This is a genomic window from Nonomuraea sp. NPDC050556 (assembly GCF_044457355.1).
Classification (GTDB): domain Bacteria; phylum Actinomycetota; class Actinomycetes; order Streptosporangiales; family Streptosporangiaceae; genus Nonomuraea.
The window spans coordinates 798,252-855,922 of record NZ_JBITGU010000003.1 but is presented as its reverse complement, the minus strand read 5'-3'; the positions used below and the strand labels follow the sequence as shown (position 1 = coordinate 855,922).

Genomic DNA, 57,671 nt, shown 5'->3' with positions numbered 1-57,671 from the left:
CCTGCGCTTGGTGTTGCCGGCCTCGTCGTACTCGAAGCTGTCCGTGCCCGCCGTCCTGACCGTGTGGCCGGTGGCCGCGTAGGTGTAGGCGCGGGTCTGGCCGTCGAGCGTCTCCGAGCGGCGGTTGCCCGCCGCGTCGTAGGTGAAGCTCTGCCGGTAGGGAGCAGGTCCGCCGACGACGGGGGTGGCGGTGCAGTCGGCGCCGGAGGCCCACGCCTCCTTCAGCCGCCTCCGGTGGTCGTAGGTGTAGCACTGGGTGTCGTTGACCGCCTCGTCGTCGCGCAGCGTCCTGACCTGCTTGATGTCACCGGTCCTGGTGTAGTCGTAGGTGACGTTGCCGATGGTCGTCGGCACGCCTTTGCTACGGTCGGTGATGACCTGGTGGACCCTGCGGGTGTCGTTCTCGTAGGTGGTGGTCTGGAAGATCTGCTTGCCCGCCCGGCCGAGGACGGACTGCAGCACCTCGCCGAAGGGCGAGTAGGCGACCGCGCCGACGTAGACGGCCCCGAGCTCGTTGACGGTGGAGACGAGCTGGTCGCGCGCGTCGTAGGTGGCCGTCACCGTCTCGGCGGGCAGCCCGGCCGCCGCCTCGTACACCGTCGTCTGCGGCAGCCCGACGCCGCCGGTGTATCCCTGGCCGACGGTGTAGATGCCCGCGAGCGGGCCCTCCACCGACGGGATGGTGACCTTGGTGCCGGTCGGTTGGCCGGCGGCGGTGTAGCCGGTGGGCTCGCTGACGTAGGCGTTGCCCCTGTCGTAGCGGGTGGAGGAGGCCGGCAGGCCCTTGCCGAGCGGCAGCGTGTCGTACGTCCAGCCGGCGAGCTTGACGCCGTCCTTCTTCACCGCCGTCCTGCGGCCCAGCTCGTCGTAGTCGGTGACGAGCGTGATCCCGCGGGCGTCCTTGGTGCTGACGGCCTGGCCGGCGGCGTCGTAGCCGAAGGTGGCCGCGCCGGTGTCCGGCTCGGTGCTGGCGATCTTGTGGCCGCGCAGGTCGTAGTCGTACGCCCAGACGTTGCCCGCCGCGTCGGCGACCCGCCTGAGCTGGCCTTCGACGTCGTAGGTGTAGGCCGTCGCGTCGTAGGGCCTGCCGGTGAAGGCGGGGTTGCGGTCGGTGTACTGGCGTAGTTGCGTGACGTGCCCCGCTGCGTCGGTGAGCTTCATGCTGGCCGAGTCGCCCTCGGGCGGGATGGTGGCGGTGTAGTTGCCGCCGTAGCGGTTGCTGGTGCGCCGCTGCTCGACGTTGAGCGACAGCGAGATCTGCTCGGTCGTACGGCCGAGCCCGTCGTACTCGTTCACGGTCTGCGCCGGGATCAGCTCGTCGCCCGCGCCGAACAGCTCGGGGGCGACCGGCAGCTCGTTCCAGAAGGGGGCGTTGGTCTTCCACGCCCTTCCGTGCGTGTCGTAGAAGATGTCGTTGATCACCCGCCCCTTGCCGTCCCTTGAGTCCTGCTGCACCTGGCGCTCGCGCAGCAGACCGTCCAGCAGGGTGGTCGTGGTGCGGTAGGAGCCGTTGTCCAGCAGCTGGCGTGAGGTGACCACGACGGGGGTCTCGGCGCTGATCGCGTAGCCGAAGGTGAGGTTCGGGGTCTGCGTCCTGGCCCTTCCCGGCAGCCAGACCTGCGCCAGCCGTCCGAACGCGTCGTACTCGCTGACCGCCGTGCGGCCGTTGGCGTCGGCCGCCGAGGCGACCTGGCCGCGCACCGGTTCGAAGGCGGTGGTGGTGGTGAAGCCCTTCGCGTCGGTGGTGACGGTGCCGGTCGGCAACCCGGTGGCCGGAGTGTAGGCGGTCGTCGTGGTCCTGCCCAGCTCGTCGCCCGCCCGGGTGATCCGGCCGTAGGCGTCGTAGCCCGTGGTCGTGGCCGCGTAGACGGAGTCGTGGTCGAGCGTCTCGGTGCGGGTGGCGAACGCCTCGCCGTAGCGGGGGGCGGCCTTGAAGGCCTGGCCGTCGTAGAGCGTCCGGGTCTCGCCCGTCACCTTCCCCGGCGCGGCGCAGAGCCCTTCCGTGGTCCGGCCGGCCGCTTCGTAGCCGACGAGCCAGTTGTTCAGGTCGCGGTCGGTGTAGGTGGTCGTGGCGCAGGTCTCGTCCCCGGTCACCATGGTGTCGCCCTGGTCGCTGACCGAGACGAGCTGCCCGAGGTCGTCGAAGGCGCGGTCGGCGCGGGTGCGCCGCCAGCCGGTGCCGCCGTCCACGGTGACCAGCGTCCTGGTGCGGGTGACCGCGGTGCCGGTCATTCGCGCGGTCAGCGCGGTGGTTCCCGTCCTGAGGCGGGTCGCGGTTGCCTTGGACAGCCAAGGCTCGGTGACCGTGGCCTCGGCGAGGGAGCCGTTGTCGCCGGAGTAGGTGAGCTTCTCCAGGACCTGGCCGGACAGGGCGGGGTCGTCGGCGAAGGAGTTGCCTTCCGAGTCGGTGACCGTACCGCCCATGCCGCGCAGGTAGACGGTGTCGCTCTGGGTGCGGTTGGTGACGCCGGTCCAGGTTCTGACCTTCTGGAACCCGCGGAAGACGCTGTAGGTGCGATTCTCGTCCTTGGTGAACTCGCTGTCGTCCTTGGCCCAGCCCGGGTTGCCGTACTCGTAGGCCGTGACGATCGACTCCGAGCCGGAACCAGCTACCTTGTCGTCCTCGGTGACCTCCTTGACCACGTACTTGTGGAACCAGTCCTTCAGCGGCTTGACGGCGTCGGCCGGGGTCCAGAAGGCCGGGTAGCAGCGCCTGGTGTTGGCCGCCGGGTCGGGGACGGCCGCGTAGGTGCAGTCCTTGTCGGCGTAGGTGACCAGGGTGTCCGAGCCGGAGTCCGAGCCGATCCTGGTGATGCGGTACTTGTTCAGCGGCGGGCGGCCCTCGTCGGCGTCCACCCGGTTCTCCATCGGCTTGCCGTGGAAGGTGGTCGGCTTCAGTGCCTGGCCGCCCGCCGTGCGGACGATCTGCGACAGCCACAGGCCGCGCGCCGTGCCGTCGCCCGGGTCGGGAAAGTCCTGCGCCAGCGCCCAGGTGTCGACGGGCTTGTCGCCGCGGAAGGTGGCGATCTCGGTCAGCCGCTTGCGCGTCCAGAACGTCGGGCCGGCCTGGGGGCAGGTGGCGACGGCGCAGTTCTGGTCGAAGGGCACATCGGGCCAGTTGCCCGCATGGGCCGCGTCGAAGGTGGCGCAGTCGGTCAGGCAGCGTTCCTCGGTCCTGAACTCCACCTTCGCCAGGGGCGTGGCGTATACGTCGCTGTGCCGCAGGCCGTACTCGATCCGCTTGAGCACCCCCGCGCGGACGTACGCCTTGGTACTGCCGCCGGCCGTGTAGGAGTTGGTCTCCTTGTCGTAGTAGTAGGCCATCGCGTTACCGTGCGGGTCCACCACGTAGTCGAGCTGCCACCGCCAGGGCAGGACGCCCTTGTCCTTGACCGGGACGGTGTAGACGGACTGGGTCTCCAGCCTGCCCGGCGTCCAGCCGGGCAGCCGGTTGGCGCCGAACCAGTACTGCGTGCCGTCCTTCTTGGTGACCACCCAGTGGTCGGCCACCCACTGCACGCGGGAGCCGTCGTCACGCTCCGGCTTCCACACGCCGGTCGCGTCGTCGCGCACCAGCGCGGTGGACGAGTCGCCGAGCGACAGGGTGGCGTTGTCGGACTTCCAGCACAGCTCGCCGCTGTCCTTGCACCCCTCGTAGGCACGCTCGATGAAGCCGGGCTCGTAGTCCCAGCCCTCGCCGATCCAGGACGGCTGGTTGTTGGTGGAGGCGGTGCGGCCGTCCACGCTGGAGGAGTTGTAGCCGAGCGACACGCTGGGCTGCAGCGAGCCCGGCACGTCGGGCAGGTCGATCGGGTACTCGTAGGTGAACCCGCCGGAGCTGCTACCCGCCGTCCACTGGCCGGACGGGCTGAGCGTGGTGGCCTTGTACGTGCCCGCCGCGCCCTTCGGGGCGGCCTGCACGCCGATCACCGTGGCGCCGGACACCTCCGCGTTCAGGGTGCCGCCCTCGCGCGTGGTGGCCAGGGGCGACGCCGTACGGCAGGCAGGTTCGTCGGGCGTCGTCAGCGCGCACGCGGGCAGGCTCACCAGGGTGAGCCGCTGGGCCCAGTCGCCGCCGTAAGCGGCGCCGAAGGCCGACGTGTCCAGCGAGACCGGCACCTTGCCCGCCGACGTCGGCCTGACCGCGAAGACGAGGCCCTTGCCGTACTCGACGGGCGCGGTCGTCCTGAGCGTGGGCCTGTACGTCGCGGGTGCGGCCTTCCATCCCTTGAGGTCGGACTCCGCCGCTGGCGCCGGGCGGTCGGCCGCGACGCGCCCGCCGGGGACGGAGGCGGTCTTCTGGATCGGGCGTGGTTTGAACTTCCTGGCGGTCGCGCTCGCCGGGGCCGGGACCAGAAGTCCCGACACCAGCGAGGCGACCACCACGAGGGTGGTGGTCGTTCGCATCGTTTCCCCTTAGAAGATTCCGGCGATCCAGCCGGTCCAGCCGGAGGACCCGGTGGTCACGGGCGCCTGTCTGCCCGCGTCGGTGGCCGGGTAGAGGTAGAGCCCAGCCGGGTGCTCGGCGGTCCTGGCGGTGACCAGCAGGTCGGCGCCCTCCTTGCCGGGCTGCGGCTGGTAGATCGGGCCGTCTGCGGTGGCGACGACCTTGCCCTGCATGTCTCCCGGCGCGGCCAGCAGCGGGAAGCCTGCGGCCGGCCACGCCTCGCCGCTGTAGGGAGCCGTGGTGTAGCCGCCGACGACGCTGCCGGTGGCGCGCAGCACCGCGCCGGTGTCCCTGTCGCGCAGGAGCAGGTCGCGGGTCCCGCCGGGGACGACCACGTCGACGTTGCCGAGGCCCGACATGAGCTCCTTGGGCGCGGCGAGCTCGCCGTTGGCGCCCAGGGCCAGCGGGCCGGTGGGCGTTCCGGCGAACAGCAGCAGCCTGCCGCCCTCGACGACGAGCAGGTCGGCGTCCAAGTCGCCGTCCAGGTCGCCCGGCGCGACGATCTGGGTGGCCTGGCTCCAGGTGCCGCCACCGGGGTGCTTGAGCGGGACCGCGGCGTAGTCCACGAGGCGGCCGCCGCCCTCGTTCGGGTAGAGCGTCAGCGTGCCGTCGGTGCGCAGGACGAAGACGTCCTCGTAGCCGTCGGCGTTGGTGTTGCCGTTGTATCCGGCGAAGTCGCCCCGGTGGGCGAACCTGGCGCCGAGCAGTCCTGCCAGGTTGGGCTGCGGGTCCAGGTAGTCGAGCTCGTCGAAGGGGCGCTCGTTCTGCCTGCCACGGTAGATGCGGTAGACGCCGCTGTTGTTGGCGGTCACCAGGTCGGGCACGCCGTCGCCGGTCAGGTCTCCGTACCGGTCACCGTACGACGTCCTGACCAGGGGGCCGCCGGTCTCGGGGTCGCCGACGAAGGTCGGCGGGCGGGCCGCGACGAGCGTCTGCGAGGAGCCGTCGTACGGCGAGACGTTGCCTGACGCGTCGAGCGCCGCCACGTCCAGCCGGGTGCGCGGGCTGCCCCACAGCATGACGTCGACCTCGGCCGCGCCGTTGCTCGCCGGAACCCAGGTGCCGGTGGCGCCGCAGCCGCCGCCGGTCAGCGAGAGGCTGCCGTTGAGCGCGTAGCAGAAGCCGGTGAGGTTCGTGTCGGTGGAGGTGAACCGCAGCCGCCTGGTCTGGCGCGCCTCGGTGGTGGCCTTGGTGAGAGCCACACCGTCCGTGGACGTGATGACCGGCTTGGTGGGCGCGGTCTTGTCGATCATGACGGGGCAGGAGTTCGTCGAGGTGTCCTCGGCGACCTGGTCGGAGACCTTGGCCCACCACCAGTAGCCGACGCCGTCGGTGAGCTTCCAGGCCGGCACGGTGATGCTGGCGGTGCCCCCGTTGGCGATCCACCTGCTCTCCACGTGGATGGGGGTGCTGTCGTGGCCGCTCTCCCAGATCGCGAAGGTGGCGAGGAGGTTGTCGCCGTCCGGGTCGGTGCCGGTGGCGGTCAGGGTGAGGTCGGTGTTGGGGACGTACTGCCAGGTGACGTTGTTCGGGTCGCATGCGAGCGGCCTGTCACTGGCGTTGTTGTTCCACGGGCCCTTGTAGCCGGTCTTGGCGGCCAGCTTGGGCGGCCGGTTGTAGTTGATGATCAGCGCGGGGATGAGGTCCTGCCACTGCGGGTGGCCCCACATCTCGGCGCCGAACTTCTTCCATCCGTACGCGTCGTTCTCGTTCTGGGCCTTGAGTCCCAGCGTCAGGATGGGGGCGTTGGCACCGGCCGTCGTCTGGGCTGGGCCGGTGACGTCGAACTCCACGTTCTGGCCGGGGGTGGTGTACCCGTAGGCGAACGACTTGGTCGCGATGACCTGCTGCGACCACGGCTGGTTGTTCCAGGTGGTGTTCGCGTCGATGCCCGAGGTCCAGAGCAGGTCGACGTTCCTCGGGGAGTTGCTCCACGAGTACTGGTTGTAGACGCGGAACCTGGCGCTCAGGATCTGCGCGCCCTGCAGGCCGTCCATGTTCATCGCGAAGAAGCTGCGCGCGGTCACTCCGGTGTCCGACTCGTAGCCGACGGAGGCGACCGGCGGCCAGTCGCTGGACAGCCGCCTGTTGCTGTCGTAGAAGGCGGTGCCTGCGACGCTGGAGTAGCCGGCGCGCTTGGCGGCGATCGCCCAGTGACTCTTCCAGCCGGTGTGCCACGACGGGTCGATCGTCACCGGGTAGACGGTGGCCGGGTCGTCGAGCAGGGCTCGGTCGGGCACGATCTCCAGGGTGTTCTTCGCGACCTTGGCGGCCATGGTCGCGTCGCGCACCTTGCGCGCGGTCGCGTCCCACATGACCGGGACGGGTGCGGCGAAGACCTCCTCGCCCTCCGGCGCGGTCGCGCTCAGCCCGCCGTCCGCCGCTCTGGCGACCTTGAGCCCGCCGCCGCGCAACCCGAACTTCAGCGTACGCAGCAGCGGGTTGGCCGCCGCCTCGCGCGACTTGACCACGAGGTGGTGCACGAAGCCGTCGGGAGCGGCGACGATCTTCAGGTCCACGCCCGGCAGCACCTCGGTGTAGGTGGCCGTGTTGGCTTCGAGAGCGGGTTTGGGCAGCACTCCTGGAAAGGTCATCGACAGGCTCCTGCCGCCCTTGACCATGGTGGCCATCGGGCCCGCGCCGCCGCCGGAGAAAGTCATCGGAAAGGTGGACACCGCCGGCGAGATCGTGCCGTCGGCGTTGGCCTTCAAGGTGGGGTCGACCGGTACCCAGGCGCCGTCCCGCTTGGCGCGGACCGGGCGCATGTACTCCTGGACGGTGACGCTGCCGCCGGGCTCGGCGAAGACCTGGGTGGTCTCGGTGGCCCGGCCGGTCAGCTCCACAGGTGTCCCGGTACGGCGGGCCGTGTCGAAGGCCTGGGTCTCCGGGTCGGCATAGGCGGGGGCGGCCGCCTGGCCGACGGTGACAAGGGCGCCGGCCAGCAGGCTCAGCGCGGCAAGTGAGGATTTCAGGGGGAACGCCATTTCAGACTCCTGTTCTGAACTGTGCGGGAGTCAAGGTAGGTATGGCTGTCCTCGATTCGTCCTCGCCCCGGCCTCTGTTGGAGAGTTAAGCTATCCACGCTTGGCGACGATCATCGAGGTGGCGGGTGGACAAGGCGTGGTTCGGGCTGCTCGGGCCGCTTGAAGTGCGTATCGGCGACCGTCCCGTCCGGCTCAGCGGCTCCCGCCAGGAGCGCGTGCTGGCCGCCCTGCTGCTCGACGCGCGCCGGGTGGTCACCGTGGACCGGCTGGTGGACGTGGTCTGGGAGGAGCCGCCCGCCACCGCGCGGCGGCAGGTGCAGGATCTGGTGACCCGGTTGCGCAGGACGCTCCAGGCAGAGGGCGCGTCGCCGGAGCTGATCACCACGCGCCGCGCGGGCTACGTGCTGACGCCGGAACCCGGCGGGCTGGACAGCGAGCAGTTCGACGCGCTCGTCGCCGAGGGCAGGCTCACCTCAGCCGCGCCGCTCCTTCGCGGGGCGCTGGCGTTGTGGCGCGGCGAACCCCTGGCGGGTCTGCGGGGTCAGGCGTTCGAGAGCGCGGCGGCGACCTTGCAGGAGCGACGGCTCGCCGTACTCGAGGACTGCCTGGCGCTGGACCTGGAGCAGGGCAGGCACCGCGAGGTGATCGACGAGGCGACGGCGCTGCTGGAGCGGCATCCGCTGCGCGAGACGCTGGCGGGCGTGCTCATGCGGGCGCTGGCCGGGGTGGGCAGGCTCAGCGCGGCGCTGGAGGCCTACCGGGCGGTGGAGCGGCGGCTGGCCGACGAGCTCGGCGCCAGTCCTGGGGCGGGGCTGCGGGCCGTACACGACACGCTGCGCCGCCACGATCCCCGGCCGCCCGCACTGCTGCCTGCCGACCCGCGCGGGTTCGCCGGGCGGGAGAAAGAACTGGCCCGGCTGGACGAACTCGGACCCATCGTGGTGATCTCCGGCACCGCCGGGGTGGGCAAGAGCGCGCTGGCCGTCCACTGGGGGCACCGCGCTCGCTCCCGGTTCCCCGACGGGCAGCTCCACGTCAACCTGCGGGGCTTCGAACCCAGCGGGCCGGCGGCCGTCCACCCCTACGAGGCGCTGCGCCGTTTCCTGTCCGCGCTCGGGCAGATCCCGCCGGCCAGCATGGAGGAGCAGCTCAGCCTCTACCGGGCGGTGCTCGCCGAGCGGAGGGTCCTCGTCGTCCTCGACAACGCGCGCGACGCCGACCAGGTCAGGCCGCTGCTTCCCGGCACGCCCGGGTGCATCGTGGTGGTGACCAGCCGCGACCGGCTGTCCGGGCTGGTCGCGGTGGAGGGCGCCGACCCGCTCCCCCTCGACCTGCTCCCCCACGACCAGGCGCGCTCCCTGCTGGAGCGGCGGGTGGGGCCCGGCAGGATGAACGCGGAACCCGCGGCCGTCGCCGAGATCATCGACGGGTGTGCGCGGCTGCCGCTGGCGCTGGCCATCGTGGCCGCCCGTGCCGCGGCGCACCCGAGCTTCCCGCTGTCCGCGCTGGCCGCCGAGCTGCGGACGGGTCACCGGCTCGACGTCCTGGACGGTGGCGAGGTGGCGCTGCAGCTCCGCGCGGTCTTCGCGTGCTCCTACCGGCTGCTCAGCGCTCCTGCCGCGTCGCTGTTCCGGCTGATGAGCCTGCACCCGGGGACCGACCTGGCCGCCCCGGCCGCCGCGAGCCTGCTGGGCGTGCCCCTGGGCAGGGCGCGTGCGCTGCTGGCCGAGCTGACCAGGGCGCACCTCGTCAGCGAGGCCGCTCCAGGCCGTTACGGGTATCACGACCTGCTCAGGGCTTATGCCGGCGAGCTGACCGAGCCGCAGGAGGCCGAGGTCGCCGCGCGGCGGCTACTCGACCACTACGTGCACACGGCGCAGGCCGCTGCCGCCGTGCTCAGCCCGCACCGGGACCCTGTGGTCAGTGCGCCGCCGACGCCAGGGACCGCACTGGTCACCTTCGGGGGGCCGGAGGAGGCGCTGGCGTGGTTCGCTTCCGAACATCTGGCGGGGTTCGACTCGTGGGAGCTGGCGTGGGCGCAGTTCGACTACCTGGACCGGCAGGGGCGGTGGCAGGAGCTGCTGCAGGCGCAGGAGCGAGCGCTGGTCACCGCGGAAGGATCGTCGTCCGGCACCGCCCACACCCATCGCAACCTCGGGTGGGTGCTGACCAGGCTGGGCCGTACCGAGGACGCCCACCTGCACCTCAAGCGGGCGTTGGAGCTGTTCGAGCACCTTGCCGACGTCACCAACCGCGCGCACACCCACGGAACCCTGTGCGGCCTGCTCGAACGGCAGGGCAGGTACGGCGAAGCCGCCGGCCACGCACGACGCGCCCTGCGTTTGTACGGCACGGCCGGGCACTCGACCGGGCAGGCGAGGGCGGCGAACGCGGTGGGATGGCTGAACGCACTGATGGGGAACCAGGGGGTGGCGCTGGCCTACTGCACCCTGGCCCTCTCCCTCCACGACCACACGGGCGACCGGCACGGCCTGGCCATCACCTGGGACAGCCTCGGCTACGCGTACCGGCGCCTCGACGACTTTCCGCAGGCGATCGCGTGTTTCGTGGCGGCGCTCGACTTGTTCCGCTCGGTGGGCGACCGCCGCAACGAGGCGGACACGCTGGTGCGACTCGGCGACGCGGAGCTGGCCGCAGGGGACGCCGAGGCGGCTCGGCGCAGCCGGGAGGCGGCCGAGCAGCTCTTCACCGCCCTGGCCCGCGACAACCCCGCCCGCGCCCCCGCGTAACCAGGTCGAGCAGGCGTCTGGCGGTGCCGGGCTCGTGCAGGTTCAGCCAGACGCCATCCGTGCCCACAGCCCCGGAGTGCAGGAACCCGTCGGGCACCAGGCGTCCCGGGCCGCCGAGCCTTCTTCGCGCTTCGGGCCACGCGCCGGTGCTACCTGGCTGAGTTCAGGCTCGGCCTGGTGCCGGTGGCTCGGCCTCGGATGAAGATCAGCAGGATGAGAGCGGTCGCGATGACCGCCAGGTTGAACGGCTCCGCCGCCGTGAGGAGGGCGTTGCGCGTCGCGCCGTCGGTCACCTCGTCCACGCCGCCCGTGGCTAGGATCAGCGTCGGGTCGGTCAGCCCGTGCAGCACGACCGCCAGCCACAGCGACCCGCTCGCCCGCATCGTCAGGTACATGCAGATGCCGAAGCCGAAGGTGTACAGCACCGTGAGCGCGACCGTCATCGGCTTCATGCCGCTCAGCAGGTTGGAGCCGTGCAGCAACGCGAAGACCAGCGAGGACAGAACGGCCACGACCCACTCGGAGTGACCCGCGTCGCGCAGCATCTTCACGGCGATGCCCCGGGTGAGCACCTCCTCGACGAAGCCGATGAGCAGCCCGCTCAGGAACATCAGCACCACGACGGACACGCCGTACCTGGCGTAGTCGATGCCGAACAGCCGGAGCACGACGGGGACGGCCACGACCAGCGGCGCCAGCCACATCCACCACGAACCGCCAACGGGTTGACGACCGAAGAGGGCGGGGAACCAGCCCATCAGCCGCAGGAAACCGATCAGCGCCACCGCTCCGGCGATCAGCGCGAGGGTGAAGCCGAAGAACACCCCTCCGGCGCTGTTCAGCAGGCCTGCCTTGATGGAGGAGGCCCCGAGCTGCCCGGAGACCCAGCCTGCGCCGAGGTAGATCGCCATGTAGGCGAGGGCGATCAGGAGCAGCCGCCACAGACCACCACAGGCGAAGAAGCCTCTCAAACCAGCCATCTCAGGCCTGGCGTGCGCTGCGGTCATGCTGTCATCCGTTTCGTCGCAAGGCTGTCTGGGTTACCAGGCCAGATAGCTGAAAACTAAACCTTTCATGCCTGTTTTACACCAAAAGCGAAGATCGGAGGATCTGGGAGGGGATTGGCAGGTCGTTCTCAACAAGGCTGGCCAGCATTGGCGTTCCGCAGCAACCCCAACACCTATGGACGCCACCGACATCTTCGTGGAATACGGGTCGAAGAGGTTCGACGGTACGCGGAGATACGGGATCTCGCCCACGTCGGCGCGCTCGCAGGCCCAATCGCCTCGTTATTCCTTGCGATTGAAGGGCGGAGCCTTGTGGCAACGAGCGGAAACTGCCAGAGGTGGCCAGCCACAGCGGGACCGGGGGCGGGTGGGTTAGGGGAGGGTCTCCACTATGACGAAGGCCAAGGCGCCGCCCACTACGCAGAGGGTGCCCAGCCACGCCAGCACCGCGTCCGCCTGCTCGTTCAAGGGTTCCTCGCCGTGCAACGCGCGCTGGACCCGGCGGAAGCGGCCGCCTGTGCGGACCAACAGGACTCCGCCGCACAACGCGGCCACCGCGAAGGACGCCACGGCCAGCATGGGCAAGCCCGCTCGAACGCTCACCCCCGCCGCACCCAGACCTCCCGTCGACAGTGCCACTGCTGTCCTGACCCACGCCAAACGGGTGCGTTCGCTCTGCAACCCCGGGTCCCAGATCTCCACCGACACCCTCACGCCGCCAAAATGATCAACACGAGCGCCACCACAGCCACCGCCGCCACGCCGTACCCGAAGACCGCCGCCAGCGCCGGCGGCGGCAACGGCGCCTCGTTGCGCAGGGCGCGCTGGATGTTGCGCCACCGCGGATACGCCATGCCCGCCGCCAGCGCGGCGAGGCTGACTAGCATGACGGCCAGGGCCGTACGGACCCATGGGACGAACACGCCCTCGGGGACGGCGGCCATCGCCACCCCGCCCGCGCTCAGCGCGAGGGCGGTGCTCAGCCACGTCAGGAAGGTCCGCTCATTGGCGAGCGTGAACCGGGGGTCGGGTTCCTTGCCGTTCATGACTACGACGCTAATTGGGCACCATTTCCCCTAGAGAAGCCGGGATACGCAGATGATGCACCAGCTCGCCGCCGACTTCCTCGCCGCACTGACCGAGGAGCAGCGGACGCGGGCCGCGCACGAGTTCACCGACCCGCGCCGCCTGCGCTGGACCTACGTGCCCGCGCCGCGTCCCGGCGTGGCCCTGCTGGAGCTGGGCGGGCGGGCGCGCAAGCTGGCGCACCGCCTGCTGGCGACGGCGCTGTCCAGGCACGCCTTCGCCCAGGCGGTGACGATCATGGCGCTGGAGGAGGTGCTCGACCTCGACGAGGGCGGCCACAGGAACCGCCACAGCGACGGCTACCAGCTCGCGGTCTTCGGCGTCCCGGGATCTGAGGCGTGGAGCTGGCGGTTCGAGGGGCATCACCTGTCCGTCACGGCGACGGTCGCGGGCGGGCTGACGAGCGTGGCGCCGCTGTTCCTCGGCGCGCATCCGGCAGCCGTCTCGTACGGCGGAGCCGCCGTGATCAGGCCGCTCCCGCTGGAGGAGGAGCTGGCCCGCACCCTCCTCGGCGAGCTCTCGCGCAAGCAGCTCGACCAGGCCGTCGTGGACCCGGTCGCCCCGCCGGACATCCTCACCGGCACCGCCCCCTACGTCGACAGCGCCATCGACCCGCTCGGCGTGGCGGCCCGCGACCTCGGCCCGGCGGCGCGCGACCTGATGTGCCGCCTGGCCGAGGTGTACGTCGACCGGCTCGCCCCGTCCCTGCGCACCCCGCTCGACCGGTCAGGGCTGTCGTTCGCGTGGGCGGGCTCGACCGTGGTGGGGCAGGGGCACTACTACCGCATCCAGGGCCCGGACCTGATCATCGAGTACGACAACACCCAGGACGCCGCCGACCACGCCCACACCGTGCTGCGCCGTCCCGGGGCCGACTTCGGCGCCGAGCTTCTTCCCGTTCACCTCTCGCCGCGCAAGCCGTAGTCGCATACTGTGACGGTGCGGATCCTCCTGGTTACCCTGCTCGCGTCAAACCTGCTGGCGCCCGCGCAACGGGCGGCGCAGCCGTTCTGCCTGGTGTCCAAGGAGGTCGAACGCACCGTCGAGGTGCCGCCCGCCGTGGCTCGCGAGCTGCTGCGTACGACGAGGTCGTATCGGGGGCGGTGTGCGCTCTACGGTACGGCGAGGCCGCTCGGCGCCGGGTCGATGCGCACCTACGTCCAGGCCGAGCCGATGACCGTCGGGGTCACCTTTCCGGCATCCACCCTGAAGCAGCTGCCGCAGGCGATGAGCGACGGGCGGGTCTGTTTCGACGCGAACGGCGACGGCCGGATCGACCGGGAGTCCGAGTGCGCCGTCGGGCACGCGCGCGAGCTCGACCTGCCGAGGTCGGGCACGCCGTACAAGTGGGTGCTGGCCAACTGGAACCCGATGGGACACCTGCCGGTCGGCGTCTACAACGTGCCGCACTTCGACTTCCACTTCTATCTGGTGCCGCCGATCGAGCGGAACGCGATCAGGCCGGGGCCATGCCCGATCATGACGAACTGCGACGACTACGCGCGGGCCAAGGTGCCCGTTCCGCCGCGATATTCGCATCCCGACTTCGCCGACGTGGACGCGGTGGAGCCGGCCATGGGCAACCACCTGATCGACCTGGCGGCGCCGGAGTTCCACGGGCGGGCGTTCACGCACACGTGGATCTACGGCGCGTACGGCGGGGCGGTCACGTTCCACGAGACGATGATCACCAAGGCGTGGTTCGAGTCGCGCCGGGACACCTGTGCGGCGATCAAGCTGCCGCGGGCCTGGAAGAGCGCGGGGTGGTACCCGACGTCCTACTGCATCGAGTACCGGGACAACAGGGACGACTACACGGTCTCACTGACGGGCTTCGTGCACCGGGACGCGTCCTAGGAGCAGGCCTTGGCGACCTTCTCCAGGTAGGCGGCGGTCTGGGTGCCGACCGTCTGGACGGCGTCGACGGCGTCGTTGACGTCCTTGACGTCGATCTTGCTCAGGGAGGCGGCGAGGTCGTCTGAGGCCTGCTTGAGGGTGGTGTTGGCGGCCTTGTCCGCTACGTCGTTGAGCTTCTTGGCGGAGTCGTCGAGGGCCTTGTCGAGGGCGGCTGGGTCGTTGGCGAGCTGGCTGACCTTGCCGGCGAGTTCGGTGACTATCTTGGGCGCTTCCAGGCAGGCTTGTGCCTTGTCGATGGTTCCGTTGACCTCGGCACACCCGGTGAGGAGGACGGCGGCGGCGAAGACGGCAAGGGGGACGAACCGGCTCTTATGGAGTCGCATACCAGGACCCTACCCAACCACCTGACCTCCGCGAGCGGACACATGACCGTCCGTCGGGCGGCGCACCCCTGAGGGGCGATCCGTCCTTTTTGGAAGGATCACCCCTCAGGGGGTCGAAGGAGGGGTCAGAGTTTGGCGAAGCAGGGGCCGTCCATCGTGTAGGCCGAGGCGGTCGGGCCGACGAAGAAGTCCTTGACGATCGCCACCCCGGTCGGCGCCGTCTCGTCCACCTTGTTGATCAGCGTCTGCCGGAACGTCGCCGTGTTCGGGTCGCCCGAGTAGTTGCCCGCCTCAGGAGGCAACATGCCCTCGTAGTCGACCGTGGACAGCGACTTCACCGCCGCCAGCAACCCCTTACGGCTGACGTCCCCACCGGCGACCATCTTGTCGAGCGCCGCCTTCATGGGATACGACCACGCCCACCCGGACGTGTACCCGTCGTTCGGCGTGACCCCGGGAAGCGCGTCCCGCATCGCCTTGTGCCCAGGTGTGTCCGCCCCCCACGGCTTCCCGGGCGACGACTGCTCGTACAACGCCTTCAACGCGGGCGCCGCGGGTGACTTGAGCAGCGCCGGGTTCCACGTGGGCCCGGTCCCGATGAACCGCCCCTTGAACCCCGCAGCCGCCGACTGCCCGATGATCGTGGCGGCGTCGGCGGGCCCGGTGGTGAGGATCACCAGGTCAGGCTTGGTCTTGGTGATCTCCGTGATCGCCCGCCCCTGCTCGGTCGCCCCGGGCGGCGTCTCGACGTTGACGAACGTCAGCCCGTTCTTCTCCGCCGCGATCTTCGCCCCGGCCGCCGCGTCCGCCCCGTAGTCACCGGCGAGGTGCACCGCCATGACCGTCTTGGGCTTGTAGACCTCCATCGCGTAGTCGACGGAGTTCATCGCCTCCATGCAGTAGTTGGACCCGGTCTCCATGATGACGTCCTCGAACTCCCACGCGGAGGTCCAGGAAGCGGGCGCCGACACGATGCTGTTGGCCTTCAGGTCGTCGAGGATCGCGGCCGTGGTGGGCGAGCCGAGCGTCTGGACGAGCCCGAGCACGTGGTCCTTGATCTCGTTGTAGACCTGCCGGTGCGTCTCGGGGTTGTACTTGTTGTCGCGCACCCACGCCTGCACGTCGACCTCGTACTTGCCGCCGATGCCGCCCGCCTTGTTGACCCGCTCCCAGAACTTCGACTGGGCCTTGGTGATGGGTACGGCCAGCGCGGCGAACGGCCCCGAGGTGAGGTCGGAGATCGTGCCGAGGTAGATGCACCCCTTGTTCTTGTCGATGGCCAGCGGGCACGGCTGGCTGGTCACGCCAGGCGCGATTGCTGCCTTGCTGTCCTTGTCGTCCCCCCGGATGACGCCGCACGCGGACAGAAGGGCCACAAGCGCGACGCCGGTCACCACCTGTCGGCTCTTCACATGAATCTCCCTAGTAAGAGAACGGCCAGCTTTTCCAGTAGTTGCGGACGCGGATCCAGATCCCGAAGAGCCCGCGCGGCTCGAAGATGAGGAACAGGACGATCAGCAGCCCGTAGAGCACGGTCTCGACCTGGAACACGTTCGGCGTCTGGGTGGTGTCGCCGTTGATGAACGGCAACAACGCGGGCAGCGACCTGGTGAGGGGCTGCAGCAGCGAGATGAACAGCGCCCCCGCGATGGCGCCGGAGACGGTGGCGACGCCGCCGATCAGGACCATCGCGATGAACTGCACGGACATGAGCAGGCTGAACGAGCCGGGCTCGACGTATCCGGCGACGCTGTAGAGGAGCGCGCCGGCGCAGCCGGCGTAGAAGGAGGAGATGCCGAACGCCAGCACCTTGTAGCGGGTCAGCCCCACCCCCATGACCTCGGCGGCGATGTCGCGGTCGCGGATCGCCGAGAAGGCCCGGCCCACGCGGGAGCGCGCGAGGTTGCGCGCGGCGAGGGCGAAGACGATGAGCAGCACGAGCATGAGCAGGTAGAGCTGCTGCTCGCGGGTGCCGAGGAGCCCGTCGGCGTCGAGCCGTACGCCGAAGAGCTGCGGGATCGCGGCGGGACGCCCCACCCCTGGCCCGCCGGTCAGCTGGTCCCACTCCTTGAAGATGTGCTCGCCGAGGAAGACCAGCCCGAGCGTGACGACCGCGAGGTAGAGCCCGCGCAGCCGGGTCGCCAGCGGCGCGACCAGCACCCCGAAGAACGCGGCGACCAGCCCGGACACGGGCAGCCAGATCCAGACCTCGGCGATGCCGAACCCCAGCACCTTGCCCCCCGGCGCCCCGGACAGGGCGGCGGCCGTGTAGGCGCCGATGGCCACGAAGAAGGCGTGCCCCAGGGAGACCTGTCCCGCGTAGCCGGTGACGATGTTGAGCCCGATCGCGCCGATGGCGAAGACGTACGCCCCGGCCAGCACCTCCAGCGACCGGTCGACCAGCACCACGGACAGGGCGAAGGCCAGCAGGACGAGCAGGAGCGTCCACACCTTCTTGGCCCTGGTGTCGAGCAGCGCCATGTCCTGGCTGTAGGCGGTGTAGAGCAGCGGACGGCCGCGCGGCCGACGAGACCGTCCGGTCGGTATGTCCAGAGCGGCGCTTATGGGTCGCTCACCGCTCCTCACTCGCTCCGCGGCCAACCTCGTTCCTCGGTCGTCCACTCCGCTCGCTGCGTCGGGTTCACTCCGTGTCATACGCGTTCCACCTCACGAGTGCCGAAGAGCCCGTACGGCCGGACGAGCAGGACCAGCAGCATGACCACGTACGGCGAGACCACGGCGAAGTTCTGGCCCAGCCACGGTGCGTAGTCGCCCTGGTAGCTCTGGAACAGCGACTCCACCACCCCGATCGACAGCCCGCCGATCACCGCGCCGCCCAGCGAATCGAGCCCGCCGACGATGATCGCCGGGAGCGCCTTCAGCGCGACCACCCAGGTGAGCTGCTCGATGCCCTGCCCGGTGCCGACGAACATCCCGGCGATCGCGGCCAGGAACCCGGCCAGCCCCCACGACAGCGCGAACACCGTCCCCACCGAGACGCCCTGGGCGAGCGCCGTCTCCTGGTCGAAGGCGGCCGCGCGCATGGCCAGGCCGTACCTCGTGTAGCGGAAGAACGCGAACAGCAGCCCGACCAGCACCGCGGTGACCAGCAACATGACCAGCCAGCGCTGCTGCACCACGAGCGGCCCGAGCGAGACCTGGGTGAACCCCCACGGATCGCCCATCTGCCGCACGTCCCGGCCGATGAAGCCGTTGACCACCACACGGACGACCACGTCGATCCCGAGCGTGATGATCGCGACCACGAAGACGGGCCGGCCAACCATGGGCCTGATCGCGACCCGCTCGACGGCCAGCGCGACCCCCGCGATGAGCAGCGCGGCCAGCAACACGGCGAGGTAGAAGCCGGTCACCTCGGCCAGGTAGCTCACCGCCACCGCCCCGGCGAGCATGAACGACGGCTGCGCGAAGCTGATCACCCGCGTCGCCTTGTAGATGATCACGAAGCCGAGCGCGAGCAGGGCGTACACGGACCCGTTGCCCAGCCCGCGCACCAGGCTTTCCAGCAGGCTCACCGGCGGTACATCCCTTCGACGAGCTCCTCGAACAGCCGGGCGATGGCGCTGCGCTTGACCTTCTGGGTGGCGGTCAGCTCGCCGTCCTCGTGGTCGAGCTCCTTGGGCAGGAACGCGAAGCGCTTGACCTGCTCGACCGTGGCGAAGCGGGTGTTGACGTCGTTGACGAGCCCCTGTACGAGCTCGCGCACGAGCGGTTTGTCGGACAGGTCGCGGTAGGTGGTGTACGACAGGCCGCGCCTGCGCGCCCACTCCCCCACGGTGTCGAGCTCGATGCCGATGAGCGCGACCAGGTAGGGCCGCCGGTCGCCGACCACGATGGCCTCCTTGATGTACGGCGAGGCCTTCAGCGCGTTCTCGATCTCGCTGGGCGCCACGTTCTTGCCGCCCGCGGTGATGATGATGTCCTTCATGCGGTCGGTGATCCGTACGTGGCTGCCGTCGACCCACTCGCCGACGTCGCCCGTGTGCAGCCAGCCGTCCTCGTCGAGCACGGCGGCCGTGGCCTCGGGATTGCCCCAGTAACCGGCGAACGTACCGGGATGCCGGGTGAGGATCTCACCGGTCATGTCGTCGATCCGCAGCTCGATGCCGGGCTGCGGCTCGCCGACCGTGCCGAGCCGTACCCTTCCGGGACGGTTGGCGGTGGCGACGGCGGTGTTCTCGCTCATGCCGTACACCTCGTGCATGGCCACGCCGATGCCCATGTAGAACTTGAGCACGTCAGGCGCGATCGGGGCTGCTCCTGAGGCGGCGTAGCGCACGCGGCGCATGCCCAGGCGCTCGCGCAGCGCCCGGTAGCAGAACACCCAGCCCACGGCGTACATGACCCTCGTGGACAGCGTGTGCCTGCCCCCCGTACGCACCAGCGTGGAGCCGATGCGGTCGGCGACGCCCAGCCAGAAGCGGGTGGTCAGCCGCTTGAGCGGCGAGGCGGCGTCGAGCTTGATGTTGACCTGCGCCAGGACCTTCTCCCAGATGCGCGGCACGCCGAACAGGATGGTCGGCTGCACCTCGCGCAGGTTGGCCTGCACGGTCTCGATCGACTCGGCGAAGTTCACCTGCACTCCGGCGGCCGAGTTGAACCAGACGGTGAAGGCGCGCTCTGCCACGTGGCACAGCGGCAGGTAGGAGACGATGAGATCGCGCTCCGACGGCGGCGGCGAGGCGAACCCGCCGTCCTCGACCAGCGTCTTCACCGCGAACTCGACGTTGCCGACGGTCAGCATGACGCCCTTGGGCGGGCCCGTGGTGCCCGAGGTGTAGATGAGCGTCATCACGTCCTCGGGCACGGCCTGGGCCATGCGGCGGGCGACCGCGCCCTCGTGCTCGCGGCGGTGCGCAGCGCCGAGGGCGAGCAGGTCCTGCCACGGCATCAGGCGCGGGTCGTCGTAGCGCCCGCGGATGCCGCGCGGTTCGAGGTAGACGATGTGCTCCAGCCCCGGCAGGTCGAGCGCCTTGTCGACCTGCTCCTGGTCCTCGGCGATGAGGATGCGGGCGCCGGAGTCGGCCAGCAGGTAGGCGACCTCGGCCGGCGGGTTGGTCGGGTAGAGGCCGACGGTGATCGCTCTGACCGAGACGACGGCCAGGTCGGCGTAGAGCCATTCCGGCCGGTTCTCCGAGTGCACGGCGACCCGGTCGCCCGGCTCGACACCGAGGGCGAGCAGGGCGTGCGCGACGAGCTCGACCTGGGTCCAGTAACCGGCCCAACTCACCTCGTGCCAGATGCCGAAGTCCTTGTGCCGCAGCGCGACGGAGCTCGCGGCGGCCGGGGTCTCGCTGGCCCTGCGCTTGACCCGCGTGACGATCGTCTCGGTAGCGGTGTGTTCCTTGGTGACCGTCACGAGGTCCCTCCCAAGTACGCCTCGATGACCTTCGGGTCCCGCTGCACCTCGGCCGGGGTGCCCAGAGCGACCTGGCGGCCGAAGTCCAGCACGAGCACCCGGTCGGCCAGGTCCATGACCAGGCCCATGTCGTGGTCGACGAGCACGATCGGGATGCCGAGCTCGTCGCGGATGTCCAGGACGAACCTGGCCATGTCCTCGGTCTCCTCCAGGTTCATCCCGGCCACGGGCTCGTCGAGGAGCAGCAGCTTGGGCTCCATGGCGAGCGCCCTGCCGAGCTCGACGCGCTTCTGGATCCCGTACGGCAGCAGCCGTACCGGATGCCTGCGCCAGGCGGCGAGCTCCAGGAAGTCGATGATGTCCTCGACCCTGGCTCTGGCGGCGAGCTCCTGCCTGCGTGCCCTGCCGTACCAGAGGACGGCGGACAGGGCGCCGTAGGAGAAGTGGTGGTGGCGGCCGAGCATGAGGTTGTCCAGCACGGTCAGGTTGTGGAACAGCTCGACGTTCTGGAACGTCCTGGCCAGGCCCATCGCGGCGATCTCGTGCGGTTTGCTGCGCAGGAGATCGTTGCCCAGGAAGGTGACCGAGCCCTTCTGCGGGCGGTAGACGCCGGACAGGACGTTGAAGATCGAGGTCTTGCCCGCGCCGTTGGGCCCGATGATCGCGAACAGCTCCGCCTCGCCCACGTCGAACGACACCTCGTCGATCGCGCGGACCCCGGCGAAACGCAGCGAGATGTCCTGCATTTCTAGGACAGCCATCGTTTCCTCCGCTTGTAGTGCTTCACCTCGCGGAAGGACTTGGCCGCCCCCTCGGCGCCGAGGCCGAGGTAGAACTCCCTGATGTCCTCGTCCGACAGCAGCTCGGCGGCCGGCTTGTCCATGACGATCTTCCCGGTCTCCATGACGTAGCCGTGTCCGGCGATCGACAGCGCCATGGTGGCGTTCTGCTCGACCAGCAGCACGGTCGTTCCCTGCCGGTTGATCTCGACGATGAGGTCGCGGATCTGCGCGACGAGCGCGGGCGCCAGGCCCAGGCTCGGCTCGTCCATGAGGAGGTATTTCGGCCCTGCCATGAGAGCACGCCCGACGGCGAGCATCTGCTGCTCCCCGCCGGACAGGTATCCGGACACGCTCTTACGCCGGTCGCGAAGGACGGGGAACAGGCCGTAGACGCGGTCGAGGTGGGATACGCTCGCGGTGTGCCCGCCGACCTTGAGGTTCTCCTCGACGGTCAGCTCGGCCAGGATGCGGCGGCCCTCCATCACCTGGGCCAGGCCGCGCCGGACGATCTGGGCCGGTTTGAGATCGTTCAGCGGCTCGCCGTCCAGGGTGACCGTACCCTTGGTGATCTCGCCGTCGTGCACGTCGAGCAGGCCGGACAGCGCGCGCAGGAGGGTGGTCTTGCCCGCGCCGTTGGCGCCGAGGAGCGCGACGATGGAGCCGGGCGGCACGGCGAGGCTCACACCGCGCAGCACGAGCATCACGTCGTCATAGACGACCTCGAGATTTCGGACCTCCAGCAATAGCGCTCCTCGGAGTGTGGTCTGCGTCACATCCCCCGATGACGACAGAGTCCACGCACACAAGCGCCCGATCAATAGGTGCGGCCAAATTGGAATCAGCTTCTAGTTCTAGGATTCCGTTCATGGCAACTTGCGAGCATCTTCTCAAGGCGGGCGACCCTCCCCCGCGTACTCCGGAGGGCTGCGAGGAGTGTCTCGCCGCCGGCGGGCGCTGGGTTCACCTGCGCCGCTGCCTGGAGTGCGGGCACATCGGGTGCTGCGACTCCTCGCCGAGCAAGCACGCGTCCGCACACTTCCGGGAGACCGGACATCCAGTGATGCAGTCCTTCGAACCCGGTGAATCCTGGCGGTGGTGCTTCACCGACAACATCATGGGCTGAAACCGCGTCTAACCGCGCATGAACGTTGATCCGCTCCGCGCGGGCGATCCCGACCGGTTAGGCGGCTACTGGCTGGCCGGCCGGCTCGGCTCAGGGGGCCAGGGGGTCGTCTACGAAGCCTACGACGAGGCGGCCAACCGGGTGGCCGTCAAGGTATTGCACGCCTACCTCGCCGGTGATCCGCAGCTCAGGCGGCGGTTCACCCGCGAGGTGGCCGCCGCCCAGCGCGTCGCCTCCTTCTGCACCGCCCCCGTCCTGGGCCACGACCTGGACGGCGAGCGGCCCTACATCGTCAGCCAGTTCGTACCTGGCCCCAGCATGCGCGCGGCCGTCACCGCGCCCCTGACCGGCGACGCGCTGCACCGGCTCGCCGTCGGCATGGCGACCGCGCTGGCCGCCATCCACCAGGCGGGCGTCGTGCACCGCGACCTCAAGCCGGAGAACGTGCTGCTCGGCCCGGACGGGCCCCGCGTCATCGACTTCGGCATCGCACGCGCGGCCGGGCTGTCGATGACCTCGACGGGCGAGCTGACCGGCACGCCGCTCTACATGGCGCCCGAGCTCTTCTCCGGCGGCCGGGCAGAGCCCGCGGCCGACGTGTTCGCTTGGGGGGCGATGGTCTGCTTCACCGCCACCGGCCGCGACGCGTTCGGCGCGCCGACGACGGTGGCGACCATCCACCGCCTGCTCACCGAGCACCCCGACCTGTCGATGCTGCCCTCGCCGCTGCGCGAGCTGGTCGACCGGGCGCTGTCGAAGGACCCCTCGCTGCGTCCCACCGCGCAGGACCTGCTGCTCGCGCTGCTGGGCGGCACCGCCTCGCTGGCGGCCGGCGCGCGGGCCGCGTCAGCCGTACGACCGCCTGAAGAGCTGGCGGGCGAGCCTGCGCTCGGGCACATCGCCGAGCTGGTGTACGGCTCGCTGCCGCCGGACGGCAGGGAGGTGGCCAGGCAGCTCATGTTGCGCCTGGTCGACGTGCGCGAAGGTGACGAGCTGCCCAGGCCGGTCGCCCTCGACGAGCTGCCCGACCCGGCCGCCGCGGAGCCGGTGCTGGCGGCGCTGGCCGGGGCCGCGCTGATCGAGCGGGGCGCCGAGACGATCAGCGTGCGCAAGGGCGCGCTGCTGCGCGCGTGGCCGCGGCTGCACGAGTGGGTGGACGGCGACCGCGACTCGCTCAGCCGCCACCGCAGGCTCGGCGAGGCCGCCCGCCGCTGGGCGCGCAACGGCCGCCACCCGGAGGACCTGCTGCGCGGCACCGCGTTGTACGAGGCGTCCGCCTGGGCCGCCGACCTGCCCTCCCACTTCACCCTGAACGTCACGGAGAAGACGTTCCTGGAGGCCAGCCGTGCCCAGTCGGTACGGCAGGGCCGCAGGCGCCGCCTCGTGGTCACCTCGCTGGCGGGGCTGCTGGTCGTGTCCCTGACGGCGGGGGCGTTCGCGTGGCGGCAGTCGATGCTGAGCGACGAGAGCGGCAGGCAGCTCGCGGCTGAACGCGCCCAGGCGGGGGCCAGGCGGGTGGCGCTGCAGGCGGAGGCGCTGCGCAAGAGCGATCCGACGCTGGCGATGCGGCTCAGCCTGGCCGCCTACCAGATCGCCGACGTGCCTGAGTCGCGGGCTGCGGTGTTCAACTCTGCGGGGCAGCAGGAGCAGCGGGTGTTCACCGACCCGGTGCTGACCAACGCGGGCCGCGCTCTCAGCGTCGACGGGAGCACGCTGATCAGCGCGGGAGCGGACAAGGTCACGGCTTACGACGTGGCGTCGGGCAAGGTGCTGCGGTCGTTCACGGGGGTCGGGGCCGGGCCGTTCGCGGCCGCGATCAGCCCGGACGGAGACACGCTGGCGCTCTACGACGAGAACGGCAAGATCGCACTGTGGAGCATGAAGTCGGGCAAGAAGCTGGGCGAGGGCAAGCAGCAGTCGGTCGTCTCCAGCTCCATCAGGTTCAGCCCGTCCGGCCGCTACGTGATGGTTTCGGGAAACGGCGGTGGCCCCTTCGACGGGCTGTGGGACGTGGCCGCGCGCAGGTCGATCGGCTACACCGCGGGCAACTTCAACGTGATCGGCCCTGGCGACCGGTTCGGCATGGTCTCCATCGGCAAGGACTACGTGTCGCTCAGCATGCGGTCGCTGCCCAGCGGCACACCGCTCGCCGCCAAGCTGCCGAAGAAGCACGCCGTGGTGGGATTCACACCTGACGGCAAGTGGGCCGCGCTCAACACGGGCAGCAAGATGATCATGTGGAACCTCGCCGCGGGCACGGGCGACGACCGCGAGTTTCCCGAGGACTACCCCAGGGTGGTGTTCAGCTCGGACGGCTCGCTCGGAGTGGTCAGCTCGGGAAACCGGGTCACGGTCTACCGGATGAGCGACGCGGCACGGATCGCCAGGTTCACCTCGGCGGCCTGGCCGGACGGTGAGCCGCGGCTCAGCAAGGACAACCGCTACCTGACGCTGCTCGACCAGGCCGGGCAGGTCACGGTCTACGACCTCGGCGAGCAACCGCCGCCCTCGCTCCACCTGGAAGAGGACGACGCCAAGGAGATAAGCGCGGACGGCAGGACGGTCTACACCTTCGTGTCCGGCGCCGAGCAGGCCTGGACGCTGCCGGGACTCAAGCGGGTGGGCCCGCTGTTCGAGATCCCGGCCGACGTCGGGGGCACCGTGAGCACCGAGATCAGCCCCGACGGGAAGATCCTCGCCTCCACCGACACCGCCTACACCGACGGGCCGCTGACCCTGTGGAACCTGGCTACGCGGCGCAAGCTCGCCACGATCTCGCTGTCGGGCAGGAAGAGCGGCGACAACAAGTCGGGCCCGGTCTTCAGCCCGGACGGCCGCCTCGTGGCGCTCAGCTACAACGTGTCGAACGACTACTACAACATGGGCAGCGTCACCGTCGTGGAGGTCGCCGCTCCGCACCGCAAACGCTTCTTCGACACGGTCTCCGGCGGCCAGTTGAACTTCAGCGCCGACAGCAGGACCCTGACCACGGGCGACGGCGGCGGGGTCGACGTGATCGACCTGGTGACCGGCAAGGTGCTGCCCCGATCCCAGGGGCCGGGCACCACGGCCAAGAACTGGCTGGTCCTCGACCCCACCGGGACCCGTGCGGCTTCGCCGTACGGGGAGAGGGGGGTCGTGTTGTGGGACACGCGCACCTGGAAGCCGGCGAGCGCGGTCTTCCGCGTCGGCGGGTACGTCGGCGGCGCCTGGTTCTCGCCCGACGGCAGGACCATCGCCGTCACCCACGACTACCGGGTGACGCTGTTCGACGTGGCGTCAGGGCGTCAGCTCGGCTCGCCACGGGCACTGGCCACCCAGACGCAGGACACCTACAGCGCCTCACGCACGGTCATCAGCTTCGCCGCCGACAGCCGGTCGCTGCGGGCCATCGCCAGTGACGGCACCCTGCGCGAGCTGTCGCTGGATCCGGCCAAGGTCGCCGGGCAGGTGTGCTCGCGCGCGGGGCGCGGGCTCAACGCCGGCGAGTGGCGTGAGCACGTCGGGCAGGACTTCGCCTTCACCCCCACCTGCTAGCGCTCCATGAGCGCCTCCTCGAAGTCGAGGTCGGCCATCACCCGCCGCATGACCTCGTCCTCGAGGCGGCGCTCGTCGCGCAGCCTGACGAAGACGGCGCGCTCGGCGTCGAGCATCTCCCTGCGCAGCCGCCGGTAGTAGGTGCTCGGCGTCTCGGCGCCGTCCTGGCCTGTGCCGCCGCCGAGCCGTTCCCACGCGGTCATCGCGCGGCGCTGTGACTTGGCTCTGAGCTGGGCGATCGCGTCGCGCTGGATCTCGTCAGGCTCGCCCTCCGCCGCGACGACCTCGTCCAGCCGCTGGAGCCCGGCGTCGAGCGCGGCCTGCTGGGCTGAGGCCTCGGACAGGTTGTCCTCGTAGCGCTCCTGCTCGCTGGTGACCTTCAGCTTCCTGATCAGCCACGGGAACGTCAGGCCCTGGACGAGCAGGGTGCCGATCACGGTGGTGAAGGTCAGGAAGAGCATCAGATCGCGGTCGGGGAACGGCGCGCCGGTGCGCTCGATGGTGAAGGGGATGGCGATGGCGGCGGCCAGCGACACCACGCCGCGCATGCCGGCCCAGCCGACGATCGTGATCTGCTTGGCAGAAGGCCACGGCACCGACTTGATCAGCCACGCCTGGAGGTAGGCGGCGGGGAAGACCCAGACGAACCTGGCGGCGACCGTCACGAGGAACACCAGCACGGCCGCGCCGGCGAGCTCCCACGGGGAGCGCCCCTTCAGCCCTTGCAGGATCGGGACGAGTTGCAGCCCGATGAGCGCGAAGACGATCGACTCCAGCAGGAAGTCGGTGACCCGCCACACCGAGCTCGACACCAGCCGCGTGCCGAACCCCCTGCGGTGCATGCGGTGACCCAGGTAGAGGCCGACGATCACCACCGCGATGACGCCCGAGGCGTGCGCCATCTCGGCTGCCAGGTAGGCGCCGAACGGGACGAGCAGCATCACCGTGGTCTCCACGAGGGAGTCGCGGGTGCGCTCCAGGATCCAGGCGATCACCAGCGCCAGGGCCAGGCCGATCAGCGTCCCCAACACGGTCGCGCGGAGGAACACCCCCAAGGCCTCGACTGCGGCGGAGGCCTGGCCGACGGCTCCGCCCATGACGATGCCGATCGCCACCCGGTAAGCGGTCAGCGCGGTCGCGTCGTTGAACAGGCTCTCGCCGACCAGGATCGTCAGCGCCCGCCGCGGCAGGCCGAGCCTGCGTCCGACGGCGACGGCGGCCACGGCGTCCGGCGGGGCGATGATCGCGCCCAGCGCGAAGGCGGCGGCCATCGGCATGCTGGGCACCAGCAGGTGCACGGTCCAGCCGACCACGAACGTGGTGAACAGCACCAGCCCGATCGACAGCAGCGCGACGGGGCGCTTGACGTCGCGCAGGTTGAGGTAGGAGCTGTCGAGGGCGGCCGAGTAGAGCAGCGGCGGCAGGAAGACGAACAGGACGAGCTCGGGGTCGAGCTCGGCCGACGGCATGAACGGCGAGACCACCAGCCCGGCAAGGACCAGCAGCAGCGGCGCCGGCCAGCCCCTGCGCCTGGCGACGGCCGCGATCGCGATCGCGCCGGTCGCCACGAGCAGCAGATGCAGACCCATCTCCGGGTTCACCTTGCATCTACAGCGTGGAAGCTGGGCCTTTCAGGGCCGAGAGGAATCGCGGAACAGGGTTGCACAAGATTCTCCTGCAGGGTTGCAATCGTTCGGTGACACACGGTAATCTTCAGGTCAAGATTCGAACTGGTGGACGGATCGGAAGGTGCCGGATGGCGTTCGTCAGAGCCGCCGCGAAACGGGTCGGGCTGACCTCGGTCGTGCAACTGCGCCTGTTCCCGGCCGCCGAACAGCACAATGCACTGACTGCTGCGATGGAGCTGGCCAACCGGGCGGCCAACGAGGTGTCGCGGCTGGCCTGGGATCGGCGGTGTTTCGGTCGGGTGGAGTTGCACCGGCTGGCCTACCACTCGATCCGGGCAGAACTGCCCAGGCTGGGCGCGCAGGCGGCCAACCTGGCCATCGCGCGGGTGCACGGCGCCTACGCCAACCGGCGCGCCACCCGCAAACGCGCCCACACCTTCCGGCCGCAGGGCGCGACACCCTATGACGCGCGGATGCTGACGTTCAACCGAGACGCGCGCACCGCGTCGTTGTGGACGCCGTCGGGCCGGGTCAAACTCGCCTACGCGGGCCGGGACGCCGACATGAACGCGATCGAGCAATGGCCAGTGGGTGAGGCGGATCTGGTGTGCCGGGGGGGAGTGTGGCTGTTGCAGGTCACCGTCACCCTGCCCAGGCCCGAGGTCGCCGACCCGATGAACGGGTTTGTCGGGGTGGATCAGGGCATCGCCAACCTCGCCGTCACCTCCGACGGGGCGGTGCTGCCCGGCAAGGTGCTGCCGGGCACGATCGCCGGAAACGGGCACGTGCGCACGCTGCGCGAGCGGCGCCACCGCCAGCGCCGCCGCCTGCAACGCAAGGGCACCAGTTCGGCGCGGCGGGTGTTGCGCCGCCTGTCGGGCCGCGAACGGCGGATGATGACCGATGTCAACCATCAGATCAGCACGTATGTGGTGCGCGAGGCCGAACGCACCGGTCGCGGCATCGCCCTGGAAGACCTCCAAGGCATCCGCTCCCGGGTAAGGGCTCACCGGTTCCAGCGGCGCACCCTGCACTCCTGGGCCTTCGCCCAGCAGATCACCTTCACCCGCTACAAGGCAGCGCGAGCCGGTGTGCCATTCATCCTGGTGGATGCCGCATACACCAGCCAACGCTGTCCTCGGTGCGGGTACGTCTCGCGGAAGAATCGGCCCGTCCGGGCCCGATTCGTCTGTATCGGGTGTGGCCTCGCCGGGCACGCCGACCACATCGCGGCCCTCAACATCGCCCAGCGCGGCGTCGAGGGCTGGGGGACAGTCAACTCCCCACACGCTACCGGCCTCCCTTCAGCCAGACGGGACCGCGAGAGCAAGCCACCGGCTTCAGCCGGTGGTCGTTGACCTCAGTACGGGCACTCGCTCGCCCAGCGAGCGGACGATCCTGGTCACGTGGCGCAGCGTGGAACGCAGGTCACGGTCGACCGCCGCGTTCCTCAGCCGGATCGGCGGTCCAGGAGAGATTCTCGTGGGCACGAACCACGGGCGCACCTGCCAGCCTTCCGGTGTTCTCTCGAAGCGGAACCAGGCGATGGCACCCTCGTGGGTGGCCTCCAGGCCGGCCGAGGGGTTGGCGACCTGGTTGCCCAGGCCGTAGGCCACCCATTTGCCGTTGATCCGGTCGAACGGCTGGACCACGTGGGCGTGGTGGCCGACGATCAGGTCCACCTGCGGGGAGTCGAGCAGCTTGTGGGCGACGTCGAGCTGCTGGGCGCTGGGGGCGTGCTGGTACTCGTCGCCCCAGTGCAGGCTGACGATCACCACCTCTGCGCCCTGGTCCCTGGCCCTCCTGGCCTGCTTGACGATGGTCCTCGCGTCGAGGCCGTCGTTGACGAGCCAGGGTTTGTCGCGGGGTTCGACCATGCCGTTGGTGCCGTAGGTGTAGGAGAGGTGCGCGACCGTCACCCCTTTGACACGAAATATTGTGATTATTCTGGATTCTTCGACGGTTCTGGCTGAGCCGGTGTGTTTGAGGCCTGCCTTGTCGAGGGCTTCGAGGGTACGGACCACGCCGGGCTCGCCCTTGTCGATGGTGTGGTTGGAGGCGGTGGAGCAGGTGTCGTAGCCGACCCGCCTGATCGCCTTGACGACCTGCGGGGGGACGCTGAAGATCGGGTACCCGCTGTAGGGGCCGCGTCTGGGGGCGAGCGGGGTTTCCAGGTGGCAGATCGCCAGGTCCGCCCGCTGGACCACGTCCTTGACGCCTTTGAGCATCGGGTAGAAGTCCGGCTCGCCGCGGCCGTCCTGGGTGGCCTGCTGGACGAGCGGGCCGTGGAGGAGGACGTCACCGCTGGCCGCGACGGTGAACGTCTCGGGCTCCAGCACGGGCTCGATCTCGTGGGGCTGTACGGCAGGCTCCGCCGTACGGGCTGGGAGGGCCAGGAGGTGGAGCCGCGTCACCGCCGCACCGAACGCACCCACGGCCACCCGCTCGCCGGCCACCGGGGGGCGGGCCTGGGCCACCGGGTAGGGGTCAGCGAGGACGGCGGGCATGGCCAGCGCGGCTATGACGGCCATGCGGGCAAGATCCTTGCGCACCAGGGCAGGCTACGCGCAGACGACCCCTCCAGCGATCTTCGATGGCGGAAACTTGGCCCGGGGTTTCATCCCCCGACACCCACCCGCCTGGATGTCACGAAAGGACATCACGCGAGCACGGCCCTCGGCTGAGGGCCGTCACCACTCGCGGCGTTCCGACCTGTCGTCGTGTTGGTCGGGGCGGAGGCGTTCGCCGGTGACGAACATCTGGTCACCCACGTACGGGCGGGAGATGCCCGGTTCCTGGTACCCCTGCGGCTGCTGGGTGCCCATCGCGAGCAATGGGTCGACCGGGTTGGGCTGCTGGCCGTACTGCGGCTCCTGCGGCTGCGAGCGGCGGCCCGCGCCGGGAATGCCGTGCATGGGGGTGCCGAGCCCGGCCGCCGACGGGGGCGGCGGCACGTAGGCGGGCTGCGCGCCGTACTGCGGTTGCGCGGCGAAAGGCTCGGACTGCGGCTGCGCGCTGAACGGGTCGGTGCTCTGGGGGCGCTGGTGGCGCGGCTCGCTGGGCAGCTGGTAGATCGGCTCGGCGCCGGGCAGCGGCTCGGCGTACTGCGGAGCCCCGTAAGACGGCTCGCGCCCATAGTCTCCTGCGGGTTCGCGCCCATAAGCGGGCGCGTCGCCGAAGAGCGGGTCGTTCCTGGACGGCTGCTCCTGGCGCACCTGACCGCGCCTGGGCTGGTCACCGTACGGCTGGTCGTTGTAAGAGGGCTGCGGGGCCGCCTCGCCGTACGACGCGACGAGCTTGTCCGGCTGCGGCACCCCCCTGGCCACGAGCACGTCGGTCGCGGGCAGCGCGGCCGTCGGCCGCTCGTCGACCGGCGGCGCCTGCGGCACGGGCGCGACGCCCTGCGCGGGCCGCGTGTACTGGCCCGTACCCGGGTATTCCCCAGGCTCCTGTACGGCCGGCTGCTCGCCGGTGATCTCCGCATAACCGTCGTCGAGGGTGTCGAGCAACCGCCCGACGTCCTCGATCGGCATGCGGAAGCTGGCGGTGCACATCTCCCCTCGCCACAGGCTCAGGACAAGCGTGCCCTCGTGCCACGTGACCCGGAGACACCGCTCCTGACCTCGCGCATCGAAGAACACTTCACCGAATGATGGCAACGGGACAACTTCCGACATGGCAGACATACTGCTTTAACCAGCCTTTATTCGTCCACTCAACCCCGGAAAACCCTACCCGAACGGCCGCCACGCCCCTGCCGCAGACCCCATTGACCACAGCAGGAAGATCTTTCTTGACCTGGCGGGTTCCGGTCGTCAGTGTGCCACGCGAGATGCCCGGAGGGTTCTGGAACGCCGGGATGCGGTCGCCCGATCACACCCCGAGTTGTCGGTGCGGGAGGGTAGGTTGACTGCCGTGCCGGACTCCCATCTCCCACCAGTCGACGTACTGCTCAGCACCGCCGTGACCGCGCTCGGCGGCAGCGAGAGACCAGGTCAGATGACCATGGTCAAAGCCGTTCAGCAGGCGATAGACGACGAGGAGCACCTAGCCGTCCAGGCCGGCACGGGCACCGGGAAGTCGCTGGCCTACCTGGTTCCCTCGGTACGGCACGCGATGGAGTCCGACAAGCCCGTCGTGGTCTCCACGGCCACGATCGCGCTCCAGCGCCAGCTCGTCGACCGCGACCTGCCCAGGCTGGCCGAGGCGCTGACCAAGGAGCTGCCGCACGAGCCGACGTTCGCCATACTCAAGGGCCGGCGCAACTACCTGTGCCGCTACAAGGCGACGGCGGGCTGGCCCGAGGACGACGAGCAGGACCAGCTCTTCGACCCGCGCGAGGTCAGCGCGACCGGCCGCATGGTGCAGCGCATCCAGGAGTGGGCGGAGGAGACCGAGACCGGCGACCGCGACGAGCTGGTGCCGGGCGTCAACGAGCAGGCCTGGCGGCAGTATTCGGTGAGCGCGCAGGAGTGCCTGGGCGCGCAGCGCTGCCCCAGCGGCGCCGAGTGCTTCGCCGAGCTGGCCAGGGCGCGGGCGGGCGAGGTCGACGTGGTGGTCACCAACCACGCGCTGCTGGCCATCGACGCCATGGGCGACCTGGCGGTGCTGCCGGAGCACGAGGTGGTGGTCGTCGACGAGGCGCACGAGCTGGTCGACCGGGTGACCTCCGTGGTGACCAGCGAGCTGTCGGAGGTCTCCGTCTCGCTGGCCGTACGGCGGGTCGGTCGGCTGATCGAGCAGCCGATCGCCGACCAGTTGCTGGAGGCGGGCGAGGACCTCAAGGCGCTGCTGGCCGCCGCTCCCCCCGGCAGGCTCGACGAGCTGCCGCCGGTGCTGGGGCAGACCCTGGCGCTGATCCGCGACACCTCGTGGCGCTGCGTCACCGCGCTCGGGCCGCGCAACGCCGACCGCGACGATCCGGACAAGGCGGGCCAGCGCAAGGCGGCGTTCACGGCGCTCGACGAGGTGCACGACACCGCGGTGCGCATGCTGGAGGCCTACGGGCACGCGTCGGAGGTCGACCGGGCCGAGGTGGTGTGGCTCGACGGCGCCACCGACCGGCGGCCGCCGATCCTGCGGGTGGCGCCGCTGAGCGTGAGCGGCATGCTGCGCGACCGGCTATTCGGCGAGCGCACGGTGGTGCTGACGTCGGCGACGCTGGCGCTGGGCGGGTCGTTCGACGCGCTGGCGGCGCAGTGGGGGCTGGGCCAGGCGCCGTCGTCCTCGGACGACGCCGCCGACAAGCGGCGCAAGCGCGACTGGACGGGGATCGACGTCGGGTCGCCGTTCGACCACCCGCGCGCGGGGATCCTCTACGTCGCCAAGCACCTTCCGCAGCCGGGGCGCGACGGGTTGCCGCAGCAATACCTCGACGAGATCACCGAGCTGATCGAGGCGGCCGGCGGGCGGACGCTGGGGTTGTTCTCCTCGATGCGGGCCGCGAAGGCGGCGACGGAGGCGTTGCGTGACCGGCTGGACGTGCCGCTGCTGTGCCAGGGGGACGACTCGACGATGCTGCTGGTCAAGCAGTTCGCCGAGGACGAGAAGACGTGCTTGTTCGGCACTCTGTCGCTGTGGCAGGGGGTTGACGTTCCCGGGCCGTCGCTGCGGCTGGTGATCATCGACCGCGTGCCGTTCCCCCGTCCTGACGACCCGCTGACGTCGGCCCGCCAGCGTCATGTGGCGGCGCGTGGAGGGAACGGGTTCATGGCGGTGGCGGCCAACCACGCGGCGCTGCTGCTGGCGCAGGGGACGGGGCGGTTGCTGCGGTCGCAGCACGACCGGGGGGTGATCGCGGTGCTGGATCCGCGGCTGGCCACGGCTCGTTACAGCGGGTTCCTGCTCAACTCCCTCCCCCCGTTCTGGCGCACCACCGACCCCGCCGTCCCCCGCGCCGCCCTCAAACGCCTCTCCGAGGACGCCCCCTAGCCGCCGGAGGCACACCGCGTTTCGTCGCGACCCCCGTGGCCCCAAGAGCTCCTGACAGAATGAACCTCACCTCGAAAGCGCTCAGAAAGCCCAGAGAGAAGACCCTCCCTTCTATGCCCCTCTCTCCTCTTGAGGGGGACAGATGTGTGGGTGAGGTTCCCTTTTTGTTAGGCGTCCTAAGGGATGGCCCGGCCTACCCGAAGGGTCCATCGGGCAAGGACCCTCAGGTGGTCGGCGGGTCGTCCCTGAGGGCCGTTGGGTGCGCGGTGGGTGGTCTTCGAAGGGACCGTTGGCTGGTCGGAGGCTCAGCCAACACAGAGCCAACACCCGTTGGCTAGCGTCCCCGCCATGGACGGGGTGCAGTTCAGGATTCTCGGCCCGCTCGAAGTCCTGGTCGACGGCCAGGCGATCAAGCTGGGCGGCCGCCGAGCGCAGACCACGCTCGCGGTCCTCCTCCTGGCCGAGGGCCGGGTGGTGACCGTGGAGCGGCTCGTCGACGTCGTCTGGGGTGAGGAGCCCCCCACCTCCGTACGCGGCCAGGTGGCCATCGCCGTCTCCGCCCTCCGCAAGGCCTTCCGCCAGGCAGGCGTCAGGCGCGAGCTGATCGAGACCGTCGGCGCCGGATACCGCCTGCGCGCCGTACACCTGGACGCCCGCGAAGCCGACCACCTCGCGACCCAGGCGCGCGGGCTGGCGGCCCAGGGCAGAACGGCTGAGGCGGTCGCGGCCCTGCGGGAGGCGCTGGCGCTCTGGCGCGGCCCGGTGCTCGCCGATCTGGGACCGCTACCCGGCGCGGGCAGGTGGGAGGAGTTGCGGCTGGCGACGACGGAGGAGTGCGTCCAGCTCGGCCTGGCGCTGGGCCGCCACCGGGAGCTGATCCCCGAGCTGACCGACCTGCTGGCCGAGCACCCGCTGCGCGAACGCCCACGCGCCCAGCTCATGCTGGCCCTCTACCGAGCGGGAAGGCGCGGCGAGGCGCTGGAGGTGTTCCGCGCCGGGTGCAAGCTGCTCTCCGACGAGCTCGGCCTGGAGCCCGGCGCCGAGCTGCTGGACATGGAGCGGGCGGTCCTGACCGGCGACCCGTCGCTCGACCTCACGCACGGGGCCGAGGCGTCTCCCGCCGAGCTGCCCGCCGCGGTGACCGGGTTCATCGGCAGGCAGCACGAGCTCGACCGCATCCAGGCGCTCCGCGACGTCCCCATCGTGGCGATCACCGGGCCGGGCGGCATCGGCAAGTCCGCGCTGGCCGTGCGGGCGGCGCGCAGGATCGCGGGCGAGTTCGGCGACGGCCAGCTCTACGCCGACCTGCGCGGCTCCACGCCCGGCGTGGCGCCGCTGGAGCCGCATCAGGTGCTGGGCAGGTTCCTGCGCTCGCTGGGCGAGGACGACGTCCCCGCCGACCAGGACGAGGCGGCGGCCAGGTTCCGCTCGCTCACCTCGCGGCTGCGCCTGCTGGTCCTGCTGGACAACGCGACCTCGGTGGCGCAGGTCAGACCGCTGCTGCCGTCCGGCGCGGGCTGCCTGGTGATCGTCACGGCCAGGCGCGCGCTCACCACCCTGGACGGCGCGGCCCACCTGCAGCTCGCCGCCATGGAGACGGACGAGGCGGTGGCGCTGCTGGCCGGGGCGATCGGCGACGACCGGGTGTCCGGCGAGCCAGAGGCGGCGCAGGAGATCGCCGAGCTGTGCGGCGGCCTGCCGCTGGCCGTACGCATCGTGGCGGCCCGCGCGGCGGCGCACCCGCGCTGGTCGCTCGGCGAGCTGCGCGGCACGCTCGTGCGGGCCCGCAGCAGGCTCGACTCGCTCGAATACGCCGACCTGGCCGTACGCACCAGCTTCGCGGTCAGCCTGCAGCGCCTGCGCGAGGAGCCCGGCTGCGTCCCTGCCGCGCGGCTCTTCTGCCTGCTCGGCCAGCTCGACGTGCCCACGGTCACGCCGGGGGTGGCCGCCGCGCTCATGGACACCGACGAGCAGGCGGCGGCCGTGGCGCTCGACGACCTGGAGGCAGCCAGGCTGATCGACGAGGTCGCCCCGGGCAGGTACGGCATGCACGACCTGCTCAGGCTGTACGCCAGGGAGATCGCCGAGCCGGACGCCGCGCTGCCCAGGGCGGCGCACCGCTACCTGGCCACGCTGCTGAGGAGCCGCGTCCTCATGGCGCTCGGCCCCGCGCCGCTCATGTCCGGCTTCGCCGTACAGGATGGGGGGTTGCCGCTGGCCGACCGGGGCGAGGCGATCGCCTGGCTCGACGACGAGAGCGACAACCTGGTCGCGCTCGTCCTGCAGTTGCTGGGGTCGGCGGAGCACTTCCGGCTCGCGGCGCGGATGTGCACGGCGCTGGCGATGCCGCTGTTCACCAGGGGCAGGACGCACGACATGCGGGCGCTCAACCTCCGCCTGCTGGACGTGGCCGACGACCGCGAGGTGCGGGCGGACGCGCACAACAACCTCGGCATCGCCAGCCAGGGCCTCGGGCTGCCCGCGGACGGCGCGTTCCACTTCGAGCGGGCGGCCGAGCTCTGGACCGGGCTCGGCCTGCGCGACCGGGCGGCCAAGGCGATCAGCAACCTGGCCATCCCCTACCGCTGGCTGGACCGGCTGGAGGAGGCGCTGGCCTGCAACCGGCAGGCGGTCGCGCTGTTCCAGGAGCTCGGCGACCGGCACGCGGAGTCGGCGAGCCTGGACAGCCTCGGGCTGACCTGCCGCAGGATGGGCCGGTTCGACGAGTGCGTGCCCGCGCTCGAACGCGCCCTGGAGATCCGGCGCGAGCTGGGGCTGGAGCGGGAGGTGGCCATGTCGCTGTGCAACCTGGCCGAGACGTATTTCCTGCGAGGAGAGGCGGCGAGGTCGGCTGACACGTTCCAGCAGGCGTTCGAGCTGGCCGTCACGACCGGCGACCGGTATGGTCAGGCCTTCTGCCAGTGGGGGCTCGGGCAGGCGCGGCACGCGCTCGGGGATCCCGAGCGGGCCACGGCGCACTGGCACGGCGCGATCGCGCTCCTGCGCGACATGGGCCTGGTGGCGGCCGCCGAGGCTGAGCGGCTGCTCGCCCAGCCCGTTCCCGACAAGCCGTCGGCCATCGGATAGGGGGCTGGGTGGAGTTCCGGATCCTGGGTCCGCTGGAGGTCGTGTCCCGCGGGCGGGCGGTGCCGCTGGGCGGGCCGCGCACCCGGGCGACGCTGGCCGCGCTGCTGCTGGCCGACGAGCAGGTGGTGCCGATCGACCGGCTCGTCGGGCTGGTGTGGGGCGACGACCCGCCGTCGTCGGTGCGCGGGCAGGTGGCCATCGCGGTGTCCAAGCTGCGCAAGGTGCTGCCGGGTGTGATCGAGACGGTCGGCGCGGGGTACCGCGTGCCCGCCGTACGGCTGGACGCCAGGATCGCCGAGGCGCGGATCCTGTCGGCCCGCCTGGCCGCGCCGCCGGAGGCGGCCGAGGGGTTGCGCGACGCGCTCACGTTGTGGCGCGGGCCGGTGCTGGCCGGGCTGGGAGAGGTCGCCGCGGCGGCCGACCGGTGGGAGCAGCTGCGGCTCGACGTGCACGAGGAGTGGGTGGCGCTGGAGCTCGGGCTCGGACGGCACGGCGACGTGATCGGCGAGCTGACGACGTTCGTCGGGGAGAACCCGCTGCGCGAGGGTGCTCGGGCGCAGCTCATGGTGGCGTTGCACCGGTGCGGGCGGCGGGCGGACGCGTTGGAGGTGTACCGGGAGGGGTGCGCGGTGCTCGGGCGGGAGCTGGGCGTGCGGCCGGGGGCGCACCTGCGGGACGCGCTCGACACGATCATGAGCCCGGTCGTACGGCGGGCCGCCCCTGCCCCCGTCCGCGGGTTCGCCGGGCGCACGCGGGAGCTCGCGCGGTTGCGGGCACTGCTGACCAGCGAGACGGACGGCTCCGTGCCCATCGCCGCGATCAGCGGACCCCGCGGGGCCGGGAAGACGGCGCTGGCGGTGCGTGCGGGGTCGGAGGTCGCCTCGGCCTTCCCCGACGGCCTGCTGTACGCGGACCTGCGCGGGAGGTCGCCGCTGGAGGTGCTGGAGGGTTTCCTTCGCTCCCTCGGCGCCGCCGACCTCCCCGCGGACGAGGCGGAGGCGGCCAACCGCTACCGCTCGCTGACGGCGGGGCGGCGCGTGCTCGTGGTCCTGGACGACGCGCGCGACCCCTCGCAGGTGCGGCCCCTCCTCCCCTCGGGCGCGGGCTGCGCGGTGATCGTCACCAGCCGCCAGATCCTCGCCACCCTGGAGGGCGCGGCCCACCTGTACCTGTCAGGCGGGGGTCGGGGTGGTGGAGGTCTGGGCGCGGCGCCAGGCGAGGGCGGCGAAGAGGCCGACCAGCAGCCCGGCGGCCCCGGCGATCGCCAGTCCCGTCGGCGGGTCGGTCCACTGGACGAGCAGCCCACCCACCACTACGCCCAGGCCCTGCACGGCGGTCAGGGCTGAGCTGGCCAGCCCCACCGCCTGTCCCCGCTGCTCGTTGGGCACCACGCGGACGAACTCCGCGTTCGCCGACACCTGGTACGCGGTCAGCACCCCGGTCACCGTCCACAACACCAGCAGCGCGAAGAGCCCGGGATGCAGCGGCCCGGCCAGCAGCGGCGCGCACCCCAGCACCGCCATCGGCCCCATCCACCGCAGCCGCATCGCCACCGGGGCGTACCTGGTCATCACGTACACCCCGACCACGTTCCCCACCGGCAGCGCCGCCATCATGAACCCCGCCTCCACCGTCCCCAACCCCAGGAACGACGCGTAGGGCACCGCGATCGCCTCAGGAACCACGTGGAAGGCGGCCAGCAGCGCCAGCCCCAGGAGGCTGCGCAGCGGCGGCGAGCCCGCGATGAGCCGGAATCCGCCCCTGGTGGAGGCGAGCCAGGAGGCGGATCCCCGCCGGGCCGCCGGGCGCCGCCGTACGAGAACGAGGGTGACCAGCGCGCACAGCGCGAAGGTCCCCGAGTCGATCAGCAGCGACGTCGACGGCCCGGTCAGCGCCACCACCACGCCACCCGCCGCGAAGCCGATCAGCGACAGCAACTGGCTGGTCAGGTGGTTGACGGCCACCCCGGTCGCGTAGACGGACTCGGGCAGCACGTCGGGCAGCATCGCGATCCTGGACGCCCGCGACGGGGACTCCAGCAACTGCGACGCGAAGACGAGCCCGCCGAGCAGCCACAGCGGGATGCCGGGCACGGCGACCAGCGCCATGAGGACCATGCGGACGACGTCGCAGGCGATCATCACCTCGCGCCGGGGGTAGCGGTCGGCGAGCCACCCGAGCAGCGGCCCGCCGAGCAGGCCGGGCAGCAGGGTGAGCGCGTAGACGACCGCGGTCAGCGCCGGCGACCCCGTGCGCTGGTAGGCGATGACGGCCAGAGCGACCCGGGAAAGCTGATCACCCCCGCGCGACAACAGCGAACCAACCCATAACCCCTGAAACTCTCGTACGGCAAAAACCTGCCGAAACTCCCCGCGCACACGCTAGACGGTAAGGCAATAGATCAGCTTTTGTGGGGATATGAGCAACGAAGAGATCGTGGACAGCCCGACCGGATGGGTCGCCAAGCATGTCCAGCAGTACATAGAGAGCGACGGCGCCCAGGGCCACCAGTACCACGGCGCGCCCGCCCTGCTCCTGACCACCCGCGGGCGCAAGAGCGGCCTGCTGCGCCGTACCGCCCTCTACTACGGCCAGGACGGCGACGACTACCTGGTCGTCGGCTCCCAGGGCGGCGCGGACGCCCACCCGCTGTGGTACCTCAACCTGGACGCCGACCCCAACGTCCAGGTACAGGTGGAAGCCGACCGTTTCGACGCCACGGCCCGTACGGCGACGCCGGAGGAGAAGGCCAGGCTGTGGCCGATCATGGTGAAGGTGTTCAAGACCTACGACAGCTACCAGAAGAAGACCAGCAGGGACATCCCCGTGGTCATCCTCACGCGTAAGGGCTGAGGTCAGGGCGTTTCGGGTCGAGGCCGTCGCCCGACGACCGGCCGCGCAGGCGGCGGCTCACCCAGGGCACCAGGAACTCGCGCACCCACAGCGCGTCCTCGCGCCGCCTGACCCGCGGGTCCACGTCACGGGCGGGCCAGTCGTGCCGCCAGGACTCCTCGCCAGGCACGCCGAGCACGTCCAGGACGCGGGCGGCGACCAGCCGGTGGCCGTCCTCGTTCAGGTGGATGCGGTCGGCGCTCCAGGCGCGCCAGTCGCGGATGCTCTGCATCGACCACTGGTCGACCAGGCGGCAGCCGTACAGGTCGGCGATCGACCGCACGTGCAGGTAGAAGATCGCGAACTTGCCCCGCATGCGCCGCATGAGCGGCATGTCGTGCGGGTCCACCCCGGTGAACAGCAGCACCTCGGCGCCGGTGGCCCGCAGGTCGCGTACGGCTCGCGCGACCTTCTTGGCCATCACGTCGGGGTCGCTGCCCGGCCGCATCAGGTCGTTGCCGCCCGCGCAGAAGCTGATCAGGTCGGGCGCCATCTCGACGGCCACCGGCACCTGGTCGGCGACGATCTGGTCGATGAGCTTGCCGCGCACGGCCAGGTTGGCGTAGCGGAACGACGGGTCGTCGACGGCCAGCCGTTCCGCGACCCGGTCGGCCCAGCCCCTGAAGGCGCCGTCCTTCCCGGGGTCGTTCATGCCTTCGGTGAAGCTGTCGCCCAAGGCGACGAAAGACCGAAAAATCACTGCATCCTCGCGATGGCCTGGATCGCCAGCACGTAGGACTGCAGTCCGAACCCGGCGATCGTCCCCGTCGCGACGGCCGCCACCACCGAGGTGTGGCGGAACTCCTCGCGCGCGGCGGGGTTGGAGATGTGCACTTCGACGAGGGGAGCGGTGCGCTGCGCGATGGCGTCGCGCAGGGCGTAGGAGTAGTGGGTGAACGCGGCGGGGTTGAGCACCACGGGGATCTTGCCGTCGGCGGCCTCGTGCAGCCAGCCGACCAGCGTCGCCTCGTCGTCGGTCTGCCTGACCTCGACCTCGTGGCCCAGCTCCTTGCCCGTCTCGACGCAGAGCTTCACCAGGTCGTCGAAGGTGTCAGCGCCGTAGATGGACGGCTCGCGGATGCCGAGCCTGCGCAGGTTGGGCCCGTTGAATACGTAGATCATCGCCCCACCCTGTCGTAGGCGGCCTCCAGGAGCTCCTCCGCCGGGTCTTCGAGGCTGCCGGGCTTGGCCAGGTCGTCGAGGACCACGAAGCGCTGCTTGGCGCCGCGGTTCTTCTTGTCCAGGCGCATGTGGTCGCGCAGCTCGGGCCAGGCGTCCCTGCGGTAGGAGGTCGGCAGCCCGACCGAGGTCAGGATGTCGCGGGTGCGCTCCACCAGGTCGGCGCGGCCGGCGAGCTTGGACAGCTCGGCGGCGTAGACCATGCCGATGGCGACGGCCTCGCCGTGGCGCATGTGGTAGCTCTCGGCGCGCTCGATGGCGTGGGCGAGGGTGTGTCCGTAGTTGAGGATCTCACGCAGCCCGGCCTCGCGCAGATCGGCGCCGACGACGTCGGCCTTCACCTGGATCTTGCGCTCGATCAGCTCGCGGGTGTGCTCGCCCTCGGGCCTGGCCGCCGCGTCCGGGTCGTCCTCGACGAGCATGAGGATCGTCGGGTCGGCGATGAAACCGCCCTTGATGATCTCGGCGAGCCCGGCCACGTAGTCCTGGCGGGGCATCGACGGCAGCGTCGCCAGGTCGCACAGCACCCCGGCGGGGGCCAGGAAGGTGCCGACGAGGTTCTTCCCCTCGGGGGTGTCGATGCCGTTCTTGCCGCCGACGGCCGCGTCGACCATGGCCAGCAGCGTGGTCGGGACCAGCACGACCTTGATGCCGCGCAGCCAGGTGGCGGCGGCGAACCCGGCCAGGTCGGTGGTCGCTCCCCCGCCGACGCCGACGACGGCGTCGGAGCGGGTCACGCCGTAGCGGCCGAACGCCGACCAGAGCCCGGCGGCGACCTCGACGGTCTTGGCGGCCTCGCCGTCGGGCACCGGGAGAGCGACGACCTCGAACCCGGCCTTCTCCAGCGCGTGCACGACCGGGCGGGAGATCTCCGGCAGCGACGCCGGGTGGATGACGGCGACCGTGCGGACGCCGGCGCCGAGCAGTCCGGGCAGCTCGCCCAGCACGCCCGTGCCGACGACCACGTCGTACGGGTTGTCGCCGCGTACGGTGATGCGCGAGGCTGTCATCGGCCCAGGCCCTTCACGATCTCGTCGGCCAGTTCGCGCGGGTCGCGCCCGTCGGTGTTGACGATGAGTACGGCCAGCCGCTCGTAGATCGGCTTCCGCTCGTCCATGAGCTTCTTCAGCGTGCTGCGCGGGTTGAGCACCAGCAGCGGCCGCGCCGAGCTCAGGCCGACCCGCTGCACCGCGTCGGCCAGGCCGACCTGCAGGTAGACGACCTGGTGCCCGTCGAGCAGCGCCTGGGTGTCCTCGCGCAGGATCGCGCCGCCACCGAGCGACAGCACTCCATCGTGCTCGGCCAGGGCCTTGGCGACGGCTTGGTGCTCCAGCTCGCGGAAGTGCTCCTCGCCGTCCTCGATGAAGATGTCGGACACCGGCTTGCCCGCGACGACCTCGACGTCGAGGTCGGTGTCGCGGTAGGCGACGCCGAGCCGCTCGGCCAGCAACCGGCCGAGCGTGGACTTGCCGGATCCAGGAGGTCCAATCAGGACTGCTGTGGTCACTTGATCACCATCGAGGAGAGGTAGCCGGACAGGTTGCGCGCGACCTCTTCGACCGAGTCGCCGCCGAACTTCTCGAGCGCGGCGTCGGCCAGCACCAGCGCCACCATCGCCTCGGCGACGATGCCGGCGGCCGGGACCGCGCAGACGTCGGAGCGCTCGTGGTGGGCCTTGGCCGCCTCGCCGGTCTTGACGTCGATCGTGGCCAGCGCCCTGGGGACGGTGGAGATCGGCTTCATCGCGGCGCTGACCCTGAGGATCTCGCCGTTGGTCATGCCGCCCTCGACGCCGCCCGCGCGGTTGGTGATGCGCTTGACGCCGTCCTCGGTGGTGTACTCGATCTCGTCGTGCGCGCGCGAGCCTGGGCGGCGCGCGGTCTCGAAGCCGTCGCCGACCGCCACGCCCTTGATCGCCTGGATGCCCATGAGCGCCCCGGCCAGCCGGGAGTCGAGGCGGCGGTCCCAGTGGGTGTAGCTGCCCAGGCCCGGCGGCAGGCCGTAGGCGAGGACCTCGACGACGCCGCCGAGGGTGTCGCCGTCCTTGTGCGCCCTGTCGATCACCTCGACCATGGCCGCGCTGCCCGCCGGGTCGAAGCACCGCACCGGGTCCTCGTCGATGACGGCCAGGTCGCCGGGGCCGGGGAAGGCGCCGGGCGAGACCGCGCCGCCGATCTCGGTGACGTGGCTGACGATGTCGACGCCGAGCGCCTGCTTGAGGAAGCGCCTGGCGACCTCGCCGAGCGCGACGCGGGCCGCCGTCTCGCGGGCGCTGGCCCGGTCGAGGACGTTGCGCGAGTCGTCGAAGCCGTACTTCTGCATGCCCGCCAGGTCGGCGTGCCCCGGCCTGGGGCGCGACCTGGGGGCGTTGCGCGCCAGGCCCTCCAGCTCGGCGGGGTCGACCGGGTCGGCCGCCATGACCTTCTCCCACTTGGGCCACTCGGTGTTGCCCACGCGGATGGCGACGGGGCTGCCCATCGTGCGGCCGTGCCGTACGCCGCCGACGATGTTCACCTCGTCCTGCTCGAACTTCATGCGCGCGCCGCGGCCGTAGCCGAGGCGGCGGCGGCGCAACGCCTCGTCGATCGCCGCCGTGGTGACCTCGACCCCGGCGGGGAGGCCTTCCAAGATCGCGACGAGCTCGGGGCCGTGGGACTCTCCTGCGGTCAACCAGCGCAACATGGGGTCAAGTCTTCCATGTGCGGCCGGGTGCGCCTGCACCCACCTCACATACGGTGGAATCCACCATTATCGAGCGGGTTGAAGAGCAGCCCGTTGAGGTGATCGACGGCGTAGCAGATCGCGCCGATCGCCACGCACTCGTCGCCGAGCGTGGAGGCCCGCAGCTCGGGCGTGCGCAGGCACATCGCGGCGAGCTCGGCCTCCAGCGGGCCGAGCAGCATGTCGGCCGAGCGGGAGAACCCGCCGCCGAGAACGATGAGGTCAGGGTCGACGGTCAGCGCCATCGCGGCCGTGGCCAGGCCGAGCAGCTTGACGTAGCGCATCACCGCGGCCTGCGCGTCCCTCTCGCCGCGCCTGGCCGCCTCGAACACCCCCCAGTAGTCGGCCGAGCCCTCCTGGAGCAGGTCGCTGGAGCGGCTGAGGTTGAACAGCGGGTGCAGGCCGATCTCTCCCGCCGCGCCGGCGCCGCCGCGCAGCGGGACGCCGTCCAGCACGACGGCGGCGCCCGCCCTGCGCCCGATGTGCAGGAAGATCAGGTTGGGCACGTCGCGGGCGACGCCCCTGCGGCACTCGGCCAGCGCGGCGAGCCTGCTGTCGTTCTCCACCAGCACCGGGCAGGGCAGCCTGGCGCCCAGGTGCTCGGCCAGCGGCACCCCCGACCAGTCCTGGATGGCCAGGGAGAGCACCACGCGCCCGTCGAGGTCGACGTAGCCGGTGCTGCCCGCCGTGGCCGCCCACACGTCGGCTGGCGCCACCCCCGCCCCGGCCAGGCACGCGTCGACGGCCCTGTCCACGGCGGCCAGCCGCTCGGCGCGCGACTGCTCGGGGGCGACCGGCTCGCGGGCCAGGTGCAGCACGTTCCCGTCGAGGTCGGCGACGGCGGCCAGGACCTTGTGCGCTCCTATGTCGAGGCCGAGGACCCGCCCGTTGTCCGCGCGGAAGCGATAGCGGCGGGCCGGCCGCCCCTTGCCGCCCGCGCTCGGGTCCATCTCCGCCACCCAGCCCTGCTCGACCAGGTCGCGGACGAGCTCCTTGATGGTGGCCCTGGCCAGGTCGGTGCGCTCGGCCAGCTGGGTGAGCGCGAGCGGGCCCTCGGCGCGCAGGGTCGAGATGACGGTCAGGGCGTTGAGCCGCCTGAGCCGCTGGAGATCGCCGCCGCCTACAGCGAGCGCCACATTTCCCCCTCTTGACGCGGATTAATGGTGGACTCCACTATAAAGGCGCTTCCCCCGAAGCGCGCAAGGAGGTGATGGGGTTGCGGTTCCTGCTGTCCCGGCTGGGGTTCTACGTGCTGACCACGTGGGTGGCGGTGACGGTCAACTTCCTGGTGCCGCGGTTCATGCCGGGCGACCCTGCCGAGGAGCTGGCCGACCGGCTCAGGCGCCAGACCGGCCAGTCGCTGTCGGCCGAGCAGCTCGCGGCGATCAGGCGGTTCTTCGGCGACCCGACCAAGGACGTGTTCCGCCAGTACCTCGACTACCTCGCCTCGGTCGCGCGGCTCGACTTCGGCTCCTCGCTGCACCACTTCCCCATGCCGGTCGCCACGCTGGTCGGCGACGCGCTGCCGTGGACGGTCGCGCTGGTCGGCGGCACGACGGTGGTCGCCTGGCTGCTCGGCACGGGGCTGGGCGCGGTGCTGGGCTGGAAGCCCGGCGGGCGGCTCGACTCGGTGATCGCACCGGCCACGACGTTCCTGCACGCGATCCCCGCCTTCTGGCTGGCGCTCATCGGCTTCTACGTGTTCGCCTTCGAGCTGGAGTGGTTCCCGCTGGGCGGCGCGCACGACCCCGACCTGGACCCGGCGCTCAGCCCCGAGTTCCTCGGCAGCGCGTTATGGTACGGCGCGCTGCCCGCCGTGTCGCTGATTTTCGTCGGGTTCAACGGCTGGCTCTTCGGCATGCGGAACATGATGGTCACCACCATCAGCGAGGACTACGTGCTGCTGGCCAGGGCCAAGGGGCTGCCCGCCGTACGGGTGCTGTTCCGGTACGCGGCGCGCAACGCGATGCTGCCCAACGTCACCGGCCTGGCCGTCGCGGTCGGCGCGGTGATCGGCGGCGAGCTGGTGACCGAGGTGGTCTTCTCCTACCCGGGCCTGGGCCATGTCCTGTTCGAGGCGGTCAAGGGCAAGGACTACCCGGTCATGCAGATGATCTTCCTGATGATCACCCTGCTCGCGGTCACCGCGAACTTCGCAGCGGACGCCGTCTACGCCGCGCTCGACCCGCGGACGAAGGAGCAGCGCTGACATGCGCAACGGAAAGGTACGCGTCGGCGCGGTGCTGCTGGCCGCGTTCGCGCTGCTCGCCCTGGCCGGGCCGTGGCTGGCAGGGACGCTGCTGGGGCTCGGCGCGCGGACCATCGACTACGACGCGCTCGGCGTCGGGCCAGGCGGAGCGCACCCGCTCGGCACGACCCAGTCGGGCGAGGACATCCTGGCGCAGGTGCTGGTCGGGGCGCGCGGCTCGGTGCTGGTCGGGCTGGTGACCGGCGTGGTGAGCACCGGGCTGGCCGTCCTCGTCGGGCTCACCGCGGGCTTCGCCGGCGGGCGGACGGACAAGGTGCTCACCGTCGCCACCAACGTCATGCTCACGCTGCCCGGCCTGCCCCTCATCCTCATCATCGCCGGCTACCTCGACCAGGCGGGACCGGTGACCATCGGGCTGCTGCTCGGCGTGCTCGGCTGGTCGGCCAGCGCACGCTACCTGCGCGCCCAGACGATGTCGCTGCGCGCGCGGGACTTCGTGGCCGCGATGCGGATGGTCGGCGAGAGCCGTACCCGCCTGGTGTTCTACGAGATCCTGCCGCACCTGACCGGCCTGATCTCGGCGCTGTTCCTCGCCGGAGTCGTCGGCGGCGTGCTGGGCGAGGCCGCGCTGGCCTTCCTCGGCATCGTCAGCCCGGACACGATCTCCTGGGGAAGCATGATCAGCGAGGCGCAGCAGCAGAGCGCGCTGCTGCGCGGCATGTGGTGGTGGTTCGGCCCGCCCGGCTTCTGCATCGCGCTGTTCGGCTCGGCGATCGCGCTGCTGAACTTCGGCATCGACGAGATGAGCAACCCCCGGCTCAGGAGGCACCGTGAACCCGCTGCTTGAGGTCGAGGGCCTCACCGTCCAGTACGGCCAGGCCGTCAAGGCGTGCGTCGACGTGTCGTTCACGCTGGAGCGCGGCGAGATCCTCGGCGTGGCCGGGGAGTCGGGCTCTGGCAAGTCCACCCTGATCACCGCGCTCACCCGGCTGCAACGGCCGCCCGCGCGCACCACGGCCGGGCGGGTGATCCACCACCCGCGCGGCGGCGAGCCGGTCGACCTGGTCCCGCTGAGCGAGCGCGAGCTGCGCCGCTACCGGTGGACGTCGCTGTCGATCGTGCTGCAGAGCGCGATGGACGCGCTCAACCCGCTCATGCGGGTGGGCGACCAGTTCACCGACGCGTTGCGCGGGATGAGGAAGGAGGCGGCGCGGGAGCGGGCGAAGGAGCTGCTGACGATGGTCGGCATTCCCGCCGAGCGGGTCCGCGCCTACCCGCACGAGATGTCCGGCGGCATGCGCCAGCGCGCCTCGATCGCGCTGGCCCTGGCCTGCGAGCCCGACCTGGTCGTCATGGACGAGCCCACCACCGCCGTGGACGTCGTCATGCAGCGCCTGATCCTGCAGCAGATCGTGCGGCTGCGCCAGGAGCTCGGCTTCGCGGTGATCTTCGTGACCCACGACCTGCCGCTGCTGCTGGAGGTCGCCGACCGCATCGCGGTCATGTACGGCGGGCGGATCGTGGAGATCGGCGACGCGACCGGCATCTACCACGACCCGCTGCACCCGTACACCAGAGGCCTGCGCGACTCCTTCCCCCCGCTGCGCGCGGCCAGGGAGCGCCTCCACGGCATTCCCGGCTCGCCGCCCGACCTGCGCCACCCGCCGCCCGGGTGCGCCTTCCACCCCCGCTGCGACCGCCGCCTGTCCCTGTGCGAGGAGTCGAGGCCGGAGCTGCGCGCGGTCGACGGCCGTACGGTCGCCTGCCACCTGACGGGAGCGGCCCGGTGACGCTCGAAGCCCTGCACGTGAGCAAGCACTTCCCCGGCGGGGTGCGCGCCGTCGAGGACGTCTCCCTCGTCCTGAGCCCCGGCAGGATCGTCGGGCTGGTCGGCGAGAGCGGGAGCGGCAAGACCACGCTGGCCAGGATGCTGGCGATGTTCCACGCCCCGACCGAGGGCGAGATCAGGCTGAACGGCCGGCCGGTGCGCGACGCCCGCGACTACCACAAACACGTGCAGCTGATCTTCCAGGACCCGTTCAGCTCGCTCAACGGCCTGCGCACGGTTGGCTACACGATCGGCAGGGCGCTGCGCATCCACAGCGGCCTGCGCGGCAGGAAGGCGATCGAGGAGGCGACGGCCGACCTGCTCGCCCAGGTCAACCTCGCCCCCGAGTACATGGCCAAGCTCCCCCACGAGCTGTCCGGCGGCCAGCGGCAGCGCGTCGTCATCGCCCGCGCGCTAGCGGTCGGCTCCAGCGTGCTGCTCGCCGACGAGCCGATCTCCATGCTGGACGTCTCCATCCGCCTGGACGTGCTCAACCTGCTCGCCGAGCTGCGCGACCGGCGCGGCCTGTCCATCCTCTACATCACCCACGACATCGCCAGCGCCCGCTACCTGTGCGACGAGATCTGCGTGATGTACGGCGGCCGCATGGTCGAGTCCGGTCCCGCCGAGGAGGTCATCCAGCGTCCACGCCACCCCTACACCCAGCTCCTGCTCGACTGCGCCCCCGACCCGTCCCGCGACCTCGGCGTCCTGAAGGAGGAACTCTCGTACGGCGAGCCGCCCAGCCTCACCGACCCGCCACCCGGCTGCAGGTTCGAACCCCGCTGCCCGCACGCCCGGCCCGCCTGCGCCCGGGAGCAACCGCCCCGCGCCGAGTTCCCCACCGGACAGTGGACCGACTGCTGGCTCCACGCCTGACCTGACACCCCCCTAGCTCGAAAGGTCTCTTCGCCATGCGCAGATTCGCCCTCCTGGCCGTGGCCGCCGTCCTGGCCCTCACCGCCTGCGGCGGGAGCCCGCCCAAGGCGTCGGGCGGCGACGGGCTGCTGAAGCTGGTCGGCTGGCCGCTCACCCCGACGTTCGTGCACAACTACAACCCCAGCGCGCCCACCACCGGGCCGCTGCTCAACATGATGTACGAGCCGCTGGTCAGGCTCGACGACAACCACATGGAGCTCAAGCCGTACCTGGCCGAGTCCTGGGAGTGGTCGGCCGACGCCAGGACGCTCACCATGAAGCTGCGCAAGAACGCCACCTGGTCCGACGGCAAGCCCTTCACCTCGTCCGACGTGGAGTACAGCTTCGTCACGCTCCCGGCCAAGTATCCCGACCTGCCCTTCCTCAAGCCGTCGTTCGCCTCGATGGACAAGATCGACGACAACACCGTGGCGTTCCACTTCGAGAAGGCCTCGCGGGTCATGCTCAGCGACTGGGGCTGGACCTACGGCCTGATCGTGCCCGAGCACGTCTTCGCCGCCCAGGACCTGACCACCTGGACCAACCCGGCCCCGGTCACCACCGGGCCGTTCACCGTGGAGCGGTTCACCCCGCAGCAGGTCACGCTCAAGGTTCGCGACGACTGGTGGGGCGGGCGGTCCAAGGGCGTCAAGAGCGTGAAGATCCTGGCGTCAGGCTCGCCGGACGCGGCGCAGAGCGCGTTGCTCAAGGGCGAGGCCGACTGGGCCAACATCAGGTGGGCCGACCCGGCCAAGCAGTGGACGACCAAGCCGGAGCACCGGTTCTGGATGGCGGCCAGCGCCTACTTCATGGTCACCTTCAACCTGGAGCGCGCGCCGTACGACGACGTGCACGTCAGGCGGGCGCTGAACGCCGCCTTCGACAACGCCAAGCTGGTCCAGGTGCTGCACAACGGGGTGCAGGTCGGCAACGTCACCGGCATGGACGCCAAGGTCTTCGGCGACGCGCTCGCCCCCGAGTTCCGCGACAGGCTCCAGACGCAGGACGTGGCGGCGGCCAAGAGCGAGCTGGCGGCGGGCGGCTACACGGTCTCCGGCGGGGCGCTGGTCAAGGACGGCAAGAGCTACCCGATCACGCTCAACGGCCGCGAGGACGACGCCACCACGATGCGGGTCGTCGCCGCCCAGTGGAAGGAGGCGCTGGGCCTGGAGGTCACGGTACGCACCCAGGGCACCAGCTACGTCGACCAGATCAAGAAGGGCGACTTCGACCTGTTCATGTGGCAGGGCGGCGGGTGCAGCGTCTACTGCAACTTCAACGCGCTGAACGGCTCGCTCACCGCGCCCACCGGCAAGCCCGCCGCCGACAACTACGGGCGGGTGCGCGACGACAAGCTCGACGGGCTGCTCGGCGAGCTCGCCGCGGCCACCTCGGACGAGAAGATCCAGCAGGTCGGCTGGGACATCCAGCGGCGCTTCGTCGACCAGCGCTTCAACATCCCGCTCGGCTCCTCAGGCGCTTCTGTGTCGGTCAACGACGCGAGCTGGCGCTTCCCGCAGCAGGGCGAGGGCGACTACCTGCCCGCGCTCGGCCTGGCCGCGCAGCCCGCTGTGGCGATCATGAACCTGGAGCCCGCCGCCAAATGACGCTGCCCAGGCCCGCCCGGCTCACCACCGAGCCGGGCGACCCCTTCGTCCCTTCAGCAGGCACCCCGATCACCGCGCCCCCCTCGCTGGGGAAGGCGGCGGCGTGGTTGCGCGGCGTGCTCATGCCCGTCCTGCCGCCCGGCTCCTCCGCCGGCGCGATCGCGTTCTCGCACGACCCGGGGCTCGGCCCCGAGGCCTACCGGCTGGCCGTACGGGCTGAGGGGGTGCGCATCGAGGCGGGCGACGCGGCCGGAGCCTTCTACGGCGCGCAGACCCTGCGGCAGCTCCTGCCGCCCGCCGCCTTCAGGAGCGGCTCGATCGGCGAGACCGGGTGGGCCGTGGCGCCCGTGACGATCGAGGACCGGCCCAGGTACGGCTGGCGCGGCTGCCTCATCGACGTCGCGCGGCACTACCTGCCCAAGCCCGACCTCCTCCGCTACGTCGACCTGCTGGCCGCGCACAAGCTCAACGTGCTGCACCTGCACCTCACCGACGACCAGGGCTGGCGGATGGAGGTGAAGGGGTATCCGAAACTGACCGAGATCGGGTCCTGGCGCACCGAGAGCCCGCTGGGCTCGCGCCAGCACGGCGTCTTCGACGGGCGGCCGCACGGCGGCTTCTACACCCAGGACGACCTGCGCGAGATCGTGGCCTACGCCGCCGACCGGTTCGTCACCGTGGTGCCCGAGATCGAGCTGCCCGGCCACTCCCAGGCCGCCATCGCCGCCTACCCGGAGCTGGGCAACCTGGACACTCCTCTCGACGTCGCCACGCGGTGGGGCATCTCGCCGAACGTCCTCAACGTGGAGGACACCACCCTGGACTTCTACCGGGCCGTGCTCGACCAGGTCATGGAGATCTTCCCGAGCGAGTACGTCTGCGTGGGCGGCGACGAGTGCCCCAAGGACCAGTGGCGCGACAGCCCGGCGGCGCAGCGCCGGATGCGCGAGCTGGGCCTGCGCGACGAGGACGAGCTGCAGTCGTGGTTCGTCGGCCGCTTCGCCGACCATCTGGCCGCGCGCGGGCGGCGGCTGCTCGGCTGGGACGAGATCCTGGAGGGCGGCGCGCCGCCGGGCGCGACCGTGGCCTGCTGGCGCGGCCAGAACGCGGTGAGCGCCGCCATCCGTGCCGGGCACGACGTGGTGATCTGCCCGTTCACCGAGCTCTATCTCGACTTCCGCCAGTCGGATCATCCGGGGGAACCGGTCCCGATCGGCAGCGTCATCTCCCTGCGCGACGTCTACGCCTTCGAACCCGTCCCCGGCGAGCACGTGCTCGGGGCGCAGGCGAACCTGTGGACCGAGCACATCGACTCACCCCGCGCCCTCGACTACATGGCCTTCCCCCGGCTGTCGGCGTTCGCCGAGGTCGTGTGGAGCCCGGCGGGCGGCGACTTCGACGACTTCCGCGAACGGTTGCACCACCACGAGCGGCGGCTGGCCGCGCTCGGCGTGGAGTACCGCAAGGAGACGGGACCCGAGCCGTGGCAGACGCGCCCAGACGTGCGCGGATGGCCGCGGGAGCGGGCCGAGACCGAGGCCGAAGTGGCGGCCTGGACCCGCACCATCCGATGAGAGAGGTCACATGCTCAGACACCTGATCGGCTTATCCTCCCTGCTCACCCTCCTGATCCCGGTAGCTCCCACCCCATCGCTGGAGGCCCTGTTCACCGTCCCGAGCATCACGGGCACCGTCGACCATTCCCTGGAGGACAAGCTCGTGGAGCTGGTCGGCAAGGCTGAGCAGGGCTCGACCCTGCGCCTGGCGACCTTCGTCATGGAGCTCGACGCCTACAAGAACGCGCTCGTGGCGGCGAAGCAACGCGGCGTCGACGTCCGGGTCGTCGCCGAGGGCAACGGGCACAACGCGATACTCGACACCCTGAGCACGGAGCTCGGCGCGGGCCGCGTCACCCTGTGCCAGAACGGCTGCAACGGCGCGGCGAACAACGACGTCATGCACCACAAGTTCGCCGTCTTCAGCGCGCTGGACGACGGCAGGACCGACGTGGTCGCGCAGAGCTCGCAGAACCTCAGCCCCTCGTACGGCCTGCACAACAACATGCTGATCAGCTCCGGCGATCCCGGCCTGGCCACGGGCTACCGCGGCGTCTTCGACAAGCTGGCCTCGCAGCAGAACTACGTCTGGACGGCGCCCTTCACCTCCACCAGCGGCAAGATCACCGCCTGGATGACGCCGCGCGCCGACGATCCGGTGGTGACCGCCATCAACGACGTCGGCTGCCCGGGGAGCATCCGGGTCGTGCACTCCCAGTTCGCCACCGACCGCGGGGCCGTCATCGACGCCCTGAAGGCGAAGAAGGCGCAGGGCTGCAGCGTGCAGGTGGTCGTGCCCGAGGGCAACCAGACGACCGCCACCGCCAAGCTCCTGGCCCAGGGCGGCATCGTGGTGCACAGCTTCCGGCCAGGCGGGTGCCACTACCCGCAGGGCGGCGGCTGCGACGTGGACACCATCCACTCGAAGATCATCCTGACCGACGGGCCGTCGGCTGCTGCGGGCGGCGCTCAGCGGAAGTACGTCTACACCGGCTCGCACAACCTCAACGGCGGTTCGCTGACGGCCTCCGACGACTCCTTCGTCCGGGTGGACGACGCGGCCGTCTACGCGGCCTACGACGCCGACTACGTCCACCTGATGGACGAGGCGGTCAAGCTCGTCCCCGCCGCCTACCCCGACGCCGCGCTGCAGATGGCGGCCAACGGCCCGGAGGACCAGCGCTCCCCCGACGCCTCGGCGGAGCGCGACGGCTACACCGCCGTGGCGTGGGAGAGCGGCGGCACCGAGGTCTACGCGCGCATATACCGGTACGGCCAGCCCGTCACCGGTCCCGTCCTGGTCTCGATGGGCGGGGTCGGCTGCGCCACCGGCTACGACCACGTGCAGCCCTCGGCGGGCGTCGACGACCTGGGCAACGCCTACGTCGCGTGGGCCGAGGACGGTGACTGCCGCGGCGAGCACAACATCGCGGTGCGCAGGCTCTCGCCGTCCGGGCAGCTCAGCTCCACGATCTGGGCCAACGACCCCGAGTGGCGCCAGGACCAGACGCGTCCCGAGATCGCGGTGACCGGTGGCGGCGGGTTCACGGTGGTGTGGGAGGACGCGGCGACCGGCACCGTCCGTGCCGCGGGCTACGCGTCGCTAACCTCGCGCTCCTACGGTCCGATCCAGGTGAGCACGGGCCTCCGGCCGGACGTCGCGGTCGACGGCACGGGCGTGGCGACCGTCGTGTGGCAGCAGGCGCCCGACGTGTACGGCACGCGGCTGTCGGCCTCCGGCGGCACGGTCGCCGGCCGTACCAAGGTGAACACGAACGCGGCCACGCAGCATCTGGCGCCCGTGGTGGCCTCGACCTCGGCCGGGGCCGTGGTGGTGGCCTGGAGCGACAACGTCGACGGCGTGTGGCGGGTGCGCGCCCGCGGCCTCACCGGGACGCTGTCCTCCCGCTTCGCCGAACTTCCCGTCGCCTACGGCAAGTTCACCAAGAACCAGGCGGCGGACTCGAACCTCGAGTACCCGCCGCTGTGCCACAACGGCGCCTGCGCCGTGCAGGGCACCCCGTCGATCGCCACCGACTCCACCGGCCGGTTCGTGGTGGGGTGGACGGAGTCCGACCTGTGGAACTCCGACCGCTCCTACGAGGTGTACGCCAGAGGCTTCAACGCCGACGGCACCACCACCGGGCGTTTCCCCTGTGAGCGGATGAACCCCAACACGACGGGCAACCAGTTCGCGACCGCCGTCAGCGCCGGTTCCTCGGGATTCACCTTCTTCTACACCGAGGACTTCGACGTCAACAACTACAGCGACATCGTGGCCAGAACCGGGTTCACCAACACCGGCTTCTAGACGGCCAGGAGAACGGCACCAACACATCCAAGGATCATGAAGGGCCCGAAGGGGAACTCGGTCTTCGAGTTCCCCTTCCGCGTGACCAGCAGCCCGACCGCGTAAACCGCCCCGAGCACCTGCCCGGCGACGGCCGCGACCACCAGCGCCTGCCAGCTGACGGAGGCGGCCACCATCCCGATGAGCCCGGCCAGCTTGACGTCCCCCAGCCCGAGCGCCGACGGCCGAACAAACCACATCACCCCGTAGACCAAGGCGAGCGCCAACCCTCCAAGCAGCGCCCGAGGCAGTTCCCCGGTAGGGACCAGCAGAACGGCCAACACCGGATAGGACGGCAACGTGATCAGGTCAGGCAACCGGAAGGTCCGCCAGTCGATGACCGCGAGAGCCGTACCGACCAGCACGAAGAACAACACCCCAGGCAGGTACGGCGGAGCCGCCCGCCACACCACCAGCCCGCACAGGACGGCGGCGGCGACCGGCACCACGGGGTTCCCGAGCAACGCGGGCCTGGCCAGCAGCGCCTCGCGCAGCTCCCGCCGGGTGTCCTCGGGCTCCGCCTCGAAACGCCCGGCGAACGCCCGGATCCAGGCTCCCGCCAGGAAGCCAGCCACCACCGCCACGACCACCCACATCTGACCGACCCTACGGCACTGAATGCTGCACTATGGGCGCATGGCCGCCCCTGACAACGCCATCGTCGACCTCGCCACCGCCATCGTGAAAGCCTCCTGCTTCCTGCTCACCGGTGACGTCTCCGACGCGGCGGCCACGATCGCCGACCTGGTCAAGGGCCGGGTGAACGACGTCATCGAACGGCGGCAGATCGAGCGCACCTTCGACGCGTGCGCCGACGTGGTCGCGCACCGGCTGCGCGGGCTGGTCGACTCCTCGGAATACCGGCGCCTGCCGTCCAACGAGCGGGCGGCGGCGGTCCTGGCGGCGACGGACACCATGGTGGGCGGTGCGCTCGATCTGCAGGGCCTCATCGCCGCCGACCTCGACGCGGTGACCGTCGGCGAGCGGCTACGCCCCTCGTCCCGCGAGGTCCTGGGACGTGCGCGGCTGTCCTCCGGGGGCGTCGAGCTCTACCGGCTGGTGCTGCGCGAGTCGTGCGACTACCTGGTGGAGGCGGCGACCACGTTCCCCCAGTTCCAGGCGGAGTCGCTGCGCGCGTTGCTCGGCCGTCAGACCAGCCTCGACGAGCAGCTGCGCGAGGTGCTCGCCCGGTTGCCCAGCAGGCGGGCCGTGGACGACTTCGAGGTCGACTACCGGCGCGCGCTGGTCAACCGCCTCGACCGGATGGAGCTGTTCGGCGTCACCCGGCTCGGCGAGGCCAGCCGCCACTACCCGCTGAGCGTGGCCTACCTCAGCCTCGGCGTGGCGACGGGAGACAGGGGGATCACCGGGACGCGGGTGGAGGACGCCCTGTCCGGCCAGGCCAGGACGTTGATCGCGGGAGAGGCTGGCTCGGGGAAGACGACGCTGCTGCGCTGGCTCGCCGTACGGGCCGCCACGGACGGCCTGGGCGGGTCGCTGGCCGGGTGGAACGGCTGCGTGCCGTTCTTCATCCCGCTGCGCCGCTACTCCGACCAGCCGCTGCCCACCCCGGCGCGGTTCGTGGAGACCGTCGCCGCCAACCACACCGCCGACATGCCGCCTGGCTGGGTCAACGGGCTCCTGCGCGCCGGGCGGGCGCTGGTGCTGGTCGACGGCGTGGACGAGGTCCACGAGGGCGAGCGGCGCGAGGAGGTGCGGCGCTGGCTGGAAGACCTGATGGCCGACTTCCCCGCCGCCCGCTACGTCATCACCTCGCGTACGGCGGCGCTGGACGACTCGTGGCGATCGCTGGACCGCACGCCGGTGGCCACGCTGCAACCCATGTCGCGCTCGGACGTGCGCGAGTTCGTCGGGCGCTGGCACGAGGCGATGAACGACCACCTGACCGACGCGGCCGACCGCGACGCGCTCGCCGACGACAAGGGACGGCTGCTCGCCTCGATCGACCACGACAGGCACGTGCGGCAGCTGGCGGTGAGCCCCTTGCTGGCCGCGCTGTTGTGCGCGCTGAACAGGGAGGGGTCAGGGCTGCCGCAGAGCAGGATGGAGGTGTACGACGCGGCGCTGTCCATGCTCCTGGGCGGGCGCGACCGGGCTCGCGGGGTGCCGGTCGCGCTGGAGGTGGCGCCGCCGTTGCAGCGGGTGCTGCTGGCTGAGCTGGCGTACTGGCTGGTGATGAACGGCTGGTCGGACGTGCCGGTCGAGCGGGCGGCCGAGAAGCTGGGGCGGATCGCGGCGACCGTCAAGGAGATCACCGCCGACGGTGAGACGTTGCTGCGTTACCTGCTGGAGCGCTCCGGGCTGCTGAGGGAGCCGGTGCAGGGGCGGGTCGACTTCGTGCACAAGACGTTCCAGGAGTATCTGGCCGGCTGGGCCGCGATGCGCGCCGACGACGTGGGGCAGCTGATCGCACACGCCGGCGACGACCAGTGGCGGGACGTGACCGTGATGGCGGCTGGGCACGCGACGTTGCGGCAGGCGAACGAGCTGGTGGGCGGGGTTCTGGAACGCGGGTCCGAGGAGCTCGCGCTGCTGGCGGTGGCGTGCGCGCAGGCCGCGCGGCAGTTGGACGCGGGACTGCTGGCGAGTGCCCAGGAACTGGCGGCGGCGTTCATCCCGCCACGCGACCTGGAGTCGGCGGAGGTGCTCGCTCCCCTGGGCGACTTCATGCTCGAACTGCTGGAAGACGCCACGGACATGTCCGACGTGGACGCCCGGTGGTCGGTCCACGCGGCGGCACTGACCCGGAGCCCCGACGCCTTCCCACTGATCGTCCGGCTGGCCCGCCGGTGCGAGGCCGCCCGGGAGGCCGCGATCGACTGCTGGTCGTACTTCGCGCCCGACGGCTACTTCCACGAGGTCGTGTCCAACACAGGGCCGCACGGCTACGTGTTCCTCACCGATCCCGCCCACGCCGCGTACCTGCCCCAGCTGAAGGAGCTCCGCCACCTCAACTGGCTCCTCCGCGACAGGGTCGCCGACCTGAACATCCTCGGAGCCTGCGACCAGCTTGAGAGCCTCACCCTCTCTGGAGCCGTGTGTGACCTCGTCCTGCCCCAGGCTCTCCGCTACATGTACATCATGGATGCGCCGTTCCTGGAGCTCGGGGAGGAGCTGCCGGAACTCACCGCCCTCCGCCTGGACGGGTGCCCAGGGGTGACCGACCTTCGCGCCCTACGCCGCTGTCCAACCCTGACCGAGGTCACGCTGATCCACATAGGAACACGCGACATCAGCCCGCTGGCCGCGCTCCCGGACCTTCGGCGGCTGGAGCTCGGCGGTTTCTCCAACGTCAGCCTCGCTCCGTTCGCAGGAAAGACGGACCTCATGATCGTCGTGCATGAGGACACCACCGTGAGCGGGAAGCACGCCCTAGGTCCTGGGTCGTCCATCCAGCAGGAGCCGCCCTACTAGCGGGAGCGGCGGGAGAACCAGCGGCGGCGGGCCGGGGCGATGCGGGCGACGGTCACGTCCTCGACCTGGTCCAACGTGCCCGACTCCACGGCGGCCAGGACCTCCAGGACCTGGCCTTCGATGGGGAACGGGACCGGGCCCGCCACGTCGATGACCACCGCGGCGGCCGACTCGTGGACCGCCGCCTGGCAGACCTGCATCACGCTCGCCTGGATCGGCCTCGCGTCGCGCCGCCACAGCGCCAGCGACTCGCCCGAGGTGAAGGCCAGCACCGCCTCCCTGCCGTCCTTGCCGACCAGCTTCGGGAGGGCCATCTCGCTCTCCTTCTCCTGCTTCAGGCCGTGCGCGCCCACCTCGGAAGAGGTGAGCAGCGCCACCACGGGCACCAGCAGGCGGGAGCCGGTCAGCGCGGACAGGACGGCTGTCGCGTCTGCGGTCCCCGACGCGTACGCGGCCAGGGCGGCGGCGACGGCGGGGTCGGCACTGCCGTCGTCCGACGGGACCAGGGGTTGCGGGATGCTCGGCACAACGTCCGAGGCTACGCCACGGACGGCCCGCACCGCGTCAGACCCCTACGCCACGGGCGGCTTGAGCAGCGTCAGCACCCCCGACGTCGCGTCCAGCCGCGCCGGAACCCCGATCGGGTACGTCTGCGTGGGGATGTTGTGCCCGATGTCGGCCCCGGCGAGCACGGGCACGCCCAGGTCGCTGAAGCGGTCGACGAGCAGCCGTTCCACGTCGCGCGGGTCGCCGCACTCGGTGAACGTGCCGAGCAGGATCCCGGCGACCCCGTCGGTGTAGGTGGAGCGGCGCAGCTGCGTGAGGATGCGGTCCAGGCGGAACAGCAGCTCGTCCACGTCCTCCAGGAACAGGATCGCCCCCGACGCGGGCAGGCTGGTGTCGGTGCCCAGGTTGGCGGCCAGCAGCGTGGCGCACCCGCCCAGGGTGACGCCCTCGGCGACGCCGGGCACGATGGTCCTGGCGTCGGGGAAGA

Annotated in this window: 42 protein-coding genes and 1 pseudogene (2 of these 43 cut by a window edge); 18 read left to right on the top strand and 25 right to left on the bottom strand. The window is 71.0% G+C overall.

The genetic code is table 11. The features are described from left to right. Positions 1-4,407, bottom strand: the 5' portion of a protein-coding gene (locus tag ACIBG8_RS33045; RefSeq protein ID WP_397346974.1) for an RHS repeat-associated core domain-containing protein. Its footprint begins 1,260 nt before the window's first position; the window shows 4,407 of its 5,667 coding nt (coding positions 1-4,407); its start codon is at positions 4,405-4,407; its stop codon lies beyond the left edge, outside the window. A gap of 9 nt (positions 4,408-4,416) precedes the next feature. Beyond that, the gene (locus ACIBG8_RS33040) at positions 4,417-7,431 is read right to left on the bottom strand and encodes a DNRLRE domain-containing protein (protein ID WP_397346973.1); all 3,015 of its coding nucleotides are present in this window, start codon (positions 7,429-7,431) and stop codon (positions 4,417-4,419) included. A gap of 125 nt (positions 7,432-7,556) precedes the next feature. Between ACIBG8_RS33040 and ACIBG8_RS33035 the strand changes: the two genes are divergently transcribed. Beyond that, the gene (locus ACIBG8_RS33035; protein WP_397346972.1) at positions 7,557-10,181 is read left to right on the top strand and encodes a BTAD domain-containing putative transcriptional regulator; all 2,625 of its coding nucleotides are present in this window, start codon (positions 7,557-7,559) and stop codon (positions 10,179-10,181) included. A gap of 149 nt (positions 10,182-10,330) precedes the next feature. Here ACIBG8_RS33035 and ACIBG8_RS33030 read toward each other — a convergent pair whose 3' ends face one another. The 3 genes from ACIBG8_RS33030 to ACIBG8_RS33020 all read right to left on the bottom strand — a co-directional run bounded on the left by ACIBG8_RS33030 (position 10,331) and on the right by ACIBG8_RS33020 (position 12,234). After that, positions 10,331-11,188 (bottom strand): lysostaphin resistance A-like protein, encoded by an 858-nt coding sequence (locus ACIBG8_RS33030; protein ID WP_397346971.1) that lies wholly within the window; start codon positions 11,186-11,188, stop codon positions 10,331-10,333. 372 nt (positions 11,189-11,560) lie between these two features. Continuing rightward, on the bottom strand, positions 11,561-11,890 hold the full coding sequence (locus ACIBG8_RS33025; protein WP_397347820.1) for a DUF202 domain-containing protein: 330 nt from the start codon (positions 11,888-11,890) through the stop codon (positions 11,561-11,563). An 8-nt stretch (positions 11,891-11,898) separates the two neighbouring features. Next, positions 11,899-12,234 carry a YidH family protein gene (locus ACIBG8_RS33020; protein WP_397346970.1) on the bottom strand — a complete coding sequence of 112 codons (336 nt, stop codon included), beginning with the start codon at positions 12,232-12,234 and terminating at the stop codon, positions 11,899-11,901. A 52-nt stretch (positions 12,235-12,286) separates the two neighbouring features. Between ACIBG8_RS33020 and ACIBG8_RS33015 the strand changes: the two genes are divergently transcribed. Both ACIBG8_RS33015 and ACIBG8_RS33010 read left to right on the top strand, forming a co-directional pair. Further along, a complete protein-coding gene (locus ACIBG8_RS33015) occupies positions 12,287-13,198 on the top strand; it encodes a DUF3500 domain-containing protein (RefSeq protein WP_397346969.1) in 912 nt (303 codons plus the stop codon). Positions 13,199-13,213: 15 nt separating this feature from the next. Beyond that, positions 13,214-14,131, top strand: a complete 918-nt coding sequence (locus tag ACIBG8_RS33010; RefSeq protein ID WP_397346968.1) for a hypothetical protein — start codon at positions 13,214-13,216, stop codon at positions 14,129-14,131. On the opposite strand, the gene ACIBG8_RS33005 is transcribed toward ACIBG8_RS33010, so the two are convergent. The 7 genes from ACIBG8_RS33005 to ACIBG8_RS32975 form a co-directional block, all read right to left on the bottom strand. Continuing rightward, positions 14,128-14,514 carry a hypothetical protein gene (locus tag ACIBG8_RS33005; protein ID WP_397346967.1) on the bottom strand — a complete coding sequence of 129 codons (387 nt, stop codon included), beginning with the start codon at positions 14,512-14,514 and terminating at the stop codon, positions 14,128-14,130. The two genes, ACIBG8_RS33010 and ACIBG8_RS33005, sit on opposite strands and share 4 nt — an antisense overlap. A 125-nt stretch (positions 14,515-14,639) precedes the next feature. Beyond that, positions 14,640-15,926, bottom strand: a complete 1,287-nt coding sequence (locus tag ACIBG8_RS33000; protein WP_397346966.1) for an ABC transporter substrate-binding protein — start codon at positions 15,924-15,926, stop codon at positions 14,640-14,642. A gap of 10 nt (positions 15,927-15,936) precedes the next feature. Next, positions 15,937-16,995 (bottom strand): branched-chain amino acid ABC transporter permease, encoded by a 1,059-nt coding sequence (locus ACIBG8_RS32995; RefSeq protein WP_397346965.1) that lies wholly within the window; start codon positions 16,993-16,995, stop codon positions 15,937-15,939. A gap of 170 nt (positions 16,996-17,165) precedes the next feature. Next, positions 17,166-18,050 carry a branched-chain amino acid ABC transporter permease gene (locus ACIBG8_RS32990; protein ID WP_397346964.1) on the bottom strand — a complete coding sequence of 295 codons (885 nt, stop codon included), beginning with the start codon at positions 18,048-18,050 and terminating at the stop codon, positions 17,166-17,168. Beyond that, the gene (locus ACIBG8_RS32985) at positions 18,047-19,894 is read right to left on the bottom strand and encodes an AMP-dependent synthetase/ligase (protein ID WP_397346963.1); all 1,848 of its coding nucleotides are present in this window, start codon (positions 19,892-19,894) and stop codon (positions 18,047-18,049) included. Before ACIBG8_RS32985 ends, ACIBG8_RS32990 begins: the two co-directional genes overlap by 4 nt. Beyond that, a complete protein-coding gene (locus ACIBG8_RS32980) occupies positions 19,891-20,655 on the bottom strand; it encodes an ABC transporter ATP-binding protein (RefSeq protein WP_397346962.1) in 765 nt (254 codons plus the stop codon). The genes ACIBG8_RS32985 and ACIBG8_RS32980 overlap by 4 nt, the downstream gene beginning before the upstream one ends. Further along, positions 20,643-21,419 carry an ABC transporter ATP-binding protein gene (locus ACIBG8_RS32975; RefSeq protein WP_397346961.1) on the bottom strand — a complete coding sequence of 259 codons (777 nt, stop codon included), beginning with the start codon at positions 21,417-21,419 and terminating at the stop codon, positions 20,643-20,645. The genes ACIBG8_RS32980 and ACIBG8_RS32975 overlap by 13 nt, the downstream gene beginning before the upstream one ends. Before the next feature lie 122 nt (positions 21,420-21,541). Here ACIBG8_RS32975 and ACIBG8_RS32970 point away from each other — a divergent pair, with 122 nt between their 5' ends. Together ACIBG8_RS32970 and ACIBG8_RS32965 are read left to right on the top strand one after the other, a co-directional pair. After that, on the top strand, positions 21,542-21,799 hold the full coding sequence (locus ACIBG8_RS32970) for a ubiquitin carboxyl-terminal hydrolase 14 (protein WP_397346960.1): 258 nt from the start codon (positions 21,542-21,544) through the stop codon (positions 21,797-21,799). Positions 21,800-21,817: 18 nt separating this feature from the next. Continuing rightward, a complete protein-coding gene (locus ACIBG8_RS32965; RefSeq protein ID WP_397346959.1) occupies positions 21,818-25,336 on the top strand; it encodes a WD40 repeat domain-containing serine/threonine protein kinase in 3,519 nt (1,172 codons plus the stop codon). Here ACIBG8_RS32965 and ACIBG8_RS32960 read toward each other — a convergent pair. Further along, on the bottom strand, positions 25,333-26,925 hold the full coding sequence (locus ACIBG8_RS32960; protein WP_397346958.1) for a Na+/H+ antiporter: 1,593 nt from the start codon (positions 26,923-26,925) through the stop codon (positions 25,333-25,335). The two genes, ACIBG8_RS32965 and ACIBG8_RS32960, sit on opposite strands and share 4 nt — an antisense overlap. A 167-nt stretch (positions 26,926-27,092) precedes the next feature. Between ACIBG8_RS32960 and ACIBG8_RS32955 the strand changes: the two genes are divergently transcribed. Beyond that, positions 27,093-28,322, top strand: a complete 1,230-nt coding sequence (locus ACIBG8_RS32955; RefSeq protein ID WP_397346957.1) for an RNA-guided endonuclease InsQ/TnpB family protein — start codon at positions 27,093-27,095, stop codon at positions 28,320-28,322. On the opposite strand, the gene ACIBG8_RS32950 is transcribed toward ACIBG8_RS32955, so the two are convergent. Next, a complete protein-coding gene (locus ACIBG8_RS32950) occupies positions 28,305-29,516 on the bottom strand; it encodes a CapA family protein (protein ID WP_397346956.1) in 1,212 nt (403 codons plus the stop codon). The genes ACIBG8_RS32955 and ACIBG8_RS32950 overlap by 18 nt on opposite strands. Positions 29,517-29,654: 138 nt before the next feature. Beyond that, on the bottom strand, positions 29,655-30,518 hold the full coding sequence (locus ACIBG8_RS32945) for a hypothetical protein (protein ID WP_397346955.1): 864 nt from the start codon (positions 30,516-30,518) through the stop codon (positions 29,655-29,657). Positions 30,519-30,879: 361 nt separating this feature from the next. Here ACIBG8_RS32945 and ACIBG8_RS32940 point away from each other — a divergent pair, with 361 nt between their 5' ends. The 3 genes and pseudogenes from ACIBG8_RS32940 to ACIBG8_RS32930 form a co-directional block, all read left to right on the top strand. Beyond that, a complete protein-coding gene (locus ACIBG8_RS32940) occupies positions 30,880-32,895 on the top strand; it encodes an ATP-dependent DNA helicase (RefSeq protein WP_397346954.1) in 2,016 nt (671 codons plus the stop codon). Between the two features lie 348 nt (positions 32,896-33,243). After that, a complete protein-coding gene (locus tag ACIBG8_RS32935) occupies positions 33,244-35,982 on the top strand; it encodes a BTAD domain-containing putative transcriptional regulator (protein WP_397346953.1) in 2,739 nt (912 codons plus the stop codon). Positions 35,983-35,990: 8 nt separating this feature from the next. After that, a pseudogene (locus ACIBG8_RS32930) lies at positions 35,991-36,653 on the top strand (BTAD domain-containing putative transcriptional regulator); the annotation flags it as partial. Positions 36,654-37,154: 501 nt separating this feature from the next. Here ACIBG8_RS32930 and ACIBG8_RS32925 read toward each other — a convergent pair. Further along, complete coding sequence (locus tag ACIBG8_RS32925) at positions 37,155-38,360, bottom strand: MFS transporter (protein WP_397346952.1); 1,206 nt, start codon at positions 38,358-38,360, stop codon at positions 37,155-37,157. Positions 38,361-38,400: 40 nt separating this feature from the next. Here ACIBG8_RS32925 and ACIBG8_RS32920 point away from each other — a divergent pair, with 40 nt between their 5' ends. Next, positions 38,401-38,835, top strand: coding sequence for a nitroreductase family deazaflavin-dependent oxidoreductase (locus tag ACIBG8_RS32920; protein ID WP_397346951.1), 435 nt, complete (start codon positions 38,401-38,403; stop codon positions 38,833-38,835). On the opposite strand, the gene ACIBG8_RS32915 is transcribed toward ACIBG8_RS32920, so the two are convergent. Genes ACIBG8_RS32915 through ACIBG8_RS32890 form a run of 6 tightly spaced genes read right to left on the bottom strand, consistent with a single transcriptional unit; the run spans position 38,819 to position 43,910 of the window. Beyond that, entirely contained in the window at positions 38,819-39,574 is a 756-nt protein-coding gene (locus tag ACIBG8_RS32915) for an SGNH/GDSL hydrolase family protein (protein WP_397346950.1), read from the bottom strand. The genes ACIBG8_RS32920 and ACIBG8_RS32915 overlap by 17 nt on opposite strands. Continuing rightward, the gene (gene aroQ / locus ACIBG8_RS32910; RefSeq protein ID WP_397346949.1) at positions 39,571-39,996 is read right to left on the bottom strand and encodes a type II 3-dehydroquinate dehydratase; all 426 of its coding nucleotides are present in this window, start codon (positions 39,994-39,996) and stop codon (positions 39,571-39,573) included. Before aroQ ends, ACIBG8_RS32915 begins: the two co-directional genes overlap by 4 nt. Further along, positions 39,993-41,063, bottom strand: a complete 1,071-nt coding sequence (aroB, locus tag ACIBG8_RS32905) for a 3-dehydroquinate synthase (protein ID WP_397346948.1) — start codon at positions 41,061-41,063, stop codon at positions 39,993-39,995. The genes aroQ and aroB overlap by 4 nt, the downstream gene beginning before the upstream one ends. Continuing rightward, on the bottom strand, positions 41,060-41,560 hold the full coding sequence (locus tag ACIBG8_RS32900; protein WP_397346947.1) for a shikimate kinase: 501 nt from the start codon (positions 41,558-41,560) through the stop codon (positions 41,060-41,062). The genes aroB and ACIBG8_RS32900 overlap by 4 nt, the downstream gene beginning before the upstream one ends. Then, entirely contained in the window at positions 41,557-42,735 is a 1,179-nt protein-coding gene (aroC, locus tag ACIBG8_RS32895) for a chorismate synthase (RefSeq protein ID WP_397346944.1), read from the bottom strand. Before aroC ends, ACIBG8_RS32900 begins: the two co-directional genes overlap by 4 nt. 44 nt (positions 42,736-42,779) lie before the next feature. Further along, a complete protein-coding gene (locus ACIBG8_RS32890; RefSeq protein WP_397346943.1) occupies positions 42,780-43,910 on the bottom strand; it encodes an ROK family protein in 1,131 nt (376 codons plus the stop codon). Positions 43,911-43,984: 74 nt separating this feature from the next. Between ACIBG8_RS32890 and ACIBG8_RS32885 the strand changes: the two genes are divergently transcribed. The 7 genes from ACIBG8_RS32885 to ACIBG8_RS32855 are packed head-to-tail and all read left to right on the top strand — an operon-like array spanning position 43,985 to position 53,203. After that, positions 43,985-44,983 (top strand): ABC transporter permease, encoded by a 999-nt coding sequence (locus ACIBG8_RS32885; protein ID WP_397346941.1) that lies wholly within the window; start codon positions 43,985-43,987, stop codon positions 44,981-44,983. A 1-nt stretch (position 44,984) separates the two neighbouring features. Next, positions 44,985-45,830 (top strand): ABC transporter permease, encoded by an 846-nt coding sequence (locus ACIBG8_RS32880; RefSeq protein ID WP_397346940.1) that lies wholly within the window; start codon positions 44,985-44,987, stop codon positions 45,828-45,830. Further along, positions 45,814-46,773, top strand: coding sequence for an ABC transporter ATP-binding protein (locus ACIBG8_RS32875; RefSeq protein WP_397346939.1), 960 nt, complete (start codon positions 45,814-45,816; stop codon positions 46,771-46,773). Before ACIBG8_RS32880 ends, ACIBG8_RS32875 begins: the two co-directional genes overlap by 17 nt. Next, positions 46,770-47,690, top strand: a complete 921-nt coding sequence (locus tag ACIBG8_RS32870; protein ID WP_397346938.1) for an ABC transporter ATP-binding protein — start codon at positions 46,770-46,772, stop codon at positions 47,688-47,690. The genes ACIBG8_RS32875 and ACIBG8_RS32870 overlap by 4 nt, the downstream gene beginning before the upstream one ends. Before the next feature lie 35 nt (positions 47,691-47,725). After that, on the top strand, positions 47,726-49,336 hold the full coding sequence (locus ACIBG8_RS32865; RefSeq protein ID WP_397346937.1) for an ABC transporter substrate-binding protein: 1,611 nt from the start codon (positions 47,726-47,728) through the stop codon (positions 49,334-49,336). Beyond that, positions 49,333-50,910: a beta-N-acetylhexosaminidase gene (locus ACIBG8_RS32860; RefSeq protein WP_397346936.1), complete on the top strand. Its 1,578-nt coding sequence runs from the start codon at positions 49,333-49,335 to the stop codon at positions 50,908-50,910. The genes ACIBG8_RS32865 and ACIBG8_RS32860 overlap by 4 nt, the downstream gene beginning before the upstream one ends. 10 nt (positions 50,911-50,920) lie before the next feature. Further along, positions 50,921-53,203 (top strand): phosphatidylserine/phosphatidylglycerophosphate/cardiolipin synthase family protein, encoded by a 2,283-nt coding sequence (locus tag ACIBG8_RS32855; RefSeq protein WP_397346935.1) that lies wholly within the window; start codon positions 50,921-50,923, stop codon positions 53,201-53,203. Here ACIBG8_RS32855 and ACIBG8_RS32850 read toward each other — a convergent pair. Continuing rightward, complete coding sequence (locus tag ACIBG8_RS32850; RefSeq protein WP_397346934.1) at positions 53,200-53,838, bottom strand: prepilin peptidase; 639 nt, start codon at positions 53,836-53,838, stop codon at positions 53,200-53,202. The genes ACIBG8_RS32855 and ACIBG8_RS32850 overlap by 4 nt on opposite strands. A 40-nt stretch (positions 53,839-53,878) precedes the next feature. Here ACIBG8_RS32850 and ACIBG8_RS32845 point away from each other — a divergent pair, with 40 nt between their 5' ends. Continuing rightward, positions 53,879-56,677, top strand: coding sequence for an NACHT domain-containing protein (locus ACIBG8_RS32845; protein WP_397346933.1), 2,799 nt, complete (start codon positions 53,879-53,881; stop codon positions 56,675-56,677). On the opposite strand, the gene ACIBG8_RS32840 is transcribed toward ACIBG8_RS32845, so the two are convergent. Beyond that, the gene (locus ACIBG8_RS32840) at positions 56,674-57,204 is read right to left on the bottom strand and encodes an SseB family protein (protein WP_397346931.1); all 531 of its coding nucleotides are present in this window, start codon (positions 57,202-57,204) and stop codon (positions 56,674-56,676) included. The genes ACIBG8_RS32845 and ACIBG8_RS32840 overlap by 4 nt on opposite strands. Before the next feature lie 45 nt (positions 57,205-57,249). Then, positions 57,250-57,671: the 3' portion of an LD-carboxypeptidase gene (locus tag ACIBG8_RS32835; protein ID WP_397346930.1), read on the bottom strand. It continues 448 nt past the right edge of the window; only the last 422 of its 870 coding nucleotides appear in the window; the start codon falls outside the window, past its right edge; it ends in the stop codon at positions 57,250-57,252.

Coding starts and splice junctions, on each gene's coding strand:
- ACIBG8_RS33040 (WP_397346973.1), bottom strand. CDS start 7,431: ATGGCGTTCCCCCTGAAATCCTCACTTGCCGCGCTGAGCCTGCTGGCC.
- ACIBG8_RS33030 (WP_397346971.1), bottom strand. CDS start 11,188: ATGACCGCAGCGCACGCCAGGCCTGAGATGGCTGGTTTGAGAGGCTTC.
- ACIBG8_RS33020 (WP_397346970.1), bottom strand. CDS start 12,234: ATGAACGGCAAGGAACCCGACCCCCGGTTCACGCTCGCCAATGAGCGG.
- ACIBG8_RS33015 (WP_397346969.1), top strand. CDS start 12,287: ATGATGCACCAGCTCGCCGCCGACTTCCTCGCCGCACTGACCGAGGAG.
- ACIBG8_RS33005 (WP_397346967.1), bottom strand. CDS start 14,514: ATGCGACTCCATAAGAGCCGGTTCGTCCCCCTTGCCGTCTTCGCCGCC.
- ACIBG8_RS32995 (WP_397346965.1), bottom strand. CDS start 16,995: ATGGCGCTGCTCGACACCAGGGCCAAGAAGGTGTGGACGCTCCTGCTC.
- ACIBG8_RS32980 (WP_397346962.1), bottom strand. CDS start 20,655: ATGGCTGTCCTAGAAATGCAGGACATCTCGCTGCGTTTCGCCGGGGTC.
- ACIBG8_RS32970 (WP_397346960.1), top strand. CDS start 21,542: ATGGCAACTTGCGAGCATCTTCTCAAGGCGGGCGACCCTCCCCCGCGT.
- ACIBG8_RS32965 (WP_397346959.1), top strand. CDS start 21,818: ATGAACGTTGATCCGCTCCGCGCGGGCGATCCCGACCGGTTAGGCGGC.
- ACIBG8_RS32960 (WP_397346958.1), bottom strand. CDS start 26,925: ATGGGTCTGCATCTGCTGCTCGTGGCGACCGGCGCGATCGCGATCGCG.
- ACIBG8_RS32955 (WP_397346957.1), top strand. CDS start 27,093: ATGGCGTTCGTCAGAGCCGCCGCGAAACGGGTCGGGCTGACCTCGGTC.
- ACIBG8_RS32945 (WP_397346955.1), bottom strand. CDS start 30,518: ATGTGCACCGCCAGCTTCCGCATGCCGATCGAGGACGTCGGGCGGTTG.
- ACIBG8_RS32935 (WP_397346953.1), top strand. CDS start 33,244: ATGGACGGGGTGCAGTTCAGGATTCTCGGCCCGCTCGAAGTCCTGGTC.
- ACIBG8_RS32920 (WP_397346951.1), top strand. CDS start 38,401: ATGAGCAACGAAGAGATCGTGGACAGCCCGACCGGATGGGTCGCCAAG.
- aroQ (WP_397346949.1), bottom strand. CDS start 39,996: ATGATCTACGTATTCAACGGGCCCAACCTGCGCAGGCTCGGCATCCGC.
- aroB (WP_397346948.1), bottom strand. CDS start 41,063: ATGACAGCCTCGCGCATCACCGTACGCGGCGACAACCCGTACGACGTG.
- aroC (WP_397346944.1), bottom strand. CDS start 42,735: ATGTTGCGCTGGTTGACCGCAGGAGAGTCCCACGGCCCCGAGCTCGTC.
- ACIBG8_RS32885 (WP_397346941.1), top strand. CDS start 43,985: ATGGGGTTGCGGTTCCTGCTGTCCCGGCTGGGGTTCTACGTGCTGACC.
- ACIBG8_RS32880 (WP_397346940.1), top strand. CDS start 44,985: ATGCGCAACGGAAAGGTACGCGTCGGCGCGGTGCTGCTGGCCGCGTTC.
- ACIBG8_RS32865 (WP_397346937.1), top strand. CDS start 47,726: ATGCGCAGATTCGCCCTCCTGGCCGTGGCCGCCGTCCTGGCCCTCACC.
- ACIBG8_RS32860 (WP_397346936.1), top strand. CDS start 49,333: ATGACGCTGCCCAGGCCCGCCCGGCTCACCACCGAGCCGGGCGACCCC.
- ACIBG8_RS32855 (WP_397346935.1), top strand. CDS start 50,921: ATGCTCAGACACCTGATCGGCTTATCCTCCCTGCTCACCCTCCTGATC.
- ACIBG8_RS32850 (WP_397346934.1), bottom strand. CDS start 53,838: ATGTGGGTGGTCGTGGCGGTGGTGGCTGGCTTCCTGGCGGGAGCCTGG.
- ACIBG8_RS32845 (WP_397346933.1), top strand. CDS start 53,879: ATGGCCGCCCCTGACAACGCCATCGTCGACCTCGCCACCGCCATCGTG.